Annotated in this window: 44 protein-coding genes; 24 read left to right on the forward strand and 20 right to left on the reverse strand. The window is 68.3% G+C overall.

The window, feature by feature from the left end; genetic code table 11:
- Positions 1 to 13: 13 nt before the first annotated feature.
- Both AS181_RS22575 and AS181_RS25240 read right to left on the reverse strand, forming a co-directional pair.
- Positions 14 to 457: a hypothetical protein gene (locus AS181_RS22575; protein WP_231742666.1), complete on the reverse strand. Its 444-nt coding sequence runs from the start codon at positions 455 to 457 to the stop codon at positions 14 to 16.
- Positions 458 to 937: 480 nt separating this feature from the next.
- Positions 938 to 1,210: a hypothetical protein gene (locus AS181_RS25240; protein ID WP_024497892.1), complete on the reverse strand. Its 273-nt coding sequence runs from the start codon at positions 1,208 to 1,210 to the stop codon at positions 938 to 940.
- 601 nt (positions 1,211 to 1,811) lie between these two features.
- On the opposite strand from AS181_RS25240, the gene AS181_RS22585 reads away from it, so the two are divergent.
- Positions 1,812 to 2,126, forward strand: coding sequence for a hypothetical protein (locus AS181_RS22585; RefSeq protein WP_231742667.1), 315 nt, complete (start codon positions 1,812 to 1,814; stop codon positions 2,124 to 2,126).
- 305 nt (positions 2,127 to 2,431) lie between these two features.
- Here the strand turns inward: AS181_RS22585 and AS181_RS22590 are convergent, their stop codons facing one another.
- Together AS181_RS22590 and acnA are read right to left on the reverse strand one after the other, a co-directional pair.
- Positions 2,432 to 2,725, reverse strand: coding sequence for a hypothetical protein (locus AS181_RS22590; protein WP_058253737.1), 294 nt, complete (start codon positions 2,723 to 2,725; stop codon positions 2,432 to 2,434).
- Between the two features lie 89 nt (positions 2,726 to 2,814).
- Positions 2,815 to 5,412 carry an aconitate hydratase AcnA gene (gene acnA, locus AS181_RS22595; RefSeq protein WP_058253738.1) on the reverse strand — a complete coding sequence of 866 codons (2,598 nt, stop codon included), beginning with the start codon at positions 5,410 to 5,412 and terminating at the stop codon, positions 2,815 to 2,817.
- A gap of 109 nt (positions 5,413 to 5,521) precedes the next feature.
- Between acnA and AS181_RS22600 the strand changes: the two genes are divergently transcribed.
- The 6 genes from AS181_RS22600 to AS181_RS22625 all read left to right on the forward strand — a co-directional run bounded on the left by AS181_RS22600 (position 5,522) and on the right by AS181_RS22625 (position 10,765).
- Positions 5,522 to 6,202: a GntR family transcriptional regulator gene (locus AS181_RS22600; protein WP_058253739.1), complete on the forward strand. Its 681-nt coding sequence runs from the start codon at positions 5,522 to 5,524 to the stop codon at positions 6,200 to 6,202.
- 258 nt (positions 6,203 to 6,460) lie between these two features.
- Positions 6,461 to 7,507 (forward strand): Bug family tripartite tricarboxylate transporter substrate binding protein, encoded by a 1,047-nt coding sequence (locus tag AS181_RS22605; protein ID WP_078113905.1) that lies wholly within the window; start codon positions 6,461 to 6,463, stop codon positions 7,505 to 7,507.
- Between the two features lie 64 nt (positions 7,508 to 7,571).
- Positions 7,572 to 7,970, forward strand: coding sequence for a universal stress protein (locus AS181_RS22610; RefSeq protein ID WP_058253740.1), 399 nt, complete (start codon positions 7,572 to 7,574; stop codon positions 7,968 to 7,970).
- Entirely contained in the window at positions 7,960 to 8,526 is a 567-nt protein-coding gene (locus AS181_RS22615) for a tripartite tricarboxylate transporter TctB family protein (RefSeq protein WP_058253741.1), read from the forward strand. Before AS181_RS22610 ends, AS181_RS22615 begins: the two co-directional genes overlap by 11 nt.
- Positions 8,526 to 10,031, forward strand: coding sequence for a tripartite tricarboxylate transporter permease (locus AS181_RS22620; protein WP_058253742.1), 1,506 nt, complete (start codon positions 8,526 to 8,528; stop codon positions 10,029 to 10,031). Before AS181_RS22615 ends, AS181_RS22620 begins: the two co-directional genes overlap by 1 nt.
- Positions 10,031 to 10,765, forward strand: coding sequence for an RraA family protein (locus AS181_RS22625; protein ID WP_231742670.1), 735 nt, complete (start codon positions 10,031 to 10,033; stop codon positions 10,763 to 10,765). The genes AS181_RS22620 and AS181_RS22625 overlap by 1 nt, the downstream gene beginning before the upstream one ends.
- Before the next feature lie 331 nt (positions 10,766 to 11,096).
- On the opposite strand, the gene AS181_RS22630 is transcribed toward AS181_RS22625, so the two are convergent.
- The 5 genes from AS181_RS22630 to AS181_RS22650 are packed head-to-tail and all read right to left on the reverse strand — an operon-like array spanning position 11,097 to position 19,661.
- Complete coding sequence (locus AS181_RS22630; protein WP_058253744.1) at positions 11,097 to 11,843, reverse strand: TetR/AcrR family transcriptional regulator; 747 nt, start codon at positions 11,841 to 11,843, stop codon at positions 11,097 to 11,099.
- Positions 11,840 to 13,441 (reverse strand): FAD-dependent monooxygenase, encoded by a 1,602-nt coding sequence (locus AS181_RS22635; protein WP_058253772.1) that lies wholly within the window; start codon positions 13,439 to 13,441, stop codon positions 11,840 to 11,842. Before AS181_RS22635 ends, AS181_RS22630 begins: the two co-directional genes overlap by 4 nt.
- 10 nt (positions 13,442 to 13,451) lie before the next feature.
- On the reverse strand, positions 13,452 to 15,200 hold the full coding sequence (locus AS181_RS22640) for a (2,3-dihydroxybenzoyl)adenylate synthase (protein WP_058253745.1): 1,749 nt from the start codon (positions 15,198 to 15,200) through the stop codon (positions 13,452 to 13,454).
- A complete protein-coding gene (locus AS181_RS22645) occupies positions 15,197 to 17,518 on the reverse strand; it encodes a hydantoinase B/oxoprolinase family protein (protein WP_058253746.1) in 2,322 nt (773 codons plus the stop codon). Before AS181_RS22645 ends, AS181_RS22640 begins: the two co-directional genes overlap by 4 nt.
- A 34-nt stretch (positions 17,519 to 17,552) precedes the next feature.
- Positions 17,553 to 19,661: a hydantoinase/oxoprolinase family protein gene (locus AS181_RS22650; protein ID WP_058253747.1), complete on the reverse strand. Its 2,109-nt coding sequence runs from the start codon at positions 19,659 to 19,661 to the stop codon at positions 17,553 to 17,555.
- 264 nt (positions 19,662 to 19,925) lie between these two features.
- On the opposite strand from AS181_RS22650, the gene AS181_RS22655 reads away from it, so the two are divergent.
- The 4 genes from AS181_RS22655 to AS181_RS22670 are packed head-to-tail and all read left to right on the forward strand — an operon-like array spanning position 19,926 to position 22,860.
- Positions 19,926 to 20,681, forward strand: coding sequence for a maleate cis-trans isomerase family protein (locus tag AS181_RS22655; RefSeq protein ID WP_058253748.1), 756 nt, complete (start codon positions 19,926 to 19,928; stop codon positions 20,679 to 20,681).
- Between the two features lie 30 nt (positions 20,682 to 20,711).
- Positions 20,712 to 21,374 carry a VOC family protein gene (locus tag AS181_RS22660; RefSeq protein ID WP_058253749.1) on the forward strand — a complete coding sequence of 221 codons (663 nt, stop codon included), beginning with the start codon at positions 20,712 to 20,714 and terminating at the stop codon, positions 21,372 to 21,374.
- Complete coding sequence (locus tag AS181_RS22665; protein WP_058253750.1) at positions 21,371 to 21,616, forward strand: hypothetical protein; 246 nt, start codon at positions 21,371 to 21,373, stop codon at positions 21,614 to 21,616. The genes AS181_RS22660 and AS181_RS22665 overlap by 4 nt, the downstream gene beginning before the upstream one ends.
- The gene (locus AS181_RS22670; RefSeq protein WP_058253751.1) at positions 21,613 to 22,860 is read left to right on the forward strand and encodes a hypothetical protein; all 1,248 of its coding nucleotides are present in this window, start codon (positions 21,613 to 21,615) and stop codon (positions 22,858 to 22,860) included. The genes AS181_RS22665 and AS181_RS22670 overlap by 4 nt, the downstream gene beginning before the upstream one ends.
- A 261-nt stretch (positions 22,861 to 23,121) precedes the next feature.
- On the opposite strand, the gene AS181_RS22675 is transcribed toward AS181_RS22670, so the two are convergent.
- Both AS181_RS22675 and AS181_RS22680 read right to left on the reverse strand, forming a co-directional pair.
- Positions 23,122 to 23,397 (reverse strand): hypothetical protein, encoded by a 276-nt coding sequence (locus tag AS181_RS22675; protein WP_058253752.1) that lies wholly within the window; start codon positions 23,395 to 23,397, stop codon positions 23,122 to 23,124.
- Positions 23,398 to 23,478: 81 nt separating this feature from the next.
- A complete protein-coding gene (locus AS181_RS22680) occupies positions 23,479 to 24,474 on the reverse strand; it encodes a stage II sporulation protein M (protein ID WP_058253753.1) in 996 nt (331 codons plus the stop codon).
- Between the two features lie 111 nt (positions 24,475 to 24,585).
- On the opposite strand from AS181_RS22680, the gene AS181_RS22685 reads away from it, so the two are divergent.
- The gene (locus tag AS181_RS22685) at positions 24,586 to 25,470 is read left to right on the forward strand and encodes an RDD family protein (RefSeq protein WP_058253754.1); all 885 of its coding nucleotides are present in this window, start codon (positions 24,586 to 24,588) and stop codon (positions 25,468 to 25,470) included.
- A 60-nt stretch (positions 25,471 to 25,530) separates the two neighbouring features.
- Positions 25,531 to 26,778, forward strand: coding sequence for a lipase family protein (locus AS181_RS22690; RefSeq protein ID WP_231742672.1), 1,248 nt, complete (start codon positions 25,531 to 25,533; stop codon positions 26,776 to 26,778).
- Between the two features lie 21 nt (positions 26,779 to 26,799).
- On the opposite strand, the gene AS181_RS22695 is transcribed toward AS181_RS22690, so the two are convergent.
- Entirely contained in the window at positions 26,800 to 27,993 is a 1,194-nt protein-coding gene (locus tag AS181_RS22695) for an acyl-CoA dehydrogenase family protein (RefSeq protein ID WP_058253755.1), read from the reverse strand.
- Positions 27,994 to 28,065: 72 nt separating this feature from the next.
- Between AS181_RS22695 and AS181_RS22700 the strand changes: the two genes are divergently transcribed.
- A complete protein-coding gene (locus AS181_RS22700) occupies positions 28,066 to 28,398 on the forward strand; it encodes a TfoX/Sxy family protein (protein WP_058253756.1) in 333 nt (110 codons plus the stop codon).
- 177 nt (positions 28,399 to 28,575) lie between these two features.
- On the opposite strand, the gene leuS is transcribed toward AS181_RS22700, so the two are convergent.
- The gene (gene leuS, locus AS181_RS22705) at positions 28,576 to 31,458 is read right to left on the reverse strand and encodes a leucine--tRNA ligase (protein WP_058253757.1); all 2,883 of its coding nucleotides are present in this window, start codon (positions 31,456 to 31,458) and stop codon (positions 28,576 to 28,578) included.
- Between the two features lie 107 nt (positions 31,459 to 31,565).
- Between leuS and AS181_RS22710 the strand changes: the two genes are divergently transcribed.
- Both AS181_RS22710 and AS181_RS22715 read left to right on the forward strand, forming a co-directional pair.
- Positions 31,566 to 32,075 (forward strand): SdpI family protein, encoded by a 510-nt coding sequence (locus tag AS181_RS22710; RefSeq protein WP_058253758.1) that lies wholly within the window; start codon positions 31,566 to 31,568, stop codon positions 32,073 to 32,075.
- Positions 32,076 to 32,118: 43 nt separating this feature from the next.
- Positions 32,119 to 33,135 (forward strand): bile acid:sodium symporter family protein, encoded by a 1,017-nt coding sequence (locus AS181_RS22715; protein WP_058253759.1) that lies wholly within the window; start codon positions 32,119 to 32,121, stop codon positions 33,133 to 33,135.
- 611 nt (positions 33,136 to 33,746) lie between these two features.
- Here AS181_RS22715 and AS181_RS22720 read toward each other — a convergent pair.
- Together AS181_RS22720 and AS181_RS22725 are read right to left on the reverse strand one after the other, a co-directional pair.
- Complete coding sequence (locus AS181_RS22720) at positions 33,747 to 35,798, reverse strand: CocE/NonD family hydrolase (RefSeq protein ID WP_058253760.1); 2,052 nt, start codon at positions 35,796 to 35,798, stop codon at positions 33,747 to 33,749.
- Between the two features lie 147 nt (positions 35,799 to 35,945).
- Positions 35,946 to 36,539, reverse strand: coding sequence for a YqgE/AlgH family protein (locus AS181_RS22725; protein ID WP_058253761.1), 594 nt, complete (start codon positions 36,537 to 36,539; stop codon positions 35,946 to 35,948).
- Between the two features lie 145 nt (positions 36,540 to 36,684).
- On the opposite strand from AS181_RS22725, the gene AS181_RS22730 reads away from it, so the two are divergent.
- Complete coding sequence (locus AS181_RS22730; RefSeq protein ID WP_058253762.1) at positions 36,685 to 38,019, forward strand: MFS transporter; 1,335 nt, start codon at positions 36,685 to 36,687, stop codon at positions 38,017 to 38,019.
- Here AS181_RS22730 and AS181_RS22735 read toward each other — a convergent pair.
- On the reverse strand, positions 38,000 to 38,557 hold the full coding sequence (locus tag AS181_RS22735; protein ID WP_058253774.1) for a hypothetical protein: 558 nt from the start codon (positions 38,555 to 38,557) through the stop codon (positions 38,000 to 38,002). The two genes, AS181_RS22730 and AS181_RS22735, sit on opposite strands and share 20 nt — an antisense overlap.
- Positions 38,558 to 38,691: 134 nt before the next feature.
- Here AS181_RS22735 and AS181_RS22740 point away from each other — a divergent pair, with 134 nt between their 5' ends.
- A complete protein-coding gene (locus tag AS181_RS22740) occupies positions 38,692 to 39,783 on the forward strand; it encodes an aminotransferase class V-fold PLP-dependent enzyme (RefSeq protein WP_058253763.1) in 1,092 nt (363 codons plus the stop codon).
- 10 nt (positions 39,784 to 39,793) lie between these two features.
- Here the strand turns inward: AS181_RS22740 and AS181_RS22745 are convergent, their stop codons facing one another.
- Together AS181_RS22745 and AS181_RS22750 are read right to left on the reverse strand one after the other, a co-directional pair.
- The gene (locus tag AS181_RS22745; RefSeq protein WP_058253764.1) at positions 39,794 to 41,317 is read right to left on the reverse strand and encodes a glycerol-3-phosphate dehydrogenase/oxidase; all 1,524 of its coding nucleotides are present in this window, start codon (positions 41,315 to 41,317) and stop codon (positions 39,794 to 39,796) included.
- Positions 41,318 to 41,350: 33 nt separating this feature from the next.
- Positions 41,351 to 41,947 carry a TetR/AcrR family transcriptional regulator gene (locus AS181_RS22750; protein WP_058253765.1) on the reverse strand — a complete coding sequence of 199 codons (597 nt, stop codon included), beginning with the start codon at positions 41,945 to 41,947 and terminating at the stop codon, positions 41,351 to 41,353.
- Between the two features lie 49 nt (positions 41,948 to 41,996).
- Between AS181_RS22750 and AS181_RS22755 the strand changes: the two genes are divergently transcribed.
- Complete coding sequence (locus AS181_RS22755; protein WP_058253766.1) at positions 41,997 to 42,905, forward strand: diacylglycerol/lipid kinase family protein; 909 nt, start codon at positions 41,997 to 41,999, stop codon at positions 42,903 to 42,905.
- A gap of 24 nt (positions 42,906 to 42,929) precedes the next feature.
- Here AS181_RS22755 and AS181_RS22760 read toward each other — a convergent pair whose 3' ends face one another.
- A complete protein-coding gene (locus tag AS181_RS22760; protein WP_058253767.1) occupies positions 42,930 to 44,378 on the reverse strand; it encodes a CCA tRNA nucleotidyltransferase in 1,449 nt (482 codons plus the stop codon).
- Positions 44,379 to 44,612: 234 nt separating this feature from the next.
- Here AS181_RS22760 and AS181_RS22765 point away from each other — a divergent pair, with 234 nt between their 5' ends.
- The 4 genes from AS181_RS22765 (at position 44,613) to AS181_RS22780 (ending at position 54,002) form a co-directional block, all read left to right on the forward strand.
- Entirely contained in the window at positions 44,613 to 45,845 is a 1,233-nt protein-coding gene (locus AS181_RS22765; RefSeq protein ID WP_058253768.1) for an NUDIX hydrolase, read from the forward strand.
- Between the two features lie 118 nt (positions 45,846 to 45,963).
- Positions 45,964 to 48,558, forward strand: a complete 2,595-nt coding sequence (locus tag AS181_RS22770) for a DUF6049 family protein (protein ID WP_058253775.1) — start codon at positions 45,964 to 45,966, stop codon at positions 48,556 to 48,558.
- A gap of 389 nt (positions 48,559 to 48,947) precedes the next feature.
- Positions 48,948 to 52,628, forward strand: a complete 3,681-nt coding sequence (locus tag AS181_RS22775) for a murein biosynthesis integral membrane protein MurJ (protein ID WP_058253776.1) — start codon at positions 48,948 to 48,950, stop codon at positions 52,626 to 52,628.
- A gap of 162 nt (positions 52,629 to 52,790) precedes the next feature.
- Entirely contained in the window at positions 52,791 to 54,002 is a 1,212-nt protein-coding gene (locus AS181_RS22780) for a TetR/AcrR family transcriptional regulator (protein ID WP_231742673.1), read from the forward strand.
- Between the two features lie 311 nt (positions 54,003 to 54,313).
- Here AS181_RS22780 and AS181_RS22785 read toward each other — a convergent pair whose 3' ends face one another.
- The gene (locus tag AS181_RS22785; protein WP_058253769.1) at positions 54,314 to 55,234 is read right to left on the reverse strand and encodes a sterol desaturase family protein; all 921 of its coding nucleotides are present in this window, start codon (positions 55,232 to 55,234) and stop codon (positions 54,314 to 54,316) included.
- A gap of 102 nt (positions 55,235 to 55,336) precedes the next feature.
- Here AS181_RS22785 and AS181_RS22790 point away from each other — a divergent pair, with 102 nt between their 5' ends.
- Complete coding sequence (locus tag AS181_RS22790) at positions 55,337 to 56,050, forward strand: TetR/AcrR family transcriptional regulator (RefSeq protein WP_058253770.1); 714 nt, start codon at positions 55,337 to 55,339, stop codon at positions 56,048 to 56,050.
- Positions 56,051 to 56,570: the final 520 nt, after the last annotated feature.

A 56,570-nucleotide genomic window follows, 5' to 3' on the forward strand; every position in this document is an offset into this window, starting at 1 on the left:
CCGCACACCCGCATCACACCCCACTTCTACTAACCACCTTCGTATTTTGTGGCCATCGGGCGTGGGCGCCGGGAACGAGGGTCTCGAAGCAATCACCACAGGAGGCCGGCCGGGCCAGGCGGAAGACTATCGCGGCCACCAGACCGAAAATCGCGATCACACTGCCAGTACGGACCCACCTCGGGGGTCGATTGAGCTCTGCCCTCAACGCCAACTCGGCAATCGGATCAGCAGGCACCACACCACCCTCGATCGGCCCGCCCGTGGCGGCGAACACGATGAACACCCACATCGCCGAGGCCATCCACACGAGCGAGTCCACCATCACCGCCAACGACGCGCCGTGCAGACGAGCAGAAGACAGCATGAACGCCCCAACACAGAGCAGCGCCAACACGATAGCCGCCGCGAAAAAGCCCTGGGGAGCAACCACCATCACGCCGCCGGCCGCACTCACAGCAAGCGCACACGAAACGAGCGCCCGCCAAGCCTCCCCACCTCGACCCGGCCGACGGGCAGCGGCGACACCACACGCTACGACCGCACCGAACAGCCCCAAGAGTGCCCCTTGGGCCACAACGCTTGCGATCACCGCGCCTCCAACAGCCATCTTGAAACTAATCCAAATAGTAGTTCAGATGAGCCGGAGGACGCTGAGCGGAGGGGGAGTAGCCCTACCCCATGGATGAACCGAGGCCTCCCGAGGCGAGGAACCCTGGGCCGCGCTCACACCAGTCCCTAAAAGGTGTCTGCCACCCGACTTCGAGAGTGACCGCGCGGTACACGCCAAACTGGCGTGCCCGTAACTGGAAGCGCAACAACCAAGTGCTCTCTGGTATCAGATCTCCGACCGTGGGTGAGTGCGATTGACGGGCTTTGCAGCCGAGGCGCGTGCCGCGCCGTGTGCCGTTGATCGCGACCGCAAGAGTGTTGCGGCTCAATCTTGTGTCTGCGTGAACGCTGGTAGCAGGATCGCACCGATGAACCACGGGGCGTCGTCGGCGTCAAGGCGTCCGGCGCGTACTTCCTCGGCTGCCGCGTTCATCACCACGTGGGTGGTGGTCAGGAGCCACGTCACGGGCAGATCAGTTCGGAACGCATCTTCGCGTTGTCCACCTCGATCGGATTGCTGGTCGCCGGCCCGGTTGTCGGGCTGTGGTTCGTCATCCGCCAGCTGCGCGCTCAACGTCATCATCGGCTGGGTGCTCACTACAGCCGTCGTGGCCGGGGTGAACCGTCTGATCAACCGCCCCTAACCTCGGGTGCGACCTTCGAGATCACCCTCGACCGGCGGAGCCGCTGACGTTACGTCAGAGAATGTTCAAATACATACTCCCCCAACGCCTTTCAAGTGCCGATAATTTACCTTATGTTAAGTGAAGCACTGCATATTGCATCAGATGCATCGCCTCGCCACTCCTCCTGGTCCTGACCGCGCTCACGAACACCATTGTTTCCCAGCGGCATTCGAGAAGGCGACCCAGCTGCGACGCGATGCCGAGCGCTTGAGGCCGGGCCGCCTTGTTACGGAACAACTCGATGACCTGCAGATTGGCATTGATGATGCACTGGATGAATCAATGATGCATCAGATGAGCCGCCTGGCGTGGTGTTAAAGGTTGGCTCCGGCAACCCGGTCCGGCGCATAGTCGTGGCATGCTGAGCTTCTGTACTGATCGTCGACCATATCGACGCTCACCGGGATCGGTTCGGGGTCGTCCCGATCTGCCGCGTGCTCCGCGAGCGCGGAATGCAGCTCGCCCCGTCCACGTACTACGCCCGCAAACACGCAGGCGCGGTCTCGGCCACCGTTGTGGCCGAGGCGTACGACGCTCACGCGTGACCTCGACACCGCCGCGTTGCGGGATGGCCGCCCCCGGGGGCTCACCCAGGCCATCTCCCGCTGGCTCTACGCCCTCACCCACCACGGACAGGCAGCGGTCGACGGGATCGAGTCCGACTCCCGCCACGGCGACCAGCTGCGCATGCGGGCGCTCTACGAACGCGCCGCCGACCCCGACATCAGCCCCCACATCGACGTTGTCGACCACTGCCCCATCGACGCCGCGGATCCACAACTGGCCCGTGCCCTGACCCTCCTCGGACTCGAGTGGACCCCCGCATAAATCGGCCTGAAACAGGCTGTGTCGCAACACTGAACCAGCATGAGCCTTATTCGACCAGCCGTGGTAATGCCTACGATCGTCTCTTCGAGGCCGGGATCGCGCACCTGCACTGCTACACCGTCGCGCATGGTTCCAGGTCGCCGACCCGCGATGCGACGATCGACCGCTCTCTATCGGTTGGTGGGTCGTCAGCCGCCGTGCCGATTACCGGCGGGTTCGGCCGAACGGATCCGCCGCCTCGAGTCCAGATTCCCGGCCAGGACTTCCTCCACAACCCACCGTCGTTCTGACATCGCGCTCACGTCCTACACCGCCACCGCCGGGATGTCGGCCGCATAGCGGATGACCGAACCGACTCGGCCGAAACGGCGTTCGATGATCACGATCGCCTCCGCGAGCTGGTCGGGGTCGTCGACGTCGGCGACGAATGCCGCGGTGTGCCCGTTGTTGCCGAGCATGAACGGCAGGACCGCGGAGTACTCACTGCTGACGACAGCCAGCGGGATGTCGCGACGGAACAGGTCGTACGCGTGGTCGATGGCAGCAGGGTCGTCGAGGACGACGAGCGGGACCGAGGAGATGTGCTTGTTCTTTCTCATGTATCGAGAGTGAACTCGCAGGTTATGAGGGGGTTGACCGATCACTGTGAATTCGCTGGCAGCTACGCGTTGCCCCCCCGCCCGCGAGGTCACCGCACGAGTTGCTCGTCGAGAATGCTGGGGATGACTCCGCCGCGTCGGAGAAGCCGACGATCCAGATCGGTCTCGGCGGCCACCTGCGCGTCGAAACGCCTTTCGGAACCGTCGATCCGCCGGACGACGACCGCCACCGTCCCGCGGTCGACGGCGTCGGCAGTCCCGTTGACGCGCAGTCGGTCTCCGGGCTGCAGGTCCTGCAACCCGCCGTCGACGTCAGCAGGAATCAGCAACGGCAGGACGCCGACACCGATCAGATTGGACCGATGAATCCGCTCGAAACTGCGCGCGAGCACGGCCCGCACTCCGAGCAGACGCACCAGCTTCGCCGCCCAGTCGCGCGAGCTGCCCATGCCGTACCGTTCCCCCGCCACGATCACCACCGCGTCGCCGTCGTCGGCGTACCGGCCCGCGGCCTCCGGAAGAGACACGACCTCGCCGGTGGGCGCATGCACGGTGTGCGCGGGAGCCGCATCCGGTGCGAGCGCGTTGCGGACGTTCTTGTTCTGAAACCCGCCCCGCAACATGGCTTCCCAATTGCCCCGCCGGGAGGCGTAGACGTTCAGGTCGCCCGGTTCCGCACCTCGCTCCACAAGGTATCGACCGGTCGGGCTGTCGGGCTTGATCGCCCCGGCCGGGGAGATGTGGTCGGTGGTGATGTCGTCGCCGAGCACGAGCAGGGGCTGCGCGGTGTACTCCCCGAGCATGGTGTGCGCGTAGCCGTCATCGGCGAAAGGAGGACGCCGCAGGGCCGTCGACGACGGGTCCCAGGGGAACAGCGGCCCATCCGGAACATCGAGTGCGTCCCATGCCGGATTGCGGGACGCGGAGACGAAGTCGTCGACGACATCACGCGGACGCCGCGCTGCATCGGTGAGCGCGTCGATCTCCTCCGGGGCGGGCCACAGTTCAGCGAGCATCACGTCGTGTCCGTCGGCGTCGACGCCGATCGGTTCCGAGGTGGGATCTATCGCCGCATCACCCGCGAGCGCGAAGACGATCACCATCGGCGGCGACATCAGCAGGCCCAGTTCGAGGTCCGGGTGGACGCGGCCGGGGAAGTTGCGGTTGCCGCTGAGTACTGCCACCGGATTTCGTGTGTGCGCCTCGGCCACCGCGGTGATCTCCGCCGGCAGCGGTCCCGAGTTGCCGATGCAGGTGGCACAACCGAATCCGACGATGTCGAAGCCGACCGCGGACAGGTCGTCGGTGAGACCGGCCCGCTCGAGCACGCCGGCGGCAGAGGGCGAACCCGGCGCGAGGGAGGTCTTCACATACTCCGGCACCCGCAGCCCTCGTTCCCGTGCGCGGCGGGCGACCAAACCCGCGGCGATGAGGAGGCGCGGGTCAGAGGTGTTGGTACAGCTCGTGATCGACGCGATGGCGATCGGGAAGGCGGGCATCGGGATGTCGTCGTCACATCGAGAAGGCCCCTCGGCGTCGAAGGTCGCCGGCAACTCGGTCACCGGGACCAGGTCCTGCGGGCGACGCGGACCGGCCACCGACGGGACCACCGCACCCAGGTCGATGTCGATCGTGCGGGTGAAACGCGGCTCGGCATCGGGGTCGAACCACAGTCCGAGCCGTCGTGTCACCGACTCGACGAGCTCGCAGTGTTCTGCGGTACGTCCGGTGTCGGCCAGATATCGGACGGTCTGTGCGTCGACGGGGAAGAACCCGGTGGTGGCACCGTATTCCGGGGCCATGTTGGCGATCACCGCCCGTGCGCCCGCCGTCAGTGCCGATACGCCCGGCCCGTAGAACTCGACGAACTCACCCGTGACCCCGAGCTCGCGCAGACGGTGCGTGACGACCAGCGAGAGATCCGTGGCCAGCACGCCCGCGGAGAGCGTCCCGGTGAGGCGGACTCCCACGACCTCGGGGATCCGCAGTGTGGTCGGCATGCCGAACATCACCGTCTCGGCTTCCAGACCTCCTATGCCCCAGCCCAATACACCGAGCCCGTTGATCATGGGCGTGTGGCTGTCCGTACCGAGCATCATGTCGGGCACCGCGTGGTCGACGCCACCGACCTTCTCCACCGTCACCACGGTGGCGAGCTGTTCGAGGTTGATCGTGTGCATGATCCCGGTACCCGGCGGGTTGATGTGCACGGTGTCCATCGTGGTCGACGCCCAGGCCAGGAAGCGATACCGCTCCGCGTTGCGACGCATGTCGTGGGCGAGATTGGCCGCGGCGGCATCGCGGCGCGCGAACGACTCGACCGCGAGCGAATGGTCCACCGAGACCTCCACCGGAAGGCGGGGACTCAACGCCGTCGGATCCCCACCTCGGGCGGCAACCGCGTCACGCATCGCGGCGATGTCGACGAGGGCGGGCGTGCTGGTGGTGTCGTGCATCAGCAACCGGCCCGGCACATACGGGATCTCGGCGTCGCTGGTGCCGGCGCGAAGCCAGCGGGTCATGTCGTCCAGGGCTCGATCGCGCGTCTCGGCGTCGGCATGGCGAGTCACGTTCTCGGCGAGTAGACGGACCACCGTGGGCCACTGCCGGTACACGTCGGACCCGACCCGCCGCTCGACATCGACGACCGGCAGATCGGGTTGCGCGCGGCGTTCAGCTCCACTCATGCACCCCACTATAGGTTATAACCTATAACTTGCACCACCCGTGTTATCATCGCCGCGTCCGGCGCTGCCGCACCCTCGACGTCCCATGACCACTGCCGGGAGGCCCGCCATGACCACACCAGGCGGGATGTTCACCAAGAACGATTACGCATACGCCGAGCTACAGCGGCGGATTCTGACCGGCGTCCTGCCGGCCGGCGCGGTGATCCCCCAGGCCAAGCTGGCGGCCGAGATCGGCGTCAGCACGACTCCCCTCCGCGAGGCGATCCGCCGGCTGTCCGCCGAGGGCATGGTCGAACTCGAGGCCCACCGAGACGCGCGCGTGACCCCCGTATCGGCCGATGAGGCGCGCCACCTCTACCAGGTACGCGAGAACCTGGACCCGCTCGCGGCGGCGCTCGCCGCGCGGACGCGAACGGCGGCCGACATCGCCGCCATCAGCAATGCCTTCGATCGCCTCTCGCCCATTGCCAGTGCGTCCGATGTCGATGCCCTTGTCCGACACCGGGAATTCCATCGCACGGTGTACCGCGCTTCGGGCAACCCCGTTCTCATCGACATCCTCGAACGACTCTGGGACAAAGCAGATCGTTACCGAGTCATCGGCCTCTCCCACCGGGGCGATTCACCCGACGACCGGTCGCGGGTCACCGCCGAGCACCGGGCGATCATGGAGGCCGTCGCCGACGGTGACGCCGAGCGTGCCGACGCGGTGATGCGCGAGCACATCGGCAACAGTCTCGGACGTCGTGCCATCGATGCGCTCACCGAGGACCCCGTCGCCGGCTGACCTGGCCGCTGCCACTATTCCGACCCCTGTGTCCTGCGTCACCGTCATAGGTTATAATCTATAACTGTGCGACGCCGAGCGCGCGCGAAAAGCGCAAAACGATACTTATGCGCCCAAGCGTGACTGTGACGACGGTTACGCCAACACTTCCGATGTGACCACCGACGTGGTGGTCCTCACATTCGCAGCAGAATCGAGTCAGACGATGTTGGTAGCTCTCGGCCTCGGGACCCGACCCCGAACGAAAACGAGGACCGCATGACCGCACCATCCCCCGGCACCGACGAATCGACAGAGCTGTCCCGCACGTCTCGTCCGCCGAAACGTGTTCCCACGCTCGTCAAAGCACTCGGCGCACTGGTCGCCGCGGCGATCGTCGTCGTCGGCGTCGTCGACGCGGCCGGGAGCGAGGGCGGCGCCGACGCGCGATCGCAATTGACCCTGATCGCGCCCGCGGCCGCCGGTGGTGGTTGGGACGGTGCGGCGCGCGAGATGCAGCAGGCGCTGCGAGCCCAGAACATCGTCAACAACTCGCAGGTCGTCAACATCCCCGGTGCCGGCGGCACGATCGGACTCAGCCAGTTCGCGGGGATGACCGGCGACGCCACCACGATCATGGTCATGGGCATCACGATGCTGGGCGCGATCAACATCAACGGGTCCGACGTGGATCTCGGAGACGTCACCCCCATCGCGCGGCTCGCCGACGATTACGACGTCGTCGTCGTGCCGGCTGATTCTCCGATCACGACCATCGAAGAGCTGATGGCCGAATGGAAGAAGGACCCCAAGAACTTCACGTTCGGTGGCGGTTCGCTGGGCAGCGTCGACCAGATGATCATCAGCCAGATGGCTCGGGAGAACGGTATCGACCCCGGCGCGGTCAACTACATCGCCTACTCCGGTGGTGGCGAACTGGCGACCTCACTCATGTCCGGGACGATCAAGGCCTCGGTCAGTGGTTACGAGGATTTCGTCGACCAGATCACCGCCGGAAATCTACGCGCGCTGGCGATCTCGGCCCCCGAGCCGGTCCCGGCCATCGATCTGCCGACCCTGTCCGAACTGGGTTACGACGTCACCCTCACCAACTGGCGCGGGGTGGTCGCACCGCCGGGCATCACCGATGACCAGCGCACCGAACTCGAGGCGATCGTCACCGAGGTCGTCGAATCACCCGAGTGGCGAGATGCACTGCAGCGCAACAACTGGTCCGACACGTTCACGCCGGGCACCGGATTCAACCAGGTCATCGACCAGCAATCGGAGTTCGTCCGCGGCATCTGGGCCGACCTCGGGTACTGACTGACCGGCGGTCGCCGAACCTGCACTGCACAACTTCTGCCCCACACGACATCACGGAGAACCCATGCCCATCCTTGTCGCTTTCGCCCACACCCCCGAAGGTCGAGCGGCCTTCGAACACGGCCGGCGCCTCGCGCGCAGCGAGAGCTCTCAACTGATCGTCTTCGACATGGAAACCCCTGCTGTCGACGACGACGGTGGCATTCCCGAGCCCGACTTCGCCCCTATCGAGAACGCCGGCAACGACACCGCGATTCGCTGGCTCGGCCATCGTCGCGAGGATTCCGATCCGGCCGCCGAACTCATCGACGTCTCAGAAGAACTGGCCGCCGATCTCATCGTCGTCGGACTGCGCCGCCGGTCCCGCGTCGGGAAGCTCCTGCTCGGCTCGAACGCACAGCGCATCCTCATCGACGCCGAGGTCCCCGTACTGGCAGTGAAGGCAGCCCATCATGACGACTGACAATGCGGCGGCCCAGCCGGCCTCACCACTTGACGACGACCGCGGACCAGAGCGTGAACGCGGCCCGCTCAGCGGACGAAGCGGCCTGGTCGTCGCCGGCCTGATGCTCGCACTTGCCGTCTACCTGACCGCCGGCATCATCGGGATGGACATCCCGGGTAGCGCAGCGACTCCCGGGCCCGCGTTCTTCCCGATCATCCTGACGATCTGCGCCTACCTGATCGCCGGACTGCTGACCGTGCAGACCCTGCGTCACCCCGACGAGCCCGATCCCGACATCGTGCCGCCCGCGACCGGTCAGTGGCGAACGCAGAGTGACTGGCGTGCACTGGGTCTCGTCCTGGCCGGACTCATCGCCTTCACCGTGCTGCTGGTTCCGCTGGGTTGGATCCTGTCCGCTGCGCTGCTGTTCTGGATCGTCGCCTACGCCATGGGTTCCACCCGTCCGGTCCTCGACATCGCGGTGTCGCTCGTCGTCTCCTGTGCGGTGCAGGCGTTCTTCTCGGCGGGTCTCGGGCTGAACCTGCCCGCCGGCATCCTGGGAGGGCTGTTCTGATGGACAACGTCTCACTCCTGTTGGAGGGTTTCTCCCAGGCGCTCACCCCGATGAACCTGCTCTGGGTCTTCATCGGCGCGCTGCTCGGCACCGCGGTGGGTGTGCTCCCGGGCCTGGGTTCGGCGATGGCCGTCGCACTGCTGCTGCCGGTGACCTTCACCCTCGACCCCACCGCCGCGTTCATCATGTTCGCCGGCGTGTACTTCGGCGGCCTGTTCGGTGACTCGACCATGGGCATCCTGATGAACACGCCCGGCGGGTCGACCGCCATCGCAACATCATTCGAGGGTCATCGGATGGCCAAACGCGGGCGGGCCGCCCAGGCACTCGCCACCGCCGCGATCGGCGCCTTCATCGGCGGCATGATCGCGACGACCATCGTCGTGTTCTTCGCGCCCAAGCTCGCCGATCTCGCCATCCAGTTCGGTCCCGCCGAGTACTTCGCCCTCGCCGTCTTCGCCTTCATCGCGATTGCCTCGGTGGTCTCCGACTCCGTTATCAAGGGCCTGACCGGACTGCTCATCGGGCTGATCCTCGCGGTCATCGGGATCGACGGCATCTCGGGCACCCAGCGCTTCACGATGGGCGCGCCCGAGTTGTTCGACGGCATCAGCATCATCGTCATCACCGTCGGCACCCTGGCCCTGGGCGAGGTCCTCTACGTCGCCTCCCGCATCCACCGCACGCGTGCGCCGGACGCGGACGCCGTCATCGGGCGGCCCTTCCTCAAGCGCGCCGAGTTCCGCGAGGCGCTCCCGGCGTGGTTGCGCGGCACCGGCTTCGGCGTCCCCTTCGGCGTCATCCCGGTCGGCGGCGCAGAGGTGCCGACGTTCCTCGCCTACGGAACCGAGCGTCGTCTCGACCGCAAGCGACCCGACCCCCAGTTCGGTCACGGCGCCATCCGCGGCGTCGCGGGACCGGAGGCGGCGGGTAACGCGACGTCGGGCACCGCGATGGGTGCCCTGCTCGCGATGGGCCTGCCCACCTCCGCCACCGCGGCGATCATGCTGGCCGCGTTCCAGCAGTACGGCCTGCAGCCCGGCCCCCTGCTCTTTGAACGCAACGCCGATCTCGTCTGGACGCTCATCGCCAGCCTGTTCGTCGGCCTGGTCATGCTGCTGATCCTCAACATGCCGTTCGCCGCCATCTGGGCGAAGCTGCTGCTGATCCCCAGGCACTACCTCTACGCGGGGATCGCGGTGTTCTGCGTGCTCGGTGTCTACGCGACCTCGGCCGCGATCACCGACCTCATCCTGGTCATCGCCATCGCCTTCGTCGGATATCTGTTGCGACGCTATGGTTTCCCGCTCGCCCCCGTCATGATCGGCGTCGTCCTCGGCCCCCTTGCCGAGACCAGCCTGCGCAACGCGATGATGTCGAGTGGTGGCGATCCGAGCGTGCTGGTCGGCAGCGCGATCACCTGGGTCCTCTACGGAGTCCTGGCCGTCGTCGTCCTGTTCACCGCGTTCCGCCGCCTGCGGATGCGCACGCGTCAGGACACCTGATGCGACAGCAGTTCGTCCCCCGCTTCTCGCCCGCCCTCACCGAAAGTCAGCCGCCGATGCCCATGCGCACCACCACCGACCGCGCACTCATCCGCTCCCGCTTCCTCGCCGTCGACGTCGCGAACGTCGCCGACGTCCTCGACGACCTGGGTCACCGTGATCAGGCGCTCAGCACCGACTTCACGTGTGCGGCCGGGCGCGAACGGCTGGCCGGCTGGGCGTTCACCATCTCGGGCGCGATGAGCGACGCCCCGGGACGGGACCCGCTGAAAGCGCAGGCGTGCAGCCAGATCGGCCCGGACGAGGTCTCCGTGTGGCAGGGGAACGGCCGGGGCGTCTGTTACTTCGGTGAACTCGTCGCGATCGGCATGATGCAGCGGGGCTCCGTCGGCGCAGTGGTCGACGGCGGTGTGCGCGACAAGAGATGGCTCCACGAGATCGGCTTCACGACGTTCTCCCGCTATCCGACCTCGGTGCAGACCAGCGGCCGTTGGCGCGTCGAGACGTGGCAGCAACCCGTCACCCTGCCGGGCGCATCCGGGGAACCGGTCGTCATCGAGCCCGGCGACTTCATCCTCGGCGACGACGACGGTGTCATCGTCATCCCCGCTGGGATCGTCGACGTCGTGCTCGAGGCAGCGGAGACCATGACGGAGAAGGAGATCGACGTCCGGGCCGCGATCCGCAACGGCATGACCCTCGCCGACGCGATGGCGGAGTTCGGACGGATCTGATCCCGCACTCGGCGGCAGGCGCGAGAACAATTCCCTAGTCCGAAAGGAGGACAGAACCATTGCTCCCTGAGGTGCGAGGAGCGCCAGCCGCCGGGCCGAGCAAGCGACGAAGGAGCGAGTCGAGGTCGACGAGCCTCGAAGGGCTGGCGACGCATCTCACCAGGACCCTTCGTGACGGCCTCCGCAAGCTCCGGCCTCCTCAGGGAGCAGAAGTAGACGTCGCCTCCGCAAGCTCCGGCCTCCTCAGGGAGCAGAAGTAGACGTCGCCTCCGTAAGCTCCGGGCGCTCCTCAGGGAGCAGAAGTAGACGGCCTCCGCAAGCTCCGGCCTCCTCAGGGAGCGGAAGGGGGTGACGTGCGCTCCCGGACCTCCCGCTCCAGGTAATCGAGGTTCTGCCGCATCTGCGCGATGAGTCGTTCTGCGCCCGACACGGTGTTGTCCGCATCGGGGTCGACGACCGAGTTGACCGCCATGTCGGCCAGCTGGCGCGCGACCTTACGGTCGCTCTCGCTGTCACCCGGGTGATGCCACCAGGCCAGCCAGTTCAGCATGCCGACGATGCCGAGCGCGGAGATCCGTGGATCGGCGGCACGGAACCGGCCCCCGGCGATGCCTTCCTCCATGACGGCCACCAACTCCTTGAGGACCCGCCGGCGGCTCTGCCGGTAGGTCTCGGCGAGCGCGGGCGGCAGCTCGGCCTCCGAGCGGATCAGCAGCCGGAACCGATCCAGGGTCTGGGTCTGGTGGAGCGCGATGGACATCGCCATCTCGTGGATCTTCCCGACGGGATCGAGGTCTGTTCGTTGATTGATCTCGTGGAGCAGGATGGCCGGTTCCTCGGCGATCTCGCTGACCAGCCGGGCGAACAGCTCGTCTTTGTTGGCCACGTAGTGGTAGAGCGCCGGACGCGTCAGGCCGGTGGCGTCGGCGATGTCCTGAAGAGTGGTGCTCGCCAGCCCGCGTTCGGCGAACAACCTGGTGGCCTGCTCCATGATCTCGCGTTCGACCAGCTCACGCCGTGAATTGCTGCGGCCGGTGCGCCCGGCGGTCGGCGACTCCTGGGGCGTCGAGCTGGTCATAGGCGAAGAATAGTGTGTCCGGCCCCCGCGCCGCGCCCGACCTCCGGGACGTCGTCCGGGGCGTCGCCGTCGGTCACGGCGACGAGATCGGTGCGCAGACTCACCAACCCGGCGACGAGATCGTCGTAGGAGCCGGTGGGCGCCTCCACGACGACCAGCGCGTCCGTCTCCTGACGCAGGCGCTCGCCGAGGTCCAGGCGCGTCAGCACCGCGTCCCGGTCGCCTCGGCCGGTCAGCCACACTGCGGACGCGCCCGTAGCTGCAGTGAGAAGAGGTACCGCGGCCTCTCCCCAGGCGGAGTCGATGTCGACCTCGAGCCGGGTGGTTCCCGGGTCGAGCAACAGCTCGGCGGGGGCCTGCCGGGTCGGGAACGTCCAGGGCCCGTGTGACAACGGTTGTCCGACCACCCATGTCGACAATCCGCCGGCGGGGACGGCAGCATCGTCGACGCCGGCATACGCGGCGAGCCCGCGGCGGGCCACTTCGGGCGCCGAGGACGCGAAGCGGTCGAGTCCGACCTTCCCGGCACGGGTCATGTACGCGATCATCAACTGGTCCACCGGGATTTCGGTGCGGCGGGGGAACGACTCCCACCACTGTTCGCTACGCGCCGCGATCGACTGCAGATACTCGACGTTCGGCCGACGCGCCGACTCGTACGCCGACAGCGCCTCGTCGAGCGTCGTCGCACTCCGGACCGCGTGATCGAGTTCGATCGCATCCTCCATCGCGAGTTTGGTTCCCGAACCGATCGAGTAGTGCGCGGTGTGTGCGGCGTCCCCCAGGAGCACGACGTTCCCGGAGTGCCACCGGGCGCAGGTGACGGTGCGGAACCGCAGCCACCGCGTGCGGTTGCCGATCAGCCGGTGCCCGCCCAGCGTGTCGGCGAAGGCGTCTTGAAGATACGCCAGCGCGGTCTGGTCGCTGTCGGTCATCGGGGTGTTCTCGGTGGAGAGATCGAAACCGGCACGACGCCAGGTCGTCTCGTCGGTCTCGATCAGGAACGTACTCCGGTCGGACGCGTAGGGGTAGGCGTGCGCGACGAAGGTGCCGTCCGCGGTGGTGACCGGTGTGAAGATCGCGCTCGGGAGGGCGACGTCGGCTCCGCACCACAGATACAGTCCCTCGCCGGTGGAGATGGCCGGCCCGAAATCGTCGGCCATGTCCGTCCGGGTTGCACTGTTGACACCGTCGGCGGCGACGATGAGGTCGGCGTCGAGGTCGGCGACCGACCGCCGCACACCGAACTCGAGCCGTACACCGGCGGCCACGGCGTGCTGCTGGAGAACGTCGAGAAGTGTTGTACGCGCGATCGCGAGCAGCTCCCCGTGCGACAGACGGGCGACGTCGTCCCCGACCCGAATCGACATCTCGTGCGGATGCGACACCGCGACGATGGCGTCGAGAGACGCGGGGTCCGCCTCGCGCAGGTTGCGTTGCGTACGGGATGCGAGTCCGACGCCGAACCCGAAAGTGGTGTCGGGCGAGCCCTGTTCGTAGACGGTCACCTCGGCGTCGGGATGACTCCGTTTGAGAAGTCGCGCGGCGTACAGCCCACCCGGACCGCCACCGAGCACGGCGATTCGACTGAGTTTCATGGATTGTTCCTCACTGGTCTGCGCCCGAGGGCGCGGCGGCGGACCCGGCGTCGGCGTCGAGCTTGGCCACGACATCGGCGCGGAGTCGTTTCTTGTCGATCTTCCCGACGTTCGTCTGGGGCAGTTGCGGCACGAGCTCGAGTCGCTCGGGCCACTTGAACTTGGCCACGCCAAGCGATTCCAGGTGGGCCTGGACGCTCTCCATCGACACCTGCCGGTCGTCGGCGGTCACGAGGTACGCGCAGGTCCGCTCTCCCAGACGCGGATCCGGCATCGCGACGACCGCGGCGTTGCGCACCTGCGGATGGGTGACGAGCAACTGCTCGACCTCTTCGGCGTTGATCTTCTCGCCGCCGCGGTTGATGAGGTCCTTGATCCGTCCCTCGATGGACAGGTGGCGCACCCCGTCGATCACCACGACCTTCGCGAGATCCCCGGTCCGATAGAAGCCCTCGGACGTGAACGCGGTCCGATTGTGCTCGGCCGCATCGAAGTAGCCAGGAATGGTGTACGGGCCTCGGCACGACAATTCGCCGACCGCGCCGTCGGGCAGCTCGGTCTCCGTACCGGGTTCGAGGATGCGGATCTCGTCGCCGGCCGCGATCGGGGTACCGACGGTGGTCTGGCGGACCCCATCGGACGAGTCGCGTGGGGACACCGTGAACAGGCCTTCGGACATACCGAAGAGCTGTCCGACCCAGCGCTTCTCCCCGCCGGCTCGGTCGAAGAGCTCACGACTCGGCTTCGCCCCGGACAGGATCACGGTGCGCAAGAAGGCGCTCGGTGCGTCGAAGTCCGGACCGGTGACGGCCTGATAATGCCCGTGCCCGATCAGGACGTCCGTCGCCTGTTCACGTGCCATGAGCGGGAACGCCTTCGACACGTCCGCGGTCGCGAGGACGAGGCAACCACCCACCGAGTGTGCGGCGTGCAGGCCGCAGCTGATGCCCGCGTTGTGGATGATCGGGATCAGATGGGCGACCCGGGTCTCCTCGGTCCAACCGAGGCGCCGGGCGTACAGCAGGGCGTTGTCCCAGTACTCGACGTGCAGCCGCGGAATGACCTTCGGCACACCGGTCGTGCCGCCGGACAGCTGGAACGCACACACGTCGAGCGGATCGACGTCGGCCTGGATCGCGGCGGTCCGCGCTCGTGCCTCCGCGGGCGCGATTCCGGAGCCGAGCGCCTCCACCCGGTTCACGTCGTCCCCGACGCCGTCGGGCGCCCCGATGGTGAGGATCGTCCGCAGGGTCGGATGTCCCTGCGCCTGCCGCCGGGCGAACTCGACGAGGTCGAAACCGAGCCCCGCTTCGACGACGTGACCGACCGCCCCGACCACACGGGAGATGTGACCGATCTCGTGCGCCCGATGAGCCGCGAGTGTCGCCACCGGGACCAGGCCCGCTTTGAGACACGCGTACCAGACGAGCACGGTCTCGATCCGATTCCCCGCCTGGAACAGCACGGGATCACCGGGTCGCAGCCCGAGATCGAGGAGGCCCGACGCCAGCTGGTCGGTGCGAAGACCCAACTCGGCGTAGGTCATCGACGCCACATCGGTGACGACTGCGGGGCGGTCGGGGAAACGGTCGACGGTGTCCTGCAACCGGTCGGCCAGTGGGCGATCGGTCCACTCCCCCGCCCGCCGGTAGGCCGCCGCGCGATCCGCGGGATACCCGACCAGGCGATCACCCCACCGGGCCCGACCCGGTGGGGCCGCGCCGTCCGAGGGGCGGTCGGGGATGGAGGTCACCGTCATCGACCCGCCACCGCCGGGATGAGCTGGGCGAGTTCGGCGACGCGGTCGGGATGGTCGACCGGCACGATGCCCGAGTAGATGGCCGTGAAGCACCCGGGACAGCACTGCTGCCGGAAGACGACCTCGGTGTCGACGTACTCGCCCGGATCGGAGGTGACCTGCGGACCGGCGTCGCTCGACGGACCGTCGTAGCGCGCCAGGTCGAGCCGCCCGGACTTGCTGTCGCCCAGCAGTCTTCCGCAGTGGGCGCATCCCACCACGCGGGAATCGCCGATGGTGACCTCGACCAGGTTGTCGTCGAGTCGTCGAGCGGAACTCAGATCGAGGGTCGCCTCTTGTCCGCTGGGGATCTCGGAGCGGGTACGCCGCATCTCCAGCAATTCCGCCCGCTTCCGCTCCGTGCCCGAGCCGTCGACCTCGCCGGCGGTGAGCACGACGCCGTACGCGTCTTCGGCACCCGCGGGGGTCACCTTCCCGTTGCGCACATCGGCGGCCACGGCCTCCGGTTCCCGGCGAAGCGGATCGCCGTAACCGCCGCCACCCTGCCAGTGCATGTACAGCACCTCACCGGGGGCGAGGTAACTCTCGTCGTAGCACGCGCCGATCTCCTTCGCACCGGCCAGCTCGTCGAGCGTCCCCGGAATCCGGCCCTGCGCCAACAGTTCCTGTACGCCAGAGTCACGTGCCAGGATCTCCAGGCCGGTGTTGCCGGGCAGTCCGCCGGCGAGTCCGGCGTTCTGCGCGACGGCCTTGCCCGCCGAGGCGAAGACGAGACCCATCGGCAGACTCGTCCCGTACGGGGTGACCGCGAGCGACGCCGACACGCCGCCACGGTGCCGCCCCGGACCGCCGGAGTCCGGCTCTTCCCGACGCCACAGGGTGAGCAGCGGGTAGAGGAACTCGGTCATCTCGGTGTCGGGGATACGGCCCATCGGGATGCAGAAGAGGCCGCCCGTGTCCATGCCGTCGGCGACGGGCCGCGCACCGTACCCGCCGGCCATCGGCTCCATCATGATGTTGAGGAACGGCACCGGTTGTTCGCCGCGCTCGTCGAGGCCCGCGACCACCGCGGTGTCCCACGTCCCGCAGCACGATGCCTGCACGTTCTTGCCGAACTCGAGGTGGCGATCCAGCATCTGGGCCAGACACTCAGCGATCAGGTTGCCGGTGAGCCACGCCGGGCCGATCGGCCCGCGACTCACCGCCGCCGGGAAGGTGGCGTTGTTGATCGTCCCCTCCTCCGCGACCAGGTCGAAGCACCGCATCAGCCCGCCGGCCGACCAGGGGATGTCACCGGCGAGGATGGGGAGCAGCGCCAGCATCACCCCGCCGCGCATGCCCGCGTACGTGCAGTTGATGACGCCCGTCTGCGGGTCGGTGCCGGTGAAGTCGAACTCGAGGTGATCGTCGGTCTTGGTCATCGCGACGGTGATCTTGTGGACGCCGCGGTCGCCGGTCTGGGACTGGTCCTGGTAACCGGTGGCGTGCCACGTCCCGTCCGGGAGGTCGGACAGCTTGGACCGCAACCGCCCCTCGGCGTCGGACATCATCCGCTTCATGACGGCCTTGACCGTGTCCGCGCCGTACTGCTCGATGACGGCGAGCAACCGGTCACGGCCCACGCTGTTCGCGCCGATCTTGGCCCGTAGGTCGAGACCCACCAGCATGGGAACCCGACTGCGCCGTACCCAGACGTCGGCGACGTCCCGCTGCAGTTCGTAGTCGCGGACCACCTTGATCGGCGGTGTCGGAAGCGATTCGGAGAACACGTCTTTGGCGGCCGGGTCGAAGGAACCCAGTCCCGACCCACCGAGATCGGGCTCGTGGCAGATCGCGCTCGTCCAGGCGAACAGCTTCCCGTCGTGGAAGACGGGTTGGTAGACGATCACGTCGCTCTGGTGGAGTCCGCCGCCGACCCACGGGTCGTTGCAGAGGAACATGTCACCCTCGGCGATCCCGGGATTGAGCGAACGATGTTGCAGCGTCCAGTAGATGGCGAGGTCCACCGCGCCGACGAGCATCGTGTTGTACAGCCCGACCTGGACCTCTTGGCCCAGTTCGTCGCTGACCGCGAAGTCGAAGTCGTTGGCGTCGGTCACGATCGGCGATCCCGACATCCGTTTGAGGGCTTCGCCCATCTCGTCGGTGACCGACCACAGCCGGTGCCGGATCACCTCGTAGGTGAGCGGGTCGAGTGCATCGATCTGTTCCTGCGAGACGGTGTGCACCGGCAACGACGGCGGCAGCGACCGGGCCAGCGCGTCGAGATCGGTGGGTCGGCTCGAGAAGACCTCCGAGCCGGGAATGGGTGCGGTCATGAGAGCGACTCCTGTGATTGCTGCGTGTGGTCGGTCATGCGGGATCGACGGTGATGTTCAGGTTGCCGAGGCGGTCGATCTCACCGGTGGTGTCGTGCGGGACCACCACCGTCGTGGTGGGCACCTCGATGACGGCGGGACCGCGGATGATGTGGCCGGCCCGCAGTCCGGCGTAGTCGTAGATGTCGGTGTCGACGAAGCCGCGTCGGCCGTCGAGGCAGACCTTCCGCACACCCACGTGCGCCGACGACGGATCGGTGGTGTTGGCGGTTGCCAGTTCGGGCAGCTCCGGCGAGAACGGCAGGACCCCCGTGCCGCGGACCCGGTAGGTGATGGCCTGGATGCCCGCCTCGCGGAGTCCGCTGTCCTTCCCGTACAGGTCGGCATACTTCTTCTCAAACGCTTCTGCGGCGGCGACGATCTCGGTCGACGTCAGCGAACCGTCCGGCAGCGGGGTCGCGACCTCGGCCAGCTGCATGGTGTAGCGCATGTCGATCTCGCGCTCGATCTCGACGGAGGCGAACTGCAGGCCCTGCCGGTCGAGCTGACCCCGCACCTGCTCCTCGAGCAGCTTGAAGTTCTCCTCCACCCGGGCCGGGTCGAGCGGCATCGCCGCCGGGTCCGAGAGTTCCTTGGCGAGAACGATGTTCGACGACGCGAGACCGTAAGCCGAGAACGCCGAGGCCACCTGGCCCAGCGGGACGACGACCCTGGACACCCCGATCTCCTGCGCGTACAGCCCGCAATGAGCGGGACCCGAGCCGCCGAAGGCGTAGATGATGAAGTTGCGGGGGTCGTGGCCGGCCTCGACGACGGTCTTGCGCAGGAGATCGCCGGTCTGGGCGTTCTGCACCGCGTAGATGGCCGCGGCGGCGTCCTCGACCGAGAGGCCGAGCGGTTCGGCGATGCGCGTACGGATGGCTTCGCGGGCGAGATTCAGGTCCAAAGCCTTGCGGCCGCCGAGAAGGCCGCGCTCAGGCAGGATTCCGAGCACGAGGTTGGCGTCGGTGTTCGTTGGTTCGGTACCGCCCTGTCCGTAGCAGGCCGGGCCCGGAACGGCTTGCGCGCTGTGGGGGCCGATCTGCAGGTTGCCGCCGGCATCGAGCCAGGCGATCGCGCCACCGCCGGCGCCGATCGCATGAACCTCGAGGGTGGGCACGTTGATCGGATGGTGATTGATGATCGTCGTCGACGATCGCACCGGCTCCCCGTCGACGACGAGCCCGACGAGGAACGTCGTGCCGCCCGCGTCGGTGGCGATGATGTTGTCGTGGCCCAGTTGCCGACCGAGGGACACCGATCCGACCACGCCGCCGGTGAGCACCGAACCCACCGTCGAGATGGCATTTCCCGGGGCCTCCGATGCGGCCACTGCGCCGCCGTTGCTCTGCATGACGAGCAAGGGGCCGGCCAGCTTGTGCTCCCGCAGTCTGCCCTCGAGCTCGCCGAGATAGTCCCGGAGGCCCGGACCGATCTGGGTGCTCATGACCGTGGTCGCGTTGCGGGCGAACTCACGGATGCGGGGGCTGACCTCGCTCGACAGCGAGACGAAGACGCTCGGATCGATCTCGGCGACGATCTCGCGAATCCGCTGCTCGTGTACGGGGTTGCGGAACGACCACAGCAGCGACACGGCGATCGCGGAGATTCCGTCGTCGAGCAGTTGCCGGACCGTGGTCCGGACCTCGTCCTCGTCGAGTGCGACGACGACACGGCCGTCCCGGTCGATTCGCTCGGTGACCTCGAGCGCATGCCGCTTGTGGATCAACCCATGAGACTTGCTCTGCGCGAGCACATTCTGCAGTTGCTCCGGTGAACGACCAAGGTAGCGACCCTCGACGTTCATGATGAAGATCGAGTCGCGGTGCCCCTTGGTGGTGATGAATCCGACGTCCGGCACTCGGCCCATGACCAGCGCGTTCAGCGACGACGTGGTGCCGTGCGCGATGTGGTGGGTGTCGGCGAGCATGTCGTCGAGTGGACGTCCCAACTGCTCGGCGAGAACGGTCAGGACATCCATCACCCCGGCCGAGTAGTCCGGCGGAGTGGATGGCGCCTTCCCCGCGACGACCAAGCCGTTGCCGTCGTCGAGGACGGCGTCGGTGAACGTCCCGCCGACGTCCACACCGATCACGTATGCCATGGCCAGGTACTCCTTCGTTGTCCGGGCTGCGAGGCCCCTTCAGGTCCGTTTACGTTGGCGTTGAGTATTCGACGCAATCGATCACCTGTCAAGCATTTGTTATGAGCTGGATCACCATTGAGTGTCCCCCAGTCACCTATCGCTGCAGGTCAGACCCACCATGACAAACGCCTTGACGAATCATCATTGGCGTCGAATAATAATCGTCAACGTCAACTTGGCGTGAACGGCCCTCTGCGGGCCGCGATCGAAAGGACCGGACCCATGGGTGTCCACCGCATCGGCCTCGTCGTGCCGAGTTCGAACGTCACGGTCGAGACCGAGATGCCTGCCCTCCTGAACCGGCACCCGACCTCGCAGTTCTCGTTCCACTCGACCCGGATGAGGATGCACACGGTGTCCCCGGAACAGCTCGCCGCGATGAACGCACAACGCGAACGCTGCGTTCTCGAGATCGCCGACGCCTCACCGGAGGTGATCCTCTACGCCTGCCTGGTGGCGCTGATGGTCGGCGGGCCGGGTGAACACCAGCGCGTCGAGGGTGCCGTCGCGGAACAGCTGGCCACCGGCGGCTCCGACGCGATCATCCGGTCGAGCGCAGGTGCCCTGGTCGAGGCGCTCCGTGCACTGGACGCCCGACGCATTGCCCTCGTGACCCCCTACCTCCGGCCGCTCGCCGAGAAGGTCGTCGAGTACCTGGACGCCGAGGGCTTCGAGGTGATGGACTGGCGGGCCCTCGAAGTCGCGGACAACGCCGAGGTGGGATGTATCCCCGGCGAACGCGTGATGACCGCCGCCCGGTCCCTCGAACTGGACGGTGTCGACGCGCTGGTGTTGTCCTGCTGTGTCCAGATGCCGTCCCTGGATCTGATCGACGACGCCGAACGCGAGTTCGGCCTGCCCGTGCTGTCGGCTGCGACAGCCGGCGCGTACAGCATTCTGCGCGGACTCGGCCTGCCCGCTTCCATCGAGGGCGCGGGCAGCCTGCTGCGCGCCGACATCGCCACCGTCCCTGCCTGATCACCCACCCCGATCATCCTGGAGTACCCCATGAATCCACTGCCCCACAGAGTCCGCGGCGTCGATCACGTCGCCTACCCCACCTTCGACCCGGCGGCCACGGTCCGCTTCTACCGCGACGTCCTCGGCTTCCCGGTCGTGCACTCGATCTGCGCGGCCGGCTGGGGACCCGACAAGCATCCCGACTTCATCCACTTCTTCTTCGACATCGGCAACGACGACCGGCTCGCGTTCTTCTACTACTTCGGACTGGAGCCGTTCGACGGTGGCCCCCAGGGTGATTCGTACTCACGCTTCGCCGAGGACGTACCGATCTGGTTCATCCGCTCGCGTCACCTCGCCATACACGTCGACGACGAGACCGATCTGCTGGAGTACCGGCGACGGCTGGATGCCAGCGAATGGCCGGTCGAGATGCAGATCCAACACGAGACGATCGAGTCGATCTACACCCACGACCCGAACGGGTACATGATCGAGATCACGCGTGCGATGCGGGCCGTCACGCCGCAGGAGGACCTCGACGCCAACCTGACCATCGAGGCCCTCATCGACGTGGTCTCGCAACCGAATCCGAGCATGGACGCGCTTCTCATGCGCAAGGCCGAGCGGATCGTCGAACGGGCTGCGGCCTGGCAGGACGAGCACACCGCCGGCGACGTACTCGCCGCCGAGGAGGCGACCGTCCGATGACCACGCTGTTCGTCCTCGACGTCCCGGAGAACAAGGCCGTCGCGGCGGTCGCCGGCGAAGCGCCGGGTGTTTCGGTGGATCATGTCGGACCCTATTTCCGGATCACCGCCGACGACACCATCGTCATCGACCGGCGGGCCACCGGGTGTCGCCACGCCGTCTGGTACAGCAGCGTCGCCGGGCTCCTCGACTCGCGAATAGTGCAGTGGGACAAGGACGCACTGAAGGTCGCACCGCGATGACCGCCCCCACCGCCGCGGGCACGAGCCGACTGGGAGCGGGTCGTTACATCGACGCCGCCGAGCAACCGGCGAACACCACGACCTCCGTGCACGAACTGACCACCGCCGACGGCGCCAAGGTCACCGGGGTTCTGCGCACTGTCCCCGGCGCGACCGTCGTCGTCGCCCTCATGCATCCGCGGCAGGACCTGACACACCATGTACTCGTCCCCGAACTGCTCGCCCGCGGGTTCGCGGTGTGGACGCAGGGCACGCGTTCGGTCAACAACGACCTCACCCTCGTCCACGAGCAGGCCATCCTCGACGCCGCGGCGGGACAGGTCTTCCTGCGCGAACGTGACTTCGGATCTGTGCTCACATTGGGCCATTCGGGTGGCGGCGCCCTGTTCGCCTTCTACCACGAGCAGGCCGGACTGGCGCCCGGCGATCGGCTGACCACGACTCCCGCCGGCCGACCCGTGGACCTGGCCGGTGCCGACATGCCGGTCCCCGACGGCGCCATCTTCCTCGCGCCTCATCCCGGTCAAGGCGAACTGCTGCTGCGCCTCATCGACCCATCGGTCACCGACGAGGACGATCCGCTCGCTGCCGACCCCTCGCTGAATCCGTTCGAGCCCGCCAACGGTTACGCGGAGCCTCCGGAAAGCTCCTCGTACGCACCGGATTTCGTCGAGCGGTACCGCGCCGCCCAACGCGCCCGGGTCGAACGACTCGACACCGTCGCGCGGGATCTGGTCGCCGAAACCGCGCGCGCACGAGCACGTTTCGCAGAAAGCGACGACCCGGACGACCGTCGGGCCTCGCTCGCCCCGCGCATCATGACTATCTACCGGACCGACGCCGACCTGCGGTTCCTCGATCAGTCCCTGAGCCCCAACGACCGGCCCTACGGGTCGCTGTTCGGTCGGCGTCCCGACCTCACGGATTACGGCCTGGTCGGGTTCGGTCGGCTGGCGACCCCCGACGCGTGGCTGTCCACCTGGTCTGGCCTGTCGAGCAACGCCGGATTCCTCCGATGCGCGCCCGGTGTCCGGGTTCCCGCGCTCTTCGTCGAGCTCACCGGCGACCAAGCGTGCTTCCCCGAGGATGCGGTGGCGATGGTGAACGCCCTCGGCGCGGACGATGTCACGCACGTCCGCGTCGAGGGAACCCACTTCGGCGGTCCGATCCGCCGAGGGGCCCCGACCGGCGCGAGCCTGGCCGCCGCCCAGATCGGGGGGTGGCTCGCGCAACGGTTCTCGTGAGGCCGACCTGCTCCCTGATCCGAAAGAACGACCTGCCCCCTGGTTCCTAGCCCGAGAGGTGCCGTCCCCTCTGCTCCCTGAGGTGCGAGGAGCGCAAGCCGCCGGGCCGAGCAAGCGACGAAGGAGCGCGTCGAGGTCGACGAGCCACGAAGGGCCTGGTGAGACGCCTTGCGAGACCCTTCGTGACGCGCCCTCCGCAAGCTCCGGGCGCTCCTCAGGGAGCACTGGTCAGGTCAATCTTTCGGATTGAGGAGCAAAGGATCACTTCTTCGCGAGAGCCGCCCGGTAACCGAGGAACCCGACGTAACCGGCCAGCCCGGCCAGGCCCAGCCGGCGGGTCCGCGGCGACACCAGTGCGAGGCCGATGGCGGTCTCGCAGGCACCGTTGCGGTAGGTCCAGGCGGTGGTGTCGTCGGGGAACACCGGCTCGGTGATCGGGGCGAAGATCTCGGGCTTGATGAAGTGCGCAACCCCGGTGGCGGCCAGTCCCCCGCCCAGCAGCGAAACAGCGTCGAGTGATCCCTTGCGAGTTGCCATCAGAGTGTTCCCCTTCGTCGTCGTCGACTCTCCCCGGTGATCGTAGGCGTCGTTCCATTCCGGTTCGACGTCGACGGGCCGCTATCTCGCCGTCGGGACGGTGAGCCCGCGAGCTGCCTCGTCGAGATCGCCGGTGTCGCCGTACTCGTACGCGCGGCGACCGGCGACGAAGACGTACGCCATGAACAGCGTCCACGCCGTCACGCCGATCCCGATCCGGGCCCAGGTCGGCAGCGGGGACGGCGTGACGAACGCTTCGATGACCCCGCACAGCAGCAGCACGACGACCAGACCCAGCGCGACACCGACCGCTGCTCGGCCCTCCTCCCCGAGAGCCGTTGCACGCGTTCGATTTCCCGGGGCCACCCACGCCCAGAAGATCCGCAGACCGACTCCCGCGGCGACGAACAGGCAGGTCAGTTCGAGCATTCCGTGCGGCAGGATCAGTCCGAAGAACAGATCACCACGACCGTGCCGGATCATGATCGACGCCACGACCACCAGATTGAGGATGTTCGTGTGAAGCATCCAGATCACCGGAAACCCGAAGACGCCTAGGGCGATACACAGGGCGGCCAGCCAGAAGTTGTTGGTCCACACGCGGGCGGCGAACGAGGTCGCCTCGTATTCGCTGTAGTAGTTCTCGAAGTCGTTGGTGACGAGACGCTCGATCTCCGCGGGCGACGCGAACGAACTCTCGATCCGCGGGTGCGCCAGGACCCACCACGTCATGACCGCAGCCGCCCCGAGCGATCCGCCCATCACCGAGATCCACCACCAGCGCATCCGGTACAGGGCCGCGGGGAACGACCGGGTGAAGAACTCGATCACCGTCGCCGGCGTGCTGACCCGGGTTCCGGTCGCGCGACCGCGGGCGCGGGCCAGGAGGGCCGACAGGTATGCCACCAGCGAGGCATCGGGCGCCGTCGAGCGGATGACCGACAGGTGGGTGGCCACCCGCTGGTAGGTGTCGATCATCTCGTCGGCCTCGGCACCGGTGAGTCGGCGGCGCCGCGAGAGCGCGTCAAGCCGCTCCCACGTCGCGCGGTGCGCGGACACATAGGCGTCGAGATCCACTCGGCCAGCGTATCGGGCATTCTCGCCTCCGCGGCACGTGTCATTCAGCGGACGTCGGGGCTGTGAGTTCCCGATGCCCTGTCGACGAATTGCGTCGTAGGGTGAGGCGTGATGTCTCGTCCAGTGCCGCCTCGGCCCCCCGCGGGCCCGGGCGCACCCGTCGCCGGCCGACCCGGTCCGGTCGCGTGGGGCGCGGGCGCCACGACGACGGTCGGAGTCGGACGCAACGACCTCGTCTCCGGCGAGGCGGTCGCTCTCGCACTCCCGCCGGCGAACCTCGGCTACCGGATTCTCTCCGGCATCATCGACGTCCTGCTGGGGTTCGGACTGTGGTTGTTCCTGTGGTGGTTGTCGTTCAAGGTCGCCGGCGAGGCGAGCGAGGCGTGGCGGGGAACCATCAACACCCTGATCCCGATCGTCGCCGTCGTCGCACTCCCGACGCTGCTGGAGACCGTGACCCCGGGGAAGACCGTGGGACACCTCGTCCTGGGCCTCCGAACAGTCCGCGATGACGCGGGCCCGACCGGGTTCCGCCACTCCCTGACCCGAGCACTCGTCGGCTTCGTCGAACTGTATGCGTGCCTGGGACTCCCAGCGCTGATCTCGGCGGCCATCTCGCGCAAGAGCAAGCGCCTGGGCGACCTGCTCGCCGGGACCTACGTCATCCGCGACCGCCACCGGCTCGTCGAGCAGGCACCCGTCGAGATGCCACCCGGCCTGCACTCGTGGGCCGTGTCCGCCGACATGGCCGCCCTCCCCGACCCACTCGCGGTGATCATCCGCCAGTTCCTCAACGGCCGCCACGGCATGAAGCCCGAGCCGAGAGCCCATGCCGCCCGGAGGATCGTGTTCGACGTCGCGCCGTTCGTCGCACCCGCTCCCCCGCCCGGCGCCCCGTTCGAAGACGTGTTGTCGGCGATCATAGCCGAGCGCCGCCGCCGCGACGCCGAACGGCTCGCGCGCGAAGCCGCACTGCGCCAACGTCTCCTGCGCTGATCTGTGCTGCGACCCGCCGAGGCGGCGCGGCGCACCCGGATCCCGGTTACTCTGCTACGGGTGACGTTGCCCACCCTGCTTGCGAAGGACACGAGATCGATCGGCGGCCGACGGCTTTTCGCCGCAGTCGTCGGAGTCGCGTTGACCTTCGCCACGGTGCTGACCGTGCAGGCTCCCGCCAGGGCGGGAGGTCCAGGGCCGGATTCGGCGGCCGGTGTTCACGTGGTCCCGCGCATCGTCGACTCCGAGACCGTGACGGACCCGGTCATCGCACTCCCCCAGGCGGGTTCGACGCTCCGCGTGCGATACAGCTCGACGTCCATTCGCGGTCTCCCGACGGAGATGACCGGCACGCTGCTCACACCGTCGACGCCGCCGCCCGCCGGGGGTTGGCCGCTCGCCGTCTGGAATCACATGACGGTCGGCGCCGCGGACCGGTGCGCGCCGTCGCGAGCCCGGGCCGGTCATTCCGAACTGCCCCGCATGACGTCAGGTGACGGCATCGTCGGCCGGTTGCTCGACGCCGGATTCGCCGTGGCACGGCCCGACTTCGAGGGCATCGGCGGGCCCGGGCCGCACCCGTACCTCATCAGCGACTCGCTGGCGCGATCGACGGTCGACATGGCGCTGGCCGTCGCGGATCACGACCGACGGATCGGCCGCGACGTCGTCGTGGCCGGGCATTCCGAGGGCGCCGTCGCCGCCTTGGCCGCCGCGGCGCGGCCGTCATCGGAATGGGGTGACCTCCGACTCCGCGCGGTGTCGGCACTCGCACCGCCGACGCAGGTGGCCGCGCTCCTCGATGGGGCGTCCCACGTTCCGGTGTCCGGTCCCGCGATCAACGAACTGATGGGATTGGCCGCTCTCATCGGATATGGCGCGGCCGCAGCCGATCCCGAGTTCGACGAGTTGATGTCCAACGGCGGGCTCAGCGCGGCGGCGAGCAGGCTCCGTCCGCAGGTCGAGGCCCGCTGCTACGCCGACCTGACCTCACCGGACTCGTTCGGCGGCCTCGCGCCGGCCCAGCTCCTGGGACCGCGCGGCGACGAGATGAAGGCCGCATTGTTGAAAGTGCTGCGCGACAACGACGTCGACCGTCTGCGTTTTGCTCGAGGGCTACCGGTCCGCATCGACTCGGGCACCGTCGACACCGTGTCGCCGCAACCGCTGGTGTCCGGTCTGGTGCAGACCTATCGGCGCGCCGGGGTGCGCGTCACGTATTCCGACCGGTTCACCGGGCATGCGGGCGTGGCCACCGACCGCGACAATGCCGAGACGATCGCGGCGTGGCTCATCGCGCAGGTCTGAGGACGTTCGACGACACCCGGACTACGTCAGATCGGTCGAGCTCTTCCCCAACATGCGCCGGGCGATGATCAGCTGCTGGATCTGCTGTGTGCCCTCGAAGATGTCGAGGATCTTCGAGTCACGCGCCCACTTCTCCACCAGTGACGTCTCGGAATAGCCTGCCGTGGAACCGATCTCGACGGTCTTGTTGGTGATGTCGGTGACGGTCCGACCGGCTTTCGCCTTCGACATCGATGCCTCGGTCGAGTTGGGCTGCTTGTTGTCGGCCATCCACGCCGCCCGCACCGTGTGCAACCACGATGCCTCCCAGTCGGATTCGAGGCGGATGAACTCGGCGACGGTGGCGTGCTGCGACGACGCGGGACGGTCGTAGTCGATCTCGTGACCCGCTTCCTCCAGCATCCGACGCAGCTCCTCCAGAGAGGCGCGACCGAGCCCGATGGCCATCGCGGCGACCACCGGACGAGTGTTGTCGAAGGTCTGCATGACCCCGCCGAAGGCCTTCTTGGTGTCGATCTCCGGCGAGCCGAGCAGGTTCTCGGCGGGGACCCGCGCGTTCTCGAACCGGATGACGGCCGTGTCGGAGGCCTTGATGCCCAGCTTGTGCTCGAGGCGGGCCACGGTGACGCCCTCGGTGGTCATCGGCACGACGAAGCTCTTGATGGCCGCGCGTCCGACGCTCTTGTCGATGGTCGCCCACACGACGACGTGGTCGGCGCGCGATCCCGCGGTCACGAAGATCTTCTCGCCGTTCAGGATGTACTCGTCGCCATCGAGGGTCGCGGTCGTGGAGACCGCCGCCGAATCGGAACCGAAGCTCGGTTCGGTGATGGCCATCGCCGCCCATACGTCGCCGAAGCGTTCGAGCTGCTCGGGGTTCGCCACGGCCGCGATCGCGGCATTGCCCAGGCCCTGACCGGGAATGGAGAGCAGCAGGCCCACGTCGCCCCAGCTCATCTCCAGAGCCGACAGGAGGCCGCGCATGTTCGCGCCGTTCACCGACGGAGCGTCGGAGGCGGACTTCTCGGCGTCGGCGGACTTCTCCGTGGAGCGACTCTGCTTGGCGAGCTTCGCCAGTTCGTCGAGTTCGACCGGGTACTCGTGCTCGGCCTGGTCGTACTTGCGCGAGATCGGCCGGAAGAGGTGCTCGGCAGCCATGTGGGTGCGCTCGACCGTCGAATCGAACTTCTTCGGGAGCTCCAGGTTGATCGCCATGGCAGTACCTTACTGCGCAGTAAGTTCGTTGCCAAGTCCCGGTTCGTGACCGAAGCCGAATAATGTGGACCGGTGGCGTACGACGAGGAACTGGCCTACCGCATCCGTGCTCTGCTGGCGACCGAGTGCGGCCTCGACGAGAAGCGCATGTTCGGCGGGCTGGCCTTTCTGATCAACGGCAACATGGCCGTCGCTGCCAGCGGCAAGGGCGGGATCATGGTGCGCGTCGCACCCGAGGAGACCGAGAGCCTCCTCGAGTACCCGCACACCCGGCCGATGGTGATGTCGGAACGCGAGCTCCGGGGATGGCTACGCGTCGACGACGCCGGCATCGCCACCGACCGCCAGCTCTCCCGCTGGATCGCGATCGGGTCCGACTACGCGCGGAAGTTGCCGCCGAAGTAGATACGACCGGCCTCCGTTCCCTGAGGAGCGAGCGTCGATCTCTGGTCCCTGAGGTGTGAGGAGCGAAAGCGACGAGCCACGAAGGGCCTGGTGAGACACCCTGCGAGCCCTTCGTGGCTCGCTTCGCTCGCACCTCAGGGAGCATGAGTACGGCCCACTCGGATCAGAGAGGTGCCGTCACGGGACGATGTTCACCATCCGACCGGGCACCACGATGACCTTGCGGGGTTCGGCGCCGTCGAGGAGCGCGACGATCTTCTCGTCGGCGAGCGCGGCGGCACGCAGGGTCTCCTCGTCGGCGTCGGCCGGGACGGTGATCCGACTGCGGACCTTGCCCTTGACCTGAACCGGGATCTCGACGGTGTCCTCGACCAGCCACTCCTCATCGGCGACCGGGAATGCGGTCCGCACCACCAGGGTGTTCCGACCCAGCCGGTGCCACAGCTCCTCGGCGATGTGCGGGGCCAGGGGAGCCAGCATGATCACCAGCGCCTCGACGGCCTCCCGCGGGGCGCCGGTCTTCTCCAAGTTCTTGGTGAGGTGGTTGGTCAGCACCGTGAGCTTGGCGACCGCCGTGTTGTTGCGCAACGCGTCGTAGTCCTCGCGGACGCCGGCGATCGTCTTGTGCAGCAACCGTTTCGTGTCGTCGTCTAGCGCGGTGTCGGCGACCCGGAGCGCACCGGACTCCTCGTCGACGACGAGTCGCCAGATGCGCTGCAGGAATCGCTGCGACCCCACCACGTCCTTGGTGGCCCACGGCCGCGACTGGTCGAGCGGACCCATGAACATCTCGTAGACGCGCAGCGTGTCGGCACCGTAGTCACGGCAGATGTCGTCGGGCGCCACCGAGTTCTTGAGGGACTTGCCCATCTTGCCGTACTCCCGGCGAACCTTCTCACCGTTGTAAAAGAACTCGCCGTTCTCTTCGGTGACCTCTTCGGCGGGCACATAGATGCCGCGCGAATCGGTGTAGGCGTACGCCTGGATCATGCCCTGGTTGAACAGCTTTCGGTACGGTTCGCGACTCGTGACGTATCCGAGGTCGAAGAGGACCTTGTGCCAGAACCGCGAGTACAGCAGGTGCAGCACCGCGTGCTCGACGCCACCGATGTAGAGGTCGAGGCCACCCGGGTCGTTCTCGCCGTGCAGTGCCGGCCGGGGCCCCATCCAGTACGCCTCGTTCTCCTTGGCGCACAGGGTTTCCGAGTTGGTGGGGTCGATGTAGCGCAGCTGGTACCACGAACTGCCCGCCCACTGGGGCATGACATTGGCGTCCCGGGTGTAGGTCTGCACGCCGTCGCCCAGGTCGAGTTCCACCGTCATCCACTCGGTGGCCTTCGCCAGCGGAGGCGACGGCTCGCTGTCCGCGTCGTCGGGGTCGAAGGACACCGGCGCATAGTCGTCGACCTCCGGGAGCTCCACCGGCAGCATCGATTCCGGCAGTGCATGGGGCTGACCGGCGGCGTCGTAGACGATCGGGAAGGGTTCGCCCCAGTAACGCTGACGGGCGAACAGCCAGTCGCGCAACTTGTATTGGATTCTCCCGGTGCCCACACCGTCGGCCTCGAGACGTTCGACGATTGCCGCCTTCGCGTCCTCGACGTTGCGACCGTCGAGGAACCCAGAGTTCATCAGGGGACCGTCGCCCACGTACGCCTCGGTGGCGATGTCGGTGTCGGAGCCGATCACCTCGCGGATCGGCAGTCCGAACACCGTCGCGAACTCATGGTCGCGGGCGTCGTGGGCCGGGACCGCCATGATCGCGCCGGTGCCGTAGCCCATGAGGACGTAGTCGGCGACGAAGACCGGAACCTGCTCTCCGTTCACGGGATTGACGGCGAAGCTGCCGGTGAAGACGCCCGTCTTTTCCTTGTTCTCCTGGCGCTCGAGGTCGGACTTCGCGGCGATCGACGCGCGGTACTCCGCGATCGCGGCCGCGGGGTCGGCCCCGCCGCGGGTCCAGCGATCATCGGTGCCCTCGGGCCATGCTCCGGTGATGAGGTCGCCGACGAGCGGATGCTCGGGCGCGAGAACCATGTAGGTGGCGCCGAACAGGGTGTCGGGACGGGTGGTGAACACCTCGATGCCGCCGACGCTGGGCACGTCGAAGCGCACCTGGGCGCCGCGCGAGCGTCCGATCCAGTTGCGCTGCATGGTCTTGACCTTCTCCGGCCAGTCCAGTAGATCCAGGTCGTCGAGCAACCGGTCGGAGTACGCGGTGATCCGCATCATCCACTGCCGCAGGTGCTTCCGGAAGACCGGGAAGTTGCCGCGGTCGCTGCGACCGTCGGCGGTGACCTCCTCGTTGGCCAGCACGGTGCCCAGTCCTGGGCACCAGTTCACCAGCGAATCACTCAGGTACACCAGGCGATGGTCGTCGAGGATCTCGGTGCGCTCGGCGGGGGAGAGGTCGGCCCAGCTGCGCCCCTCATGCTTTCCACCCAATGCTCGTGCACCCGAGGCGAATTCGTCGACCAGCTCGGAGATGCGCCGGGCCTTGCCCTGGTCGGTGTCATACCAGGCGTTGTAGATCTGCAGGAAGATCCATTGGGTCCACCGGTAGAAGTCGACATCGGTGGTGGCCACCCGACGGCGCTCGTCGTGGCCCAGCCCGAGCCGTCGGATCTGGCCCAGGTAGCGCTCGATGTTCTGCTCGGTGGTGGTGCGCGGATGGGTGCCGGTCTGCACAGCGTATTGCTCGGCGGGCAGGCCGAACGAGTCGAAGCCCATCGTGTGCAGCACGTTCTTGCCGGTCATCCGCTGGTAGCGCGCGAAGACATCGCTCGCGATGAAGCCGAGCGGGTGGCCGACATGCAGGCCTGCGCCGGACGGGTAGGGGAACATGTCCTGCACAAAGAGCTTGTCGGCGGCGTCGGCGTCCCCGCCGCCGAAGGCGGACAGGTCACCGGCGAGCGGCCCGACGGGATTCGGCGCCTCGTAGGCGTGCTCGTCGGACCAGGTCTGCTGCCAGCGCTGCTCGATCTCGCCGGCGACCGCCGCCGTGTAGCGGTGGGCGGTCGTGCCGGCGGTGTCGCCGCTCGTCTTCTCGGCTGAAGTCACGCGACCAGGGTAAATCCTGTCCGTCGCCGCCCCCAATCCGGTCGCCTCCGCCGTGGGCGGCACCGGCTCGTCAGATGCCGATTCACCTCGGTACGACGCACGGTCGTATGCTGTGGGTCGTGAATGCCGTGTCCGTCGCCGTTGCCGTACTGCTCTTCGTGCTGGCCGGACTCTGGGCGGTGGTAGGAATCCGCGGACTCCGCGGCACCCTCCCGCGCAATCGTTGGATCGGCGTTCGCTCCGCGGAGACCATGCGATCCGACGAGGCTTTCCGCATCGCCAACCGCATCGCCGGACCGGGCACCCTCGGCGCGTCGGTGATCCTCACGCTGGGGGCCATCGCGACCCTTGCCGTCCCGGGCGGGTGGGCACTGGGCTTCGGACTCGTCGCGCTGGTGGCCGCGCTCGTGGTGGTCGGACTGGTCAGCGGCATCGGTGTACGCGCCGCTGCAGCCGTACCCGCCGACGACGAGGGCTGTTCCTGCTGTTCCGGCGGCGACGCCCACGGCCATGCCGCCGACGAGAACCCCTCGGACCCGGCGGCCGACTGCGGCACCAGCAGCTGCGGTGCCTGCTCGTTGCGCGGCGTCTGCGCAGGCGACTCGGCCCAGGCCTGAGCCGGCCGGCGTCGTCTCACATCACTGATCTCGGGGCACATCCATGCGTACTCTCAAGAATCTCCTTGATCGTTCTCCGATCGACGGCTTCATCCTGGCCATCTGCATCGCCGTCGCGGTGGCCGCATTCCTGCCGGTTCGCGGCGCGGCGGCGGAGGCACTCGACTGGGTGGTGATCGTCGCGATCGCCGCACTGTTCTTCCTCTACGGCACGCGACTGCATCCACGCGAGGCGCTCGAAGGTCTCCGGCACTGGCGGCTGCACGTCACGATCCTCGCGTTCACGTTCATCGTCTTCCCGATCGTGGGACTGGCGCTCAAACCGGTTGTCGAGCCGTTGATCGGCGAGGACCTCTATGCCGGACTGCTCTTTCTATGCCTGGTCCCATCGACGGTGCAGTCCTCGATCGCTTTCACCTCGATGGCCAGGGGCAACATTGCCGGGGCGATCGTCAGCGCATCCACGTCGAACATCCTCGGCGTCTTCCTGACCCCGCTGCTCGTCGTCGCGCTGATGCAGAACGCCGGCGACATCAGCATCGACGCGACGTCGGTCCTGAAGATCGTCGCGCAGATCCTGGTGCCGTTCCTGCTCGGGCAGCTCGCCCGCCGGTGGGTCGGCCCGTTCTTCACCCGGCACGCGAAGATCACCAAGCTGGCCGACCGTGGCGCCATCGTGCTCGTCGTCTACGTGGCGTTCAGCGAGGGGGTCGTCCAGGGCATCTGGTCGTCGGTGGAGGTGGGTCAGGTGATCGCCGTGACCGTCATCTCGCTGCTGCTCGTCCTGGTGATGCTCGCGATCACCGGCTGGCTCCCGAAGCGGCTCGGCTTCGATCGCGCCGACACGATCGCCATCCAGTTCTGCGGCACCAAGAAGAGCCTGGCCACCGGCCTGCCCATGGCGACCGTCTTGTTCGCCGGCACCACCGTCGGCCTCATCGTGCTGCCGCTGATGATCTTCCACCAGATCCAGCTCATGATCTGCTCGTGGCTGGCGACCCGGTACGGACGCGAGGCGGACGACGCCGAAGCGGCCGGCGCGCCCACCCCGGCTCCCTGATCCGAAAGAACGCCAGGTCAGCGGTTCCGGAGTCCGAAAAGCGGCCTGCGGGTAGAGCAGATAACAACGGAGGGCGCCGGGCCCGCGACCGGCAGACTTCAACTCGACCGATGGACTTCGATCGAAGTCTAGGAGTCGAGTTGAAGTTCGTCGGTCACGAGAATGCGGCGCCACAGTGCACGCGAGTAGCGCAAGTTCGGCAGAGATTGCGCTTCAAGATAGGGCGGCAACGATGCAGTTCTTTCGACCCCACGACGGCAGCCAGGCCGCAGATACTGAGGTACGAGGAGCGTTGGCCGCCGGGCCGAGCAAGCGACGAAGGAGCGCGTCGAGGTCGACGGGCCTCGAAGGGTTGGCGACGTCATCTCGCCAGGACCCTTCGTGACGGCCTCCGCAAGCTCCGGCCTCCTCAGGGAGCGGAGGTTGGGCCCGCTCCGACACAACGGGTTCTTTCATAGTCCACGACCGCCAAGCCGTAGATACTGAGAGCGAGCTCGCGGGCGTCACCACCCGCTCCCTGAGGAGCGAGCTTGCGAGCGTCACGAAGGGTCCTGGTGAGTCGGGTTGCGAAGACCCTTCGTGACGCGCCCTCCGCAAGCTCCGGGCGCTCCTCAGGGAGCAGGGGGTCCCACCGGCGTCGACAACGGCAGGCTCACGAAGCTCGGACGGTTCGGGTCGAGCTGGATGTGTTGCGGCCGGAGTCCGGACTCGTTCAACAGCGGACGCAACGGCAGACCGCGCGGGAAGTTCATCGCGAACACGTCGATCCGCAGGCGGTGGCCCGGTTTGATGAGTGCCTCGGTCGGCAGCAGGCCGATGTCGACACTCACCGGGCGGCCCGGCACGACGCGTTGGCGTGACGCCAACGTGAGCTCGTAGAACGGATCGATCACGTCGCCGTTGGGCGCGAACTGCGACCTCGCCTCGTCGTATCCGCGCAACGACGCCATCACCTGACCGGATGTCAGCACCTTCGACGTCCCGTCGGGAGCGACATCGTTGAGGGTGGCGGTCCAGTATCCGTCGGTGGCGTCGAGCACGGTGTTCAACCGCACGTTGGCGTACCCGGACACGCTGCGTGTCGTGGTCATCGGGGGAGTGGTGAACGTCAGTGCGGCGCGCTCGGAGATGCGGGCGTCGTCGGCGCAGAAGGGGAAGATCGCCAGGGCACCGGCCAATTGCTGTGCGGCGTCGCGCGAACACATCGTCGCCAGACCGGGCGCGATGGTCAACCGAGCGCGGGATGTGGGTGCAACGGGGGTTAGGCTGCCGTCCCGGACCGCGTGTGCCGCGGTACCGCTGCGCCGGTCATCGAGGTAGAGCCGCTGGCGCTCCATCCCGGCGCGCGGGAACTGCTGGGCGGTGATCCACGAGTCGCCGACCTGCTTGAGATTGACCGGTCCGTAGCGGTCGACACCGTTGTCGATTCCCTTGAGCCACTTGTCGAACCACGCCTTCTGCAGGACGTCCAACCGGGGTGGGGTGTTCCGCCGGCCCTCTTGGCCGCCGCCGATCGTCAGGTGATACCCGTCGCCCATGATCAACTGCTTCTTGCCGGGCGGCAACGGGATGTTGTTGTACATCCGGACTTCGCTGTTGGTGAAGAGATCGAACCAGCCGCCGTAGATGAGCGTCGGGGTGGTGATGCGGTCGGCGTGGTCGAGCCACGCGGACCTCGGTTCGGAGTTGTTGTCCAGCAACGCCTTCAGGTTCGGCGGCACCGACGGGATGTCGGGGGTGAGCAGTGCGGCGAACAGCTGTGGGTAGAAGGTGAACGGGTCCGAGATCCGGTCCGCCAACCACTTCCAGTCGAAGGTGCCGTTCAGCATCGACGCGACGTTCGGGATCATCTTGGTGGTGTTGACCAGCGTCAGCCACAGCGGGAGGAAGCCGACACCCAGAGCGCCGCCAGGCGCGACGATGTCGCGGATGAGGTCTCCGCCCGGCTCTACCGGGAAGATCGCCTTGAGTGCCTTCGGGTTCTTGTTCGCGGCCTGGATCTGGTTGATCGCCGAGTACGACACACCCGACATCCCGACCTTGCCGTTGGACCACCGCTGCTTCGACGCCCAGTCGATGACCTCGATGGTGTCGCGCTGTTCCCGCGACTGGAAGACGTCCCAGACTCCCTGCGAGAAACCGGTGCCGCGCACATCCACGACGACCTGCGTGTAGCCGCTGCGCACGAGATCGAAGTCGACGAGGAAGGTCTTCGCGCCGCCGTCGCGGATGGTGTGCGCGATGTCGTTGATGCCGTCGATCGGCGTGCCGGACAGGTTGATCGACCGAACGATCTGCAGCAGGTAGGGCTCGAGCACCGGGTTCTGCATCACCGCGGAACCGACGGTGGTGATGAGCTTGGTGTAGGGCGTCATGTTGACGATGACCGGCGTCTTCGTCGACGTGGGACGCTCGCGAGCGTCGGCCGGGCGGTACACGTTGGCCCGGAGAACCGTGCCGTCACTCATCCGGATCGGCACATCCCAGGTGACATTGACGCCGGCATAGGGTTGCGGGCCGTCGTGGCTCGCCGCCCATCGCGCCCCGTCGGCGCCGCCGGTGGGTCCGACCGGGGCAGCGCCCGCCACGGCGATGGGCGCCACCAGCGCGACCACCGCGAGGATCACCCCGGCCAGAACCCGCGCACTCTTCGACCCGCTCATGCACACCCCCGCATGTCATGCGCTGGAACAATCCACGGCTTGTCCAGCGAAAAATTGATCGAGCGTCCACAACCTAACACCCCGCCGGTGACGTGGATCACCGGGTGTCTCAGGCAATGCTCAGCATCACCGTCCGGACGGACGGACTCAGTTCACGCTGAGATCGATCGGGTGGGTCGCGAGGAGGGGTTTCGGCCAGGCCTGCCTGCGCAGGACGTCGAACCACACGTCCGACGCCGGCGGCGCGAGCAGGTCGCGAGGGAGTGCCGAGGCGACCATCCAGCTGAACTGGTCGAGCTCATCGTCGAGTTGCCCGATGCCCCATCCGCTGTAGCCCGCGAAGATCCGGACACCCTCGAGGATCTCGGCGAGGGGCTCGGGGTCGGCGTCGAGATCGACCAGGACGACCCGGCCGTCGACCGGACGCAGGGCAGGCACGTCGTCGATGTCGGTGCCGGGTTTCACCACCCCCAGGCACAGCGCCGCCTCCTGGTTCACCGGCCCGCCCACATAGAGGGCGCGCGGCGAGGCCGCGATGTCGGTCCATTGCGGCAGGAGGTTGTGCACGGCGGTCTGGCTCATCCGGTTGAGGATGACCCCGAGACTGCCCGACTCGTTGTGCTCGATGACGTAGATGACGGTCCGGGCGAAGGTGGGTTCGATGAGATCGGTCGAGGCGATCAGCGCGGTGCCCGGACGCACCCGCGGCGTGGGGTCGGCATCCCAAGGGACGCCGGGCATACGCGCACCACCACCGCTGTCCGCCGAGTGTTCTCCGGGGCGGGATTCCGGTGTGGGATCGTCTGCGTCTTCACCTCCGGCCACCCGACCATCATCGCACGTCCGTGGCCGACGGCGTCCATCGTCAGCTCGGTAGGCTGGATCGGTGAGCAGCACCCAGGTGACCCGTGACCAACGCGGGTGGTCGGTGTTCGTCCACTCCCTCCGTTCGTCGCCGGGACTCGGCCGGTTGTTGTCGGTCCGGTTGTCCAGTCAGATCACCGACGGGATCTTCCAGGCCGCGCTGGTCGGCAGCATCCTGTTCAACCCCGAGCGCCATGCCGATCCGCTCGCGGTGGCCGGTGGCCTCGCGGTGCTGCTGCTGCCGTATTCGCTCATCGGCCCGTTCGCGGGCGCGTTGCTCGACCACTGGGATCGACGCAACGTCCTCCTGTACGCGAACCTGCTGCGCGGGCTGATCATCGGGCTCGTCGCACTGGCCGTCGCCTCCGGCGCACCTGATGTCGTGGTGCTGATCTCCGCCCTCGCCGCGACGGGTGCGAGCCGGTTCGTGGCGGCCGGACTGTCGGCCGGACTGCCGCACGTCGCGCGGCGTGAGGTGCTGGTCGCCACCAATGCGTTGTTCACGACGTTGGGCGGCGCGATGCTCACCGTCGGGCTCGGCATCACCCTGGGACTCCGCGCGATCTTCGGCGACGACAACGTGGGCAGTGCCCTCACGATGATCGCCGGGATCGTGCTGGCCGTCGTCTCCGGCGGGCTGGCGCATCGGTTCCGTCCGCTGCAACTCGGTCCCGACGAGCCCGACGACCCGGGTCGTTCGGCCGTGCACGCGGTCTCGGTCGGCCTCTGGCACGGTGCCCGCGCCGTCGTCCACCACAAGACCGTGGCCGCCGCGTTGTCGGCGATCGGGGCCCACCGGCTGGTGTTCGGGATGAACACGCTGATGATCCTGGTGCTGACGCGCCAGATGGGTCCCGGCGACGGGGTCGACCGCGTCAGCGTGGTCATCGGTTTCACCGGCGCGGGGGCGCTTCTCGCCGCGATCATCACACCGATCGCGGTGGCACGGGTGGGCCGGTACGTGACGCTGCTCGCCGCACTGGCCGTCGGCGCGTTCGCCGAGCTGTCCGTACTCAGCTTCGAGTTCGCGGTGATCTGCGGGTCGGCGTTCGTACTCGGACTCATCGGCCAGATCGCCAAGCTGTGTGGCGACGTGGCGATGCAGGTCGACGTGGACGACGCGGTGCGCGGACAGGTGTTCTCGGTGCAGGACGCGGTGTTCAACATCGCCTACGTGGGTGCGGTGACCGTCGCGGCCCTCGCGATCCCCGACGATGGCCGGGCGGTCGGGCTCGTCGTGCTCGGGGTGGTGCTGTACCTGCTCGGCATGCTCGTGGTGCGCCTCCTGCATCCGCGTGGGCACTGGTCCGCCGAGCCCACGACGGTGCGGCACACCGTCACCGACCCCGCCGCGTGAACCGCGGGTCCCGGTTGTCGTAGGCGGCGTCGGCCACGCCGTTCGCATCCAGGTCCACCAGCATCACATCGTGGCTGCCGTCCCCGTCGGAGTCGACGTAGAGTCGTTCGCCGACGATCCGGCCGCCCCGGTCGGCGCCGACGATCTCGACGTCGGGGTCGCCGTCGTCGTCGAGGTCGACCCGGGTGACCTGCGCCGGCGGGGGTTGCGGAGTCCGCTCGGGGACGTCGCGCCGCGGCAGTTGTTCGCCGACGAGGTCGGCTCGCGCGACGGGCCGGTCCCACAGACCGGCACCGGAGTCGCGGTAGAAGGCGTCGGGCGCGCCGTCGTCGTCGGTGTCGAGGGCGGCGACGTCGGCGACACCGTCGGCGTCGGTGTCCCACATCGCGTCATCGCGACGGCCGTCGCCGTCGAAGTCGAGCCCGATCGCGTCCAGGACATCGGACCGCGGATCCCCGAGCGCGAGGTCGGCGGTCCCGGACCAGCGCGTCGTCGGACCGTCGCCGGTCCCGAAGAAGTACTCGATCGCCGGGTCCATGAGGTCTTGGACGCAACGGGGCCCAATCCGGTTCCCATCGATCGGTTCCCATCGATCGGTTCCCAGCGCCCGGGTTCCCGCTGTGCGGTTCCCGATGGGTGTGGACACCTCGACCACCCGGTAGGTTGTGGCCCATGTACGTCAGCGATCTCGGCGAGCAGTGGCATGCGGCCCGGCTCGAACCAGCCCTGGCACACCTCGACTCTGCTTCGGCGGGCCGCTCGTCCTACGCACTGATCGGCGCGATGACCGCGCACCTCTGGCGGGAGACCGAACGCGGGTCGTATGTCGCCGCCGACGACCGCGCCGAGGAGATCGCGCGCGACACAAGGAATCTCGCTGCCCTGATCGGACACACCGGCGACGAGGTGGTCTTCCGTGAGAGCGCCCGCGCCGCTCTGCGCGCCCTCCTCACCAACTGGAGCCTGCCCGTCACATCGACCGTGTGGGTGGCGAAGAACGAATTCGGCCCCAACCTCGAGGAGTTCGAGCGCCGCGGGTACGCGGTACGGACCATGCCCGACGGGGACGTCTACGGTCACGTCGACACCGACGCGCTCGAGAACATGCTGCAGTTCGAGCAGCCCGACTTCATCCACGTCTGCCACATCGGCTCGATGTCCGGTGTGGTGCAGCCGGTCACGCGGATCGTCGAACTCGCGCATCGGGCCGGTGTGCCCGTAGTGGTGGACATGGCGCAGTCGGTCGGTCACGTCCCCACCGTCACCGGTGCCGACGTCGTCTACGGCACCAGCCGCAAGTGGCTCACCGGCCCGCGTGGCGTCGGGTTCGTCGCGGTGCGTCGAGACTCGTTGCGGCCGGTACGAATCGACGGTTCCGAGGCATTCATCGCCGGGCGCCTCGGACTCGGTGTCGCGGTCCGCGAGTTGCTCGAGATCGGCCAGCAGCGCGTCTTCCGCGAACTCGCGAAGATCGGCCGGGTCACCCGCGAACGACTCCACGGCATCGCGAGCTGGGAGGTCCTCGAACCGATCGACGAGCCGTCGGCGATCATCACCCTCGCACCACCGCCCGGATGGCAGTTCGACGACGTCGCCGCGGCCCGCGACAAGCTGTTGTCACTCGGTGTCCTGGTCACCGCCGCGGACACCTGGCGCGCCCCGCTGGCGACCGAGCATCCGGTGCTCCGAATCAGCCCGCACCTCGACGTACGCCGGTCCGAACTCGACCGCGTCGCAGACGCCCTGCGCACCATGGGTTACTGACCAGGCCACCTCACCCCAGGAGTTCGCCGACGATCGCCTCGATCTCCGGCCGTGCCGCGTCGGCGTCGACCTGCACGAGGCCGATCCGCGTGCGCCGGTGCAGGATGTCGTCGGCGTCGAGGGCACCCTCGTGCGTGACCGCGAACTCGACTTCGGCGCGGGTGACATCGATGCCGGGGACGATCGGATCCAGGGGACGGGGGAGAACGGCGGCGTCCACCACCGCCGGCGCCTCCCCGCCGAACCGCTGCACGAGCGAAGCCGGCAGCCCCTGCTCGCGCGGACTCCGCAGGGCTCCGACCAGCGGGGTCGTGGTCGTGACACAGTCCCCGGCGGTGAGGTCGGTGGTCGCGAGCGCGGCGTCGACGGCGTCCTGGGCCATGCGCCGGTAGGTGGTGAGCTTGCCGCCGAGGACGTTGACGAGACCATCGCCGCGGACGCCGACGTGGTGCTGCCGCGAGACGTCGGCGAGGGCCTCGGAGTCGCGGCCGCCGCCGCGGGTGTCGACCAACGGTCGCAGACCCGCGAACGTGCCGATGATGTCCGAGCGATCCAACGGCCGTGCGAGAGCGGGATTGACGGCGTCGAGCAGGAAGTCGATCTCCGACTCGTCCGGCATCGGGACGTCTGGGATCGGCCCGGGCGCCGCGACATCGGTGAGGCCGACGTAGACGCGCCCCAGCTGCGCGGGGATCACGAAAACGAACCGGGACACGGAGGTGCCGAGCGGGGTCATCAGCGCGGCGTCGGGGAATCCCAGCCGCGCCGCGTCGACCACGAGATGCGTTCCGCGGCTGGGATGTACGGCGAGTGCATCATCGATGCCGCCGGACCAGACGCCGGTGGCGTTGACGACCATCCGCGCACCGACGTCGAAGCTCTCACCGGTCAACTGATCGGTGAGGGTGGCCCCGCGGCCGTCCACGCGCTCGGCCCGCACCCGGGTGCAGACGGATGCGCCGTAGCCAGCCGCCGTACGTGCGAGGGCGACGACGAGCCGAGCGTCGTCGACGAGCTGACCGTCGGAGGTGGAGATACCACCGCGCAGACCGTGGGGCGACACCGCCGGGAAGCGGGCGAGGGTCTCCAGCGCCGACACCCGGGTCGGCGGCGGCAACAGCGAGTCGGGGGTACCGGCGTTGCGTCGGAGCACATCTCCCGCGCGGAGGCCCAATCGGATGATCGAGGTCTGCCTGCCGCCACGGTCGGGGATGATCTGGCGGAGGGGAGCGATCAGATGCGGAGCGATGGCGGTCATCAGATGATGACGTTCGACGGCACTTTCGCGCGCGATCCGCAGATCACCCCTGGCCAGATAACGGAGACCACCGTGGACGAGTTTGCTGCTCCAGCGCGAGGTTCCGGCCGCGAGGTCGTCCTTCTCGACGAGCGCGACGCGCAGGCCACGGGTCGCGGCGTCGAGCGCCACCCCGGCGCCGGTCACACCGCCGCCGATGACCAGCAGATCCAGGGGATCGCCGGACGTCAGACGGTCGAGCGCACGACGACGGGTGTCGGCGGACAGGGTCGCCATCAGACTCGCACCGCGCGACCGGCGCTCACGACGTCATCCGTCGACGCCCGCACCGGCCGGACGCAGATACCCGGCCAGCATCTCGTGCAACTCGGTGCTCCAGCCCTCGGCGATGATGTCGGAGACCAGCGCCCCGGACTGGAGGAACGACTGCGCGATCAGCAGCACCATCGCCGCCATCCGTTTGGCGTCACCCGCCCGGACGTGGCGCCGTTCCTGGGCCTGCGACAGCATGTCCGAGAGAATCGCGAGCGCCCCTTGCTGACTCGTACCGAGACGCTCGAAGACGTACGGCGCCATGAAGTCTCGCTGCTCGCGCCACAGCGAGGCGATCAGTTCGTCCTCGCGGAGCGCGCCGACGACCGCGACCACCCGATCGACGAGCGCATCCAGATCGGCGGGTTCGCCTCGTCCGCCGATGGCGTCCTCGACGACCCCCAGGACCTCGCGGGTCAACAGCCCGCGGATGATCTCGTTGATGTCGGGCCACCGGCGGTACACCGTCGGTCGGCTCACGCCTGCTTGTCGGGCCACCTCGGAGACAGTCACCTTGCGTCCGCCGCTACGCAGCAGACAGCTCCGTGCTGCATCCAGAACGAGATCCCCGATCTCCTCGTTACGGATTGCCATGATGTGTAACACTGTAACGGATCACTTGAACGGCGGGGGGCCGACTCATATGACTATCGAACACGCCACACTCGTGGCCAGTCCGTACGCACGGCACGGAACGGGCCTGCGCGTCGCCCACGACGCCGCAGAACTGCTGCGTGCCCGCGGCGTGGAGGTGGAGATCATCGTCGGCGAGGACATCGCCGACGCCGCCGATCTCGCCGGCAAGGCAGCCCGCGGGGACACCGACGTCCTCGTCGTCGTGGGGGGCGACGGCACGGTGCGTCTGACGGTCGAGGCCACGATCGGGTCGGGCAAGCCGCTGGCCGTCATCCCGGCCGGAAGCGGGAACGACTTCGCCCGCAACCTCGGCATCCCACTGGATCCGGCCGACGCCGTCGAGGTCATCCTGGCCGGCCACCGGCGACCCATCGACCTCGGCCGGGTCAGCTTCCCGGACGGGCAGACCGCGCTGTTCAGCACTGTCGCCGCCACCGGGTTCGACGCCGCGGTCACCGCGCGGGCCATCGACATGCGCCGGCCGCGCGGACAGTCCCGGTACACGATCGCGGCGTTGCTCGAACTACTCGCACTGCGGTCGCGTCACTACCAGGTCCGCGTCGACGACCAGGCCGTCGAATCCGACCTCATCTTCGCCGCGATCGGCAACACCACGTCGTACGGCGGTGGCATGAAGATCACGCCGCAGGCGTCGATCACCGACGGCCGGCTCGACGTGACCCTCGCGCTCAACCCACCGCGGCTGGCACGTTGGACGATTGCGCGCGTCTTCCCGAAGGTGTTCACGGGCAAGCACATCGACAGCCCGAACGTCCGGACCATGCGCGGCGCAGAGGTCGAGCTGTACTGCGATCCGCCCGCCCTCGTGTCGGTCGACGGTGACCTCGTCGGCGAGCTGCCGGCGGTTTTCGAGGCGGTACCGCACGCGATCGAGGTGTTCGCGCCCGCGAGCTGAAACGCCCGGGGCGTCTCGCAGTCCTCACTGACCGCTGCGCGCCGCCCACCATTCGCGAAGGGCATCCTCGGCTTCGTCGCGGCTGAGCGGTCCACGGTCCAGGCGTAGCTCCTTCAGATGACGCCACGCCTGTCCGACGATCGGGCCGGGCGGCACGCCGAGGAGTTCCATGATCGCGTTGCCGTCGAGGTCGGGCCGGACCTTCTCGAGATCCTCCGCCGCCTGGAGGTCGGCGATCCGCTGCTCGAGACTGTCGTAGTTCTGCTGCAGCCGCCGGGCGCGCCGCTTGTTACGGGTGGTGCAGTCGGCGCGCACCAGCTTGTTCAGCTTGTCGAGCAGGGGACCGGCATCGGTGACGTACCGGCGGACGGCCGAGTCGGTCCACGCGCCGTCTCCGTAACCGTGGAAGCGCAGGTGCAGGAAGACCAGCTGCGCCACGTCGGACACCACCGCCTTCGGATACTTCAGCGCCCGCATCCGTTTGCGCACCATCTTCGCGCCCACGACCTCGTGGTGATGGAAGCTGACGCCACCCCCCGGTTCGTGCCGCCGCGTCGCGGGTTTGCCGATGTCGTGCAACAGAGCCGCCCAGCGCAGCACCAGGTCCGGATCGCCGTCCTCGAGATCGATGGCCTGGCGGAGCACTGTCAGTGAGTGCTGGTAGACGTCCTTGTGCTGGTGGTGCTCGTCGATGGTGAGCTTCATGCCGGGCACCTCGGGCAGCACCCGCTCGGCGAGACCGGTCTCGACCATGGCGTCGATCGCCTCGATCGGGAACTCGCCGCAGATCAGTTTGTCCAGCTCGGTACGGATGCGTTCGACGGTGATGCGTTCGATCTCGCCGTTCATGTCGGTGATCGCCTGCCACACGCGCGGCGCGAGCCGGAATCCCAGCTGAGAGACGAACCGCACGGCGCGGAGCATCCGGAGCGGGTCGTCGCCGAAGGACTGTGCAGGCGTGGCGGGGGTGTCGATGACCCCGGCCAGCAGGGCGGTCATCCCGTCGAGCGGGTCCCGGAAGTCCTGGGCGCCCGCCGAGCCGATCCGGACCGCCATCGCGTTGACGGTGAAGTCCCGTCGGATCAGGTCGTCGTCGAGGGTCTTGCCGAACGTGACCTCGGGATTGCGGCTGACCTGGTCATACGAGTCCGCGCGAAACGTCGTGATCTCGATCAGGTGGTCGCCCTTGCGGACCCCGACCGTGCCGAACTCGATGCCGACGTCCCAGAACGCGTCGGCCCAGCCGCGGAGGAGCTGCGACACCGTCTCCGGGCGCGCATCGGTCGTGAAGTCGAGGTCGTTGCCCAGACGCCCGAGAACCGCGTCGCGCACCGAGCCGCCCACCAGGTACAGCTCGTGGCCGGCGGTCTCGAACAGCTTGCCGAGGGGCACGAGGACGTCGTCGAGGTCGCGCAGTGCGATCGCCGCGGCGGCGAGCAGACGGGTGCGCCGTTCCGGGTCCGCCGAGTGCACCTGGTCCGGCTGGGCTGCCCCATTCCGGAATGGCCCAGACGCCGCCGCACCGGACGGGGAAGTGTCGTTCACGGCTTGCCACCCTACCGTCGTGACCCGCGACGACGACGCCGCACAGCTCGTCGGCGACGACTCATACACCCCCGGCGCACTCGCGACACTGCGAATCCACAACCTACGCGCCCTCGGAGGCGTCCGGACAAACTGCAGGTGACCAGCCGCTAGCATCGTGGAGTGTCCACCGATTCCTCGACCAACCCTTCAGACGTCAGCGGCGTCTCGTCGGGTGCGCACGGTGAGGGTGGCGGACAAGGCGAGCAGAATGCCTCCGGCCAGGGGCGTCGTGCCCGGCGCGGCCGACGCCGCCGGGGCCGGCGCAAGTCCGAGAACCGAGGTGCGGCGCCCGCTCACACCCCGACGGCGCACAGTCCGCACGGGCACAAACAGAGCGGTCATGCCCAACCCAAGAACAAGCAGCCGACTCCCGGCCAGGCGGGCTCGCGGCCGGGCCACAAACCCGGCTCGCCCAACCCGGCCTCCGAACCGGCACCCAGCACTCATCACCCGACTCCCAATGACCTCGCCCGCGCCCGGGCCGCCGATCCCGCGTGCCCGGATCCGGTCGAGGCCGAGCCCGTCGACAAGCTCCCGGTCGATCCCGATCGTGCGCGACCCCGCGTCACCCCGCCGAAGCCGTCGGACATGGTCGCCGTCAGCGCCAAGCTGACCAAGACCGGTCTGACCCAGGCCGGCGGCAAGGCGTCGAAGGGTCGACGGCGCACGGCGCGGGCGGACCGTGCGTCCGAACGCCCGGCTGCCGAGCGCGTCCATCCCGACCGCGCGGGCAACGAGAAACTCCGCACCGTGCGCGAGACCTCGGCAGGGGGGCTCGTCATCTCCGACCTCGACCTCCCCGTCGACCAGTTGTCGGCCGCGCTCATCGGTCGCGTCGACCGTCGCGGACGCACCATGTGGTCGCTGCCCAAGGGACACATCGAAACCGGCGAGACCGCCGAGCAGACCGCCATCCGCGAGGTCGAGGAGGAGACCGGGATCCAGGGCACGGTGGTGGCCCCGCTCGGCAAGATCGACTACTGGTTCGTCAGCGAAGGTCGTCGGATCCACAAGACCGTGCATCATTACCTGCTGCGGTGCACGGGCGGCGAGCTGTCCGACGCCGACTACGAGGTGTCCGAGGTGGCCTGGGTGCCGTTACACGAGCTCCCGCGTCGGCTCACGTACTCTGACGAGCGGCGACTCGCCCGGATGGCCCGAGGTGTGATCGCCGAACTCGCCGCCGACCCCACCCGGCTGGCCCAGTCCGAGGCCGACAGCATCCGCACCGAACCCAACGCCTATGAGAAAGCCGCCGCCGCGCGCAACCAGCGCCGCAACGAGCCACCGCCCCCGGTTCGTCCGCGCCGGCGCCGGCGCCGTCCACGACGGCCCGCGGCCGGCGATGGCTGAGCCGCGCCCGTCCGCCGCCGAGCCCCGTTCGTCTCGTTCTCTCGCCTTCTCGCATGCGCTGCGGTCCGGCGCGCTCGCGACTCTGGCCTCCGCCGTGGTCCTGGCCGTTCTCGGTCTGATGGTCCTGTCCGGCGCGGTGGGACCGGCGTCGGCGGCGCCGGAGACGGCCACCAGCGATTCCGACGCCGGGTCCGGCGCGTCGGACCGGTCACCGAGCCGCTTCGCCCGCATCGTCATCGATTCGATGACCCCGAACATCGTGACCACGACCAGCCGGCCGGTGGTCACCGTCAGCGGACGCGTCGACAACGTCGGCGACCGGTCCATCACCGACCTGACCATCCGGCTCGAGCGCGGCGATCCGGTGGCGTCGGCCGCGGGCCTGCGCACCGACCTCGCCGACGACGATCCGGCCGTCGCCGTGGCCGGCCCCTTCGAGGCGCTGTCCGACTCGCTCGCCCCCGGCGAGAGCGTCGGCTTCCGCATGTCGATGGCACTCTCGGCCAACAACGGTCCCGACGGCCAGGGCCTGGCCATCTCCCAGCCCGGCGTGTACCCGATGCAGGTCAACGTCAACGGCACCCCCGAGTACGGCAACACCGCGCAGGTCGCGGGATCGCGGATGCTGCTGCCGGTCTTGTCCCTGCCGCCCGACGACACCCGGGCCGCCGGTTACGTCGACCCGTCCACCGAGTACTCCGACGCCGACCCGGTCGTCGGGCTCGGGCCGGACGGGTCGGTGTCGGCGAACCTGTCCAGCCCGGCACGCATGACGATGGTGTGGCCGTTGGCCGCCCCGCCGCAGCTCGCGCCGGGTGTGCTGGGCGGCAACACCGAACCGGTCCGGTTGATCAACGAGAACATGGCGCGGTCGCTCGCCGACGGCGGCAGACTCGCCGAGCTACTCGCCGCGCTGCAGCGGGTCGTCGGGGAACCTCCACCTGCACAATCTGATTCGGCGGCATCGGACACCCCGCCATCCGAGACACCGGAGAACCCGGAACCGAGCGCACTGCCCGGTTCGGAGAAGCTCGCCGACAGCATGTGCCTGGCGATCGACCCCGACCTCGTCGTCACGGTGCGCGCGATGTCGCTGGGGTACGAGGTGTCCGACAATCCCGCCGATCCTAGGTCGACGACCCGGCCCGGTAACGGCGTGGACGCCGCCGGTCGCTGGCTCACCGGCCTGCGATGGATCGCGCAGCGGATGTGCGTGGTGGCCCTGCCGTACGCGCAGGCCGATCTGACCTCCCTGACCCGGATCGGCAACACCGGCCTCACCGAGGCCGCGCTGCGGTCACCGGCCGACATCATCGACACCGTGCTCGGCGTCCGGAGCGTGCGCGGTCTCTCGATCCCCGCCCTGGGGGCGATCGACGCCGACGGCGCCGCCGCCCTCACCGAGGCCGAGATGACCGCGACCGCGGTGTCGTCGAACTCCGTCGCGCCGGTCGGTCGCCGCGACGCCGCCGGCCGCTACCGGATCGGTGACCTCGCCGCCCAGACCTACGACGCACCTGTGACCGCCTCGTTCGCCGCGCTCGGTACGGCGCCGTCCACCCCCGCTCTGACGCCTCCGAGTCAGCGCATCGACCTGTCCGACGAGTCCGAGGGAAGCAGGCGCCAGAGCGCGATCGGTGCCCTCGCCTATCCCGCGATCGCCGCGCCGGAACCCGGTCCGACCGCACCCGGGGCACGCCCGTCGCCCGACCCGGTCGTCGGCAGATCGGCGTTCCTGATGCCCCCGACGTACTGGTCGCCCACGTCCGCCGACGCCGAGGCCCTGTTCACCACCGCACGGCTGCTCCTCGAATCGGGTGCCGCGACACCGGCTCCGCTGTCGACGCTGGCCGCCGACCTCGGTTCCGCGCCCGAGCAGGCGCGGCTGATCGACCCGCCCGGGGTCGGTCCGGTGGGCGAGGTGGGCTCGGTGCTGACGAGCGACGCGACCGGATCGATACGACGTAATGTCGAGGACAGCTGGCAGTTCGAGGGCGCCCTGGTGCGCTCGGCGGATGTCGCCGCCACCCCCGAGCGGTACATGTCGCCGCTGCGCGAGGACCAGCTCCGCGCGATCCGCTCCCCGGATGCCCAGGGGTCGGCCGTCTACACCCACCTGCGGCGCGCGCAGACCGAACGCATCGACGCGGTCTCGTCGACCCTGTACCGGATGTCGCAGTCGGTCACCATCCTCGATCCCGGCGGTCGTTACACGCTGGCCTCCGAGCGGAGTCCGCTGCTGCTGGTCGTGAGCAACGACCTCGCGCTCCCGGTGCGTGCCCGGATCACCACGTCGGAGCCGGCGGGCATCGAGATCGGCGACCTCGGGGTGATCGAGATCCCGGCGCGCGGAACCCGGCAGATCCAGCTGCCCACCCAGGGCGACGCCTCCGAGGCGATCAGTGTGCAGATCCGGTTGTCGACGGTCACCGGCGTGCCACTGGGCCAGCCGATCAGCCTGTCGGTGCACACCAACGCGTACGGCAAGCCGCTGTTCTACATCACAATCATCGCCGCGGCGGCGCTCGTCCTGCTCACCGCGCGTCGCCTCTGGCATCGTTTCCGCGGCCAGCCCGATCCCGCCGACGCCGACCGTCCCGAACCCGACGAACTCGAGCGAATGCTTGCCGGAAGCGGGTATCAGGAGCGACGCCGTACCCTGCAGAGCGAGGGTCGGACGTACGGCGAGGAACCGGGCGATGACCCTCCATGACCGACATCAGACGACCCGAGGACGGCGGCCCTAGCGACGTGACCTGGAACGATGAGCCGCGTGCACCGCGGTCGGGGACACCCGGCCCGGTGCCGCCCCAGCGTCCCGAGCGCGCCGCACCCCGGCGGATTCCGCCGAACCGGGTTCCGGGTGGCCGGGTCCCTCCGACGCGGATCCCGCCCGGGTCCCCGGATCCGGGACCCACTGCGCCACGGCCTGCCGCACCAGGATCGCCCGACGCGCGGTCTGCGGCCCCACGACCCGCGCCGCCGCGACCGGGCGGGCGGGCACCCTCGGCCCCGCGTCCGCCCGCGCCATCGGCACCTACTCCACCGGCACCCACGCCGGCCCGGCCGGACGTGTCACCGGCCCAGAACAACACGCGGGTCATGACCGCGTCCGACCCCCGCCGACCGTCGAACGGTCCGGTGGCCGCCGGCGCGGTGTCCGTCCAGAAGGCACCCGACGAGAAGGCGCCCGAGGGGAAGGCGCCCGACGGGAAAGCGTCGTCGACCGGTCTGGCGCGGGACTCGGACTCGAGCATCCTGCGCACCAGCGGGTCGATCGCGATCGCCACCCTGTTCAGTCGCATCACCGGCTTCCTGCGGACCGTGCTCATCCTCGCGATGCTCGGCCCTGCCATCGCCTCGGCGTTCCAGGCGGCCGACGTGCTGCCGAACATGATCGCCGAGGTCGTCCTCGGCGCCGTGCTGACCGCGATCGTCATCCCGCTGCTCGCCCGGGCCGAGGCCGAGGACGACGACGGCGGCGAGGGTTTCATCAACCGGATCTTCACCATCACCGTCGTCGTCCTCGGGACCGCGACGGTCGTGGCGGTGATCGCGGCGCCGCTGCTCACCTATCTGAACCTGGGGGACGGGCAGGTCAATCGCGAGCTGTCCACCGCGCTCGCCTACCTGCTGTTGCCGGAGATCCTGTTCTACGGCCTGTCCGCGTTGTTCATCGCGATCCTCAACCTGCGCGGCTACTTCAAGCCGGGTGCGTGGGCGCCCGTCCTGAACAACGTCGTGCAGATCACCACTCTCGTGCTCTACGCGGTGGTGCCCGGCGAGATCACCCTCAACCCCGTCCGGATGTCCGATCCGCAGCTCCTGGTGCTCGGCATCGGTTGCACGACCGGTGTCGTGCTCCAGGCGCTGATACTGGTGCCGTTCCTCCGCAAGTCGGGGGTGCGGCTGCGCCTGCAGTGGGGCATCGACGCGCGCCTGCGCCAGTTCGGCAACATGGCCGTCGCCATCGTCGCGTATGTGGCGCTGCTCCAGGTCGGCCTGATCGTCACCTACCGGATCGCATCGTCGGCCGACGCGTCGGGCGTCAGCATCTACTTCACCCACTGGCAGTTGTTGCAGCTTCCGTACGGCGTGCTGGGCGTGACCATCCTGACCGCGATCATGCCGCGACTGTCGCGCAACGCCACCGCCGACGACACCAAGGCGGTCGTCGACGATCTGTCCCTGGCGACGCGACTGACGATGGTCGCCCTCGTCCCGGTCGTGTCGTTCATGACGTTCTTCGGACCGGCCATCGCCATCGCCGTCTTCAACTTCGGCAAGTTCGACGCCGCCTCCGCGTCGCAACTGGGTTCGGTGCTGTCGTGGGGTGCGTTCACCCTCATCCCGTACTCGATGACCCTCGTCCAGCTGCGCGTGTTCTACGCCCGAGAGGACGCGTGGACCCCGACGTTCATCGCGCTGGGCATCACCGTGGTGAAGGTGGTGTCGTCGTACCTGGGGCCGGTGCTCTTCGACGATCCCGAACTCGTCGTGCGCTGGCTCGCGCTGTCCAACGGGTTGGGCTATCTGGTCGGTGCCGTCGTCGGTCACTTCCTGCTCCGCAGCCGTCTTCGCGGGGCCCGGCTCTCGGATGTGGCACGCACGTCCGTCGTGACCCTGGCTGTCTCGATCGGGGTCTCCGCCACCGTGTGGGCGGTCGCGAAACTCACCGGCCTCGACGACATGATCGGCTGGCTGGGCAAGGTGGGGTCGGTCCTCTACCTCGGGCTGACCGCCGCGGTGGTGCTCGCGGTGACCTACGCCGGTCTCGCCGCGGCCCGCGTACCGGATGTCGTCGCGATCGGGCTGGCCGTACGCCGTCTGCTCGGCCGGTTCATCCCGGCGCTCGCCCCGCCGCCGCAGCCCGAACGTGAACAGTCACCGGCGATCACAGTTCAGTTTCCGCGCGTCACCGGCGACGAATCGCTCCCGTACTCTGGTCAGGTACAGGTGCTGCGCCGCTTCGACAGAGGTACCGCGACGTGGCAGTCGTACTCCGTACACTCCGGTGGCGCGATCGGCGCGACCCGGGATGTGCGCCCCATCCCCGAACGCGCGCCGGTACCGCGCGACATCAGATACCGCAGGAGAGGAGTCCGTCGCGTGAGTGACAGTGAGGTCGACACCACTGCTGCCACCGGGCCGCCCGCCGAGCCCAGAGCCGGCGACGCACCCACTCCACCGACCCCGACTCCCGCCGCCGAGACCGGTGCGGCCGACAGCGCGGCGAGCCCACGCCGGCGCGGACCACGCCTCATCCCCGGTGCTGCGGTCGCCGGCGGCCGGTACCGACTGCTCGAGCAGCACGGCGGTACCCGCGGTCTGCAGTTCTGGCGGGCCCAGGACATCAACCTCGACCGTGAGGTCGCGCTGACCTTCGTCGACGCCGAGCAGCTCGCACCGCCGCCCGAGCGTGGTCAGGCCGCCAAGATGTCCGATCAGGGACCGCAGGCCGTGCTGTCGCGCACCCTGCGCCTGGGCCAGATCAACTCCGACGGGGTGGCACGGGTCCTCGACGTCGTCCGCGGATCGTCGGGCGGCATCGTCGTCGCCGAATGGGTGCCCGGATCGTCCCTGGCGGATGTCGCCGGGTCGGGACCGTCGCCGATCGGCGCCGCGCGGGCGGTGCGTTCACTCGCCGCGGCCGCCGAGATCGCCCACCGCTCCGGTGGCGCGCTGTCCATCGACCATCCCGACCGCATCCGTATCAGCCACGACGGCAATGCCGTGCTGGCGTTCCCCGGCACCCTCGCCGGGGACGACAAGGCGTCCGATGTCCGCGGCCTCGGGGCCGTGCTGTACGCGCTCCTGCTCAACCGCTGGGCGCTCGATCCCGCGGACGGGTCCCGGCTGATCACCACCGCCGACTCCACCGAGCCCGTGGGTGGGATCCCCGTGGCCACGCCCGGTGAGGACGGACAACCGGTCGAGCCGCGGCTCAGCAAGCCCGACATCCCGTTCGAGATCTCGGCGGTCGCGGCGCGCGCGCTCGACGGTTCGCGCGGGATCCGTACCGCGGCGACGGTGCAGCACGTGCTCGATCAGGCCACGGTCGTCGACCTGAACACCGACATGTTGCCGGCCATCACCGACGCCCCGCCGCCGGTGAGCGTGGCGCCCCGACTGGGTGCCGGCGGCGACGAGAAGCCACCGCGCCGCAACCTGGCGTTGCTCATCGGCGCCGGACTCCTCGCGCTGTTCATCGTCATCGCGCTGATCGTGGGTGCCACCAACATCTTCGGCGGCAGCAGCGGCTCGAGCGACATCGACTCGATCCTCACCACGACCGAGCCCTCGCCTCCGCCCGGCGCCCAGCCGCCGCCGGCCCCGGCGGCCCCGCAACCCATTGCGCTGCAGTCGGTCTCGGTCGTCGACTTCTCCGCGCAGACACCGGACAACTCGGCGAACGTACGCAACGTGATCACCGGCGCCGCCCCGCCGTGGCAGACCGACAACTATCGCGGGCGTCCGGACTTCGGCGGGCTCAAGCCGGGGCTGGGCCTCATGTTCGACCTCGGAGCGGAACGCCCGGTGCGGTCGGTCACCATCGAGAGTCCGACGCCCGGGATCAGCGTCGAGATCCGTACGTCGCCGTCGGCGCGTCCGGCGTTCGCCCGGACGACGACGGTGGCGTCGGGTCAGGTGGACCAGGCGTCTACCACGATTCCGATCGCCCAGCCGCCGACCACCCGCTACGTCATGGTCTGGCTCACGAACCTGCCGAGTTCGGGAAGCGGCTATCAGGCCGAGATCTCGCGCGTCACGATGGCCGGCTGACGCACCGGTCGAGCACCCGACCGCGCCCCGCGATTATCGGCGCGTGCAACTCGAGGTCCGAGTTACGACCAACGGGGTATGAACGACGACGGCACTCGGGTACGAGCGGGGCATGACGCGGAACCATCGGCGCGGTCTCCTGTACCACTGCCCTCGACACCAGTGTCGAAATCCGCAGACATCGCGAGTGCGAAGAGCGCTCGACTGCCCGAACTCCGGCTCGAACACCTGGTCCGAGAGGCGACACGCCTGTTTCAGGAGTTCGGCTATCGCAACGTGAGCATGGAACAGATCGGGGCGACGGTCGGACTGACCGGGCCTGCGTTGTACCGACACTTTCCGTCCAAGCAGGACATCCTCGCGCAGGCGTTGACCGCGCAGGTGCGGACCGTCAGCCGGTTCATGGCCGATGCGCAGGAGCGCGGCGGCACTCCCGAGGAGCAAATCGTGTTGTTCTTCGACGCATTGGGTGACATGACCGCGCATCGAGATGTCTCCATCCTCTGGAACCGCGAACGATTGCACCTGGAGCGATCAGGCCTGTCCGAGTTGAATCGCTCCTTCGGGGGACTCGTGGACACGCTGGCGGCGAAGATCAGCGCCGCCCGACCCGCGGTCGACCCGGCGGGCGCGGAGCTACTCGCGACCGCTGTCCTCAGTGTGTACTCGAGCACGGCCCGGATGCGTGGCTCACTGTCGGCCAAGCGGCTCATGCAGGTCCAGCGAGCGCTCACGGACTCGATTCTCGACTGTGACCTGGCCACGGCTCCGGTTGTGGTGGGGACAGATGACGCACGATCACGTCGAAGTCCGATCGCCCGACGCGAACGAATCCTCGACGTCGCGACCGAGTTGTTCTTCGTACGCGGCTTCCGGAACGTTCGTATCGACGAGATCGCCGCCCACGCGGGCGTCTCGGTGGCGACCGTCTATCACGAGCACGCAGGGAAGACGGAGATCTTGTGGACGGTCATCCGTCGAGGCATCGAAGGCTTGTTGGGGACGTCGATCGCGGCACTCGACGGAGCCGCCGCCGGTGACACGCTCGACGTGCTCCTGCGCGTGTTCGTCGACTACTCGCTGGGCCCCAATGGGCGGGTGCTGGCCGTGGCAGTTCGGGACGCGGTGTATCTACCGGAAGCCGACCAGATCTCTTTCGGCCGCATCACCTCGGACTACTCCGCCGAGTGGACCACTGCCATCCGCGTGCGTACGCCCAGCCTGTCACAGGCCGATGCCAAGGCTCTGGAGCAGGCTCTGGCCGGGTTCGCCGGCCACGTGATCTCGTCCCCCGAGCTCCGCTCTCGGCCCGGCATCGACGGGCAATTGAGGAAACTGGCATACGCCATCCTGATACCGCGCGCTCGTATCTGACCGTGACGGTTCCCTCGGCCGCCCCGCGGTACTCACGCGACCGCCTGACACGCGAGAAGCGTAGGACCGACCCCGGGGCCTCGGGCGCTGCGCCGTTCTCGGGGCGACGGTGGTGGCAGCAGGGCTCGGATGCCTGTTCGCGGCAGGCTCAGATGCACGAACCAGATTGAGTGAGTTGAGGTCTGGCTCATGAGCTTCGTGATCAGCCCGGCGGTGCTCGGCATCCAGACCGCGCTCATCTCACTCGTCACGACGATCGGCACGGTGACCGCATATGGCGCCCGACCGACCTCGCCCTTGAGGTCGCTCCGTCAGATGCGTTCCGAGGATGCGCCAGTCGTCCCCGCCACCTGCTCTCCGACCAGGTCGCGTGGCGTCCATCCCGGCGGCCCGAAGACGTAGCCGAGGCGGGCGCGCCACGTCGACGCACCGCGCACATCCCGCGCGATCGCCGCATATTCGTGCGTCTGCAGTCGCAGGATGTTGTATGTGTCCACCGGTTTGGTCAGGCCGTAACGGGGCCGGCGGATCTCCGGTGCGAACGTGCCGAACATCCGGTCCCACAGGATGAAGACCCCGCCGTAGTTGCGGTCGAGGTACTCGGGGTCGCAGCCGTGGTGCACCCGATGATGCGACGGTGTGTTGAGCACGAATTCGACGGGTGCCCACAGTTTTCCGATCCGTTCGGTGTGAATCCAGAACTGGTAGATGAGATTCAGCGAGTAGGCGGCGAACACCAGGGCGGGCGGGATGCCTAGGAGCGGTAGGGGGATCCACATCAGCACCGCGGCGCTGATGTTCCACTTCTGCCGCAGCGCCGTCGCGAAGTTGAAGTACTCGCTGGAGTGATGGGCCTGATGGGTCGCCCACACCAGGCGGACCCTATGCGAGACGCGATGACTCCAGTAGAAGAGGAGGTCCACGCCCAGGAAGGCGATCATCCACGTGTACCACTCGTCCGCGGGAAGCTGCCACGGGGCGACATAGGCGAACAGCACGCTGTACAGCAGGAGTCCGAGGAATTTCCAGAAGACGCTGGTCGCGATCGACACCAGTCCCATCGAGACGCTCGAACGCGCGTCCCGCGAGTCGTAGGCGCCCGGCGGCGCTGTCTCGGTGTCATCGTGCTCGAGTTTGGCCGCGGCGAACCACTCGATGGCCAGCAGGGTGACGAAGAACGGGATCGCGAGCACGGTCGGCTCACGCATCGGCTCCGGCAAGAGCTCCAGCACGATTGTCCCCTCACAGCGATATCTGACACGATGCCATGTCACTTACTTCTGACAAGGTAACGTGTCAGAAGATCTGCTGTAAAGACCCGGGAGGGAGTTCGCGTGACAGCCGTGCCGGACCCGAGCCCGTCGACGCCGACCCCGCCCGGACGACGCTATGGCGGAGCCGACCCGACGCAGCGGCGCGAACGCCGTCGCGCCGCCCTGATCGAGGCCGGGCTCGACGCCTTCGGAACCGACGGATACGCGAACGTGTCGGTGAAGGGGATCTGCGACCTCGCCGGACTGACGCAGCGATACTTCTACGAGTCCTTCACCGACCGCGCCGCCCTGCTCGTCGCCGTGTACGACGACTGCGTCGACTTCGTCCGGGCGGCGACCGTCGATGCCGCAGCGGAGATCGCCGGCGCCGCCCCCGGATCATCGGACTCGGCGGAAGGCGTTGCCGCCGAGCGTGTTCCGGAGGTCACACGAGCGGCTCTCGGGGCGTTCATGTCCTGCCTCGCCGACGATCCCCGGCGCGCGCGTGTGATGCTCGTCGAAGTGGTGGGTGTGTCCCCGGAGATCGAGCGGGTCCGCATGCGCGCGATCCACGACTGGGCCGCGCTCATCCTGGCACTCGCTCGTGGCTCGCGACCGACGTCGGACCGCGAACGGCTGGCGTCGGTGGGCCTGGTCGGAGCAGTCACCCAGCTTCTCGTCGACTGGTACGTCGCCGGTGCGGGGGACGCCGACGCGGAACGCTATGCGCTCGACGAGATCCTCGACGTTTGTGTGGAGCTCTTCGTCGCCGCCTATGGCCGGCTTCTGACCTGACCCTTCGAAGCTGCTCCCATATCCGCAAGAACTACAGAACCGCTGCTGTGTGGGGTGAATGCGATGCCCTCCTCTGCTCCCTTATCCGAAAGAACGCCCTGCCCCCTGAGGAGCGCCCGGAGCCTGCGGAGGGCGCGTCACAAAGGGTCTTCGCAACCCGACTCACCAGGACCCTTCGTGACGGTCTCCGCAGGCTCCGGCCTCCTCAGCCTGAATCTTTCACGGGTGGGTAGGGTTTCGCCGATCGGTTGTCGGTGTCGCCTTTTGATGGTTGGTGCTGGTGTGTGGGCAGGGTGGATCGCCAGCGTTGGGTTCGCTGGTTGTTCGGGTTCTGAGGTGGGGTGGGCGGCGGTGACGGGGCGCGGTGACCGAGGGGCTGGTTAGGCGGTGAGGCGTTGCCAGCCGTGGCGTATGTGGTGGTTGTAGGGCCAGTCGGTGGGTAGTCGCAGGGTGGTGGTGCGGGCGTGGGTGATGATCTTGCCGCCGACGGTGAACAGGCGGTGGCGCAAGCGTTTGGGTT

The sequence above is a fragment of the Gordonia sp. SGD-V-85 genome, assembly GCF_001456905.1.
Taxonomy (GTDB): Bacteria; Actinomycetota; Actinomycetes; order Mycobacteriales; family Mycobacteriaceae; genus Gordonia; species Gordonia hongkongensis.

Coding starts and splice junctions, on each gene's coding strand:
- AS181_RS22590 (WP_058253737.1), bottom strand. CDS start 2,725: ATGAGAAAGAACAAGCACATCTCCTCGGTCCCGCTCGTCGTCCTCGAC.
- acnA (WP_058253738.1), bottom strand. CDS start 5,412: ATGAGTGGAGCTGAACGCCGCGCGCAACCCGATCTGCCGGTCGTCGAT.
- AS181_RS22600 (WP_058253739.1), top strand. CDS start 5,522: ATGACCACACCAGGCGGGATGTTCACCAAGAACGATTACGCATACGCC.
- AS181_RS22605 (WP_078113905.1), top strand. CDS start 6,461: ATGACCGCACCATCCCCCGGCACCGACGAATCGACAGAGCTGTCCCGC.
- AS181_RS22610 (WP_058253740.1), top strand. CDS start 7,572: ATGCCCATCCTTGTCGCTTTCGCCCACACCCCCGAAGGTCGAGCGGCC.
- AS181_RS22615 (WP_058253741.1), top strand. CDS start 7,960: ATGACGACTGACAATGCGGCGGCCCAGCCGGCCTCACCACTTGACGAC.
- AS181_RS22620 (WP_058253742.1), top strand. CDS start 8,526: ATGGACAACGTCTCACTCCTGTTGGAGGGTTTCTCCCAGGCGCTCACC.
- AS181_RS22625 (WP_231742670.1), top strand. CDS start 10,031: ATGCGACAGCAGTTCGTCCCCCGCTTCTCGCCCGCCCTCACCGAAAGT.
- AS181_RS22630 (WP_058253744.1), bottom strand. CDS start 11,843: ATGACCAGCTCGACGCCCCAGGAGTCGCCGACCGCCGGGCGCACCGGC.
- AS181_RS22635 (WP_058253772.1), bottom strand. CDS start 13,441: ATGAAACTCAGTCGAATCGCCGTGCTCGGTGGCGGTCCGGGTGGGCTG.
- AS181_RS22640 (WP_058253745.1), bottom strand. CDS start 15,200: ATGACGGTGACCTCCATCCCCGACCGCCCCTCGGACGGCGCGGCCCCA.
- AS181_RS22645 (WP_058253746.1), bottom strand. CDS start 17,518: ATGACCGCACCCATTCCCGGCTCGGAGGTCTTCTCGAGCCGACCCACC.
- AS181_RS22650 (WP_058253747.1), bottom strand. CDS start 19,661: ATGGCATACGTGATCGGTGTGGACGTCGGCGGGACGTTCACCGACGCC.
- AS181_RS22655 (WP_058253748.1), top strand. CDS start 19,926: ATGGGTGTCCACCGCATCGGCCTCGTCGTGCCGAGTTCGAACGTCACG.
- AS181_RS22660 (WP_058253749.1), top strand. CDS start 20,712: ATGAATCCACTGCCCCACAGAGTCCGCGGCGTCGATCACGTCGCCTAC.
- AS181_RS22665 (WP_058253750.1), top strand. CDS start 21,371: ATGACCACGCTGTTCGTCCTCGACGTCCCGGAGAACAAGGCCGTCGCG.
- AS181_RS22670 (WP_058253751.1), top strand. CDS start 21,613: ATGACCGCCCCCACCGCCGCGGGCACGAGCCGACTGGGAGCGGGTCGT.
- AS181_RS22675 (WP_058253752.1), bottom strand. CDS start 23,397: ATGGCAACTCGCAAGGGATCACTCGACGCTGTTTCGCTGCTGGGCGGG.
- AS181_RS22685 (WP_058253754.1), top strand. CDS start 24,586: ATGTCTCGTCCAGTGCCGCCTCGGCCCCCCGCGGGCCCGGGCGCACCC.
- AS181_RS22695 (WP_058253755.1), bottom strand. CDS start 27,993: ATGGCGATCAACCTGGAGCTCCCGAAGAAGTTCGATTCGACGGTCGAG.
- AS181_RS22710 (WP_058253758.1), top strand. CDS start 31,566: ATGCTGTGGGTCGTGAATGCCGTGTCCGTCGCCGTTGCCGTACTGCTC.
- AS181_RS22715 (WP_058253759.1), top strand. CDS start 32,119: ATGCGTACTCTCAAGAATCTCCTTGATCGTTCTCCGATCGACGGCTTC.
- AS181_RS22720 (WP_058253760.1), bottom strand. CDS start 35,798: ATGAGCGGGTCGAAGAGTGCGCGGGTTCTGGCCGGGGTGATCCTCGCG.
- AS181_RS22725 (WP_058253761.1), bottom strand. CDS start 36,539: ATGCCCGGCGTCCCTTGGGATGCCGACCCCACGCCGCGGGTGCGTCCG.
- AS181_RS22735 (WP_058253774.1), bottom strand. CDS start 38,557: ATGGACCCGGCGATCGAGTACTTCTTCGGGACCGGCGACGGTCCGACG.
- AS181_RS22740 (WP_058253763.1), top strand. CDS start 38,692: ATGTACGTCAGCGATCTCGGCGAGCAGTGGCATGCGGCCCGGCTCGAA.
- AS181_RS22745 (WP_058253764.1), bottom strand. CDS start 41,317: ATGGCGACCCTGTCCGCCGACACCCGTCGTCGTGCGCTCGACCGTCTG.
- AS181_RS22750 (WP_058253765.1), bottom strand. CDS start 41,947: ATGGCAATCCGTAACGAGGAGATCGGGGATCTCGTTCTGGATGCAGCA.
- AS181_RS22755 (WP_058253766.1), top strand. CDS start 41,997: ATGACTATCGAACACGCCACACTCGTGGCCAGTCCGTACGCACGGCAC.
- AS181_RS22770 (WP_058253775.1), top strand. CDS start 45,964: ATGGTCCTGTCCGGCGCGGTGGGACCGGCGTCGGCGGCGCCGGAGACG.
- AS181_RS22775 (WP_058253776.1), top strand. CDS start 48,948: ATGACCGCGTCCGACCCCCGCCGACCGTCGAACGGTCCGGTGGCCGCC.